Origin of the sequence: Ideonella sp. (genome assembly GCF_044358605.1) — a bacterium.
In the GTDB taxonomy this organism is placed as follows: Bacteria; Pseudomonadota; Gammaproteobacteria; order Burkholderiales; family Burkholderiaceae_C; genus Ideonella.
Genome location: NZ_JBIKNQ010000008.1, coordinates 1 through 56,570 on the forward strand (window position 1 = coordinate 1; position 56,570 = coordinate 56,570).

At 63.6% G+C, this 56,570-nt stretch carries 50 protein-coding genes and 1 pseudogene (1 of these 51 running past the window's edge); 19 read left to right on the top strand and 32 right to left on the bottom strand.

Annotated elements, in window-relative coordinates; all coding sequences use genetic code 11:
- Both ACIQ3Q_RS04420 and ACIQ3Q_RS04425 read left to right on the top strand, forming a co-directional pair.
- Positions 1-139 (top strand): annotated as a pseudogene (locus tag ACIQ3Q_RS04420) (IS5/IS1182 family transposase); the annotation flags it as partial.
- Between the two features lie 70 nt (positions 140-209).
- Positions 210-1,271, top strand: coding sequence for a hypothetical protein (locus tag ACIQ3Q_RS04425; RefSeq protein ID WP_396267776.1), 1,062 nt, complete (start codon positions 210-212; stop codon positions 1,269-1,271).
- 55 nt (positions 1,272-1,326) lie between these two features.
- Here the strand turns inward: ACIQ3Q_RS04425 and ACIQ3Q_RS04430 are convergent, their stop codons facing one another.
- On the bottom strand, positions 1,327-2,511 hold the full coding sequence (locus ACIQ3Q_RS04430; RefSeq protein WP_396267777.1) for a hypothetical protein: 1,185 nt from the start codon (positions 2,509-2,511) through the stop codon (positions 1,327-1,329).
- Between the two features lie 106 nt (positions 2,512-2,617).
- Positions 2,618-4,006: an undecaprenyl-phosphate glucose phosphotransferase gene (locus ACIQ3Q_RS04435; protein WP_396267778.1), complete on the bottom strand. Its 1,389-nt coding sequence runs from the start codon at positions 4,004-4,006 to the stop codon at positions 2,618-2,620.
- 281 nt (positions 4,007-4,287) lie between these two features.
- Here ACIQ3Q_RS04435 and ACIQ3Q_RS04440 point away from each other — a divergent pair, with 281 nt between their 5' ends.
- The 8 genes from ACIQ3Q_RS04440 to ACIQ3Q_RS04475 are packed head-to-tail and all read left to right on the top strand — an operon-like array spanning position 4,288 to position 12,274.
- Positions 4,288-5,235, top strand: a complete 948-nt coding sequence (locus ACIQ3Q_RS04440; protein ID WP_396267779.1) for an EpsD family peptidyl-prolyl cis-trans isomerase — start codon at positions 4,288-4,290, stop codon at positions 5,233-5,235.
- 20 nt (positions 5,236-5,255) lie between these two features.
- On the top strand, positions 5,256-6,083 hold the full coding sequence (epsE, locus tag ACIQ3Q_RS04445; protein WP_396267780.1) for a polysaccharide export protein EpsE: 828 nt from the start codon (positions 5,256-5,258) through the stop codon (positions 6,081-6,083).
- A 10-nt stretch (positions 6,084-6,093) separates the two neighbouring features.
- On the top strand, positions 6,094-7,518 hold the full coding sequence (epsF, locus tag ACIQ3Q_RS04450) for a chain length determinant protein EpsF (RefSeq protein ID WP_396267781.1): 1,425 nt from the start codon (positions 6,094-6,096) through the stop codon (positions 7,516-7,518).
- Between the two features lie 3 nt (positions 7,519-7,521).
- Entirely contained in the window at positions 7,522-8,430 is a 909-nt protein-coding gene (locus ACIQ3Q_RS04455; protein ID WP_396267782.1) for a polysaccharide biosynthesis tyrosine autokinase, read from the top strand.
- A 13-nt stretch (positions 8,431-8,443) separates the two neighbouring features.
- Positions 8,444-9,322, top strand: coding sequence for an exosortase B (gene xrtB / locus ACIQ3Q_RS04460; protein ID WP_396267783.1), 879 nt, complete (start codon positions 8,444-8,446; stop codon positions 9,320-9,322).
- Positions 9,319-10,029, top strand: a complete 711-nt coding sequence (gene epsI / locus ACIQ3Q_RS04465; protein ID WP_396267784.1) for an exosortase-associated protein EpsI, B-type — start codon at positions 9,319-9,321, stop codon at positions 10,027-10,029. The genes xrtB and epsI overlap by 4 nt, the downstream gene beginning before the upstream one ends.
- Entirely contained in the window at positions 10,026-10,799 is a 774-nt protein-coding gene (locus tag ACIQ3Q_RS04470; protein WP_396267785.1) for a WecB/TagA/CpsF family glycosyltransferase, read from the top strand. Before epsI ends, ACIQ3Q_RS04470 begins: the two co-directional genes overlap by 4 nt.
- Positions 10,796-12,274 (top strand): lipopolysaccharide biosynthesis protein, encoded by a 1,479-nt coding sequence (locus ACIQ3Q_RS04475; RefSeq protein WP_396267786.1) that lies wholly within the window; start codon positions 10,796-10,798, stop codon positions 12,272-12,274. Before ACIQ3Q_RS04470 ends, ACIQ3Q_RS04475 begins: the two co-directional genes overlap by 4 nt.
- Here ACIQ3Q_RS04475 and ACIQ3Q_RS04480 read toward each other — a convergent pair.
- The 12 genes from ACIQ3Q_RS04480 to ACIQ3Q_RS04535 are packed head-to-tail and all read right to left on the bottom strand — an operon-like array spanning position 12,255 to position 24,850.
- Positions 12,255-13,283 (bottom strand): acyltransferase family protein, encoded by a 1,029-nt coding sequence (locus tag ACIQ3Q_RS04480; protein ID WP_396267787.1) that lies wholly within the window; start codon positions 13,281-13,283, stop codon positions 12,255-12,257. The genes ACIQ3Q_RS04475 and ACIQ3Q_RS04480 overlap by 20 nt on opposite strands.
- Positions 13,280-14,251, bottom strand: a complete 972-nt coding sequence (locus ACIQ3Q_RS04485) for an NAD-dependent epimerase/dehydratase family protein (protein WP_396267788.1) — start codon at positions 14,249-14,251, stop codon at positions 13,280-13,282. The genes ACIQ3Q_RS04480 and ACIQ3Q_RS04485 overlap by 4 nt, the downstream gene beginning before the upstream one ends.
- Complete coding sequence (locus ACIQ3Q_RS04490; RefSeq protein ID WP_396267789.1) at positions 14,248-15,918, bottom strand: FAD-dependent oxidoreductase; 1,671 nt, start codon at positions 15,916-15,918, stop codon at positions 14,248-14,250. The genes ACIQ3Q_RS04485 and ACIQ3Q_RS04490 overlap by 4 nt, the downstream gene beginning before the upstream one ends.
- Positions 15,911-17,068 carry a glycosyltransferase family 4 protein gene (locus ACIQ3Q_RS04495; protein ID WP_396267790.1) on the bottom strand — a complete coding sequence of 386 codons (1,158 nt, stop codon included), beginning with the start codon at positions 17,066-17,068 and terminating at the stop codon, positions 15,911-15,913. The genes ACIQ3Q_RS04490 and ACIQ3Q_RS04495 overlap by 8 nt, the downstream gene beginning before the upstream one ends.
- Positions 17,061-18,092 (bottom strand): NAD-dependent epimerase, encoded by a 1,032-nt coding sequence (locus tag ACIQ3Q_RS04500; protein ID WP_396267791.1) that lies wholly within the window; start codon positions 18,090-18,092, stop codon positions 17,061-17,063. Before ACIQ3Q_RS04500 ends, ACIQ3Q_RS04495 begins: the two co-directional genes overlap by 8 nt.
- 7 nt (positions 18,093-18,099) lie before the next feature.
- Complete coding sequence (locus tag ACIQ3Q_RS04505; protein ID WP_396267792.1) at positions 18,100-19,275, bottom strand: glycosyltransferase family 4 protein; 1,176 nt, start codon at positions 19,273-19,275, stop codon at positions 18,100-18,102.
- Positions 19,272-19,793, bottom strand: a complete 522-nt coding sequence (locus ACIQ3Q_RS04510) for a serine O-acetyltransferase (protein ID WP_396267793.1) — start codon at positions 19,791-19,793, stop codon at positions 19,272-19,274. Before ACIQ3Q_RS04510 ends, ACIQ3Q_RS04505 begins: the two co-directional genes overlap by 4 nt.
- A complete protein-coding gene (locus ACIQ3Q_RS04515) occupies positions 19,790-20,821 on the bottom strand; it encodes a glycosyltransferase (RefSeq protein WP_396267794.1) in 1,032 nt (343 codons plus the stop codon). The genes ACIQ3Q_RS04510 and ACIQ3Q_RS04515 overlap by 4 nt, the downstream gene beginning before the upstream one ends.
- Positions 20,818-21,348, bottom strand: a complete 531-nt coding sequence (locus ACIQ3Q_RS04520) for a serine O-acetyltransferase (RefSeq protein WP_396267795.1) — start codon at positions 21,346-21,348, stop codon at positions 20,818-20,820. The genes ACIQ3Q_RS04515 and ACIQ3Q_RS04520 overlap by 4 nt, the downstream gene beginning before the upstream one ends.
- Positions 21,345-22,325, bottom strand: a complete 981-nt coding sequence (locus ACIQ3Q_RS04525; protein ID WP_396267796.1) for a glycosyltransferase family 2 protein — start codon at positions 22,323-22,325, stop codon at positions 21,345-21,347. The genes ACIQ3Q_RS04520 and ACIQ3Q_RS04525 overlap by 4 nt, the downstream gene beginning before the upstream one ends.
- A complete protein-coding gene (locus tag ACIQ3Q_RS04530; protein ID WP_396267798.1) occupies positions 22,315-23,727 on the bottom strand; it encodes an O-antigen ligase family protein in 1,413 nt (470 codons plus the stop codon). The genes ACIQ3Q_RS04525 and ACIQ3Q_RS04530 overlap by 11 nt, the downstream gene beginning before the upstream one ends.
- Complete coding sequence (locus ACIQ3Q_RS04535) at positions 23,720-24,850, bottom strand: hypothetical protein (protein ID WP_396267799.1); 1,131 nt, start codon at positions 24,848-24,850, stop codon at positions 23,720-23,722. The genes ACIQ3Q_RS04530 and ACIQ3Q_RS04535 overlap by 8 nt, the downstream gene beginning before the upstream one ends.
- A 139-nt stretch (positions 24,851-24,989) precedes the next feature.
- Between ACIQ3Q_RS04535 and ACIQ3Q_RS04540 the strand changes: the two genes are divergently transcribed.
- On the top strand, positions 24,990-26,063 hold the full coding sequence (locus ACIQ3Q_RS04540) for a glycoside hydrolase family 5 protein (protein WP_396267800.1): 1,074 nt from the start codon (positions 24,990-24,992) through the stop codon (positions 26,061-26,063).
- A gap of 3 nt (positions 26,064-26,066) precedes the next feature.
- Here ACIQ3Q_RS04540 and ACIQ3Q_RS04545 read toward each other — a convergent pair whose 3' ends face one another.
- Positions 26,067-27,236, bottom strand: coding sequence for a nucleotide sugar dehydrogenase (locus ACIQ3Q_RS04545; protein ID WP_396267801.1), 1,170 nt, complete (start codon positions 27,234-27,236; stop codon positions 26,067-26,069).
- A gap of 203 nt (positions 27,237-27,439) precedes the next feature.
- Here ACIQ3Q_RS04545 and ACIQ3Q_RS04550 point away from each other — a divergent pair, with 203 nt between their 5' ends.
- Positions 27,440-27,742: a PEP-CTERM sorting domain-containing protein gene (locus ACIQ3Q_RS04550; protein WP_396267802.1), complete on the top strand. Its 303-nt coding sequence runs from the start codon at positions 27,440-27,442 to the stop codon at positions 27,740-27,742.
- Between the two features lie 44 nt (positions 27,743-27,786).
- Here the strand turns inward: ACIQ3Q_RS04550 and ahpF are convergent, their stop codons facing one another.
- Both ahpF and ahpC read right to left on the bottom strand, forming a co-directional pair.
- Entirely contained in the window at positions 27,787-29,343 is a 1,557-nt protein-coding gene (gene ahpF, locus ACIQ3Q_RS04555) for an alkyl hydroperoxide reductase subunit F (RefSeq protein ID WP_396267803.1), read from the bottom strand.
- A gap of 168 nt (positions 29,344-29,511) precedes the next feature.
- Positions 29,512-30,075, bottom strand: a complete 564-nt coding sequence (gene ahpC / locus ACIQ3Q_RS04560; RefSeq protein ID WP_396267804.1) for an alkyl hydroperoxide reductase subunit C — start codon at positions 30,073-30,075, stop codon at positions 29,512-29,514.
- A gap of 382 nt (positions 30,076-30,457) precedes the next feature.
- Here ahpC and ACIQ3Q_RS04565 point away from each other — a divergent pair, with 382 nt between their 5' ends.
- A complete protein-coding gene (locus ACIQ3Q_RS04565; protein WP_396267805.1) occupies positions 30,458-31,135 on the top strand; it encodes a helix-turn-helix transcriptional regulator in 678 nt (225 codons plus the stop codon).
- Here the strand turns inward: ACIQ3Q_RS04565 and ACIQ3Q_RS04570 are convergent.
- The 8 genes from ACIQ3Q_RS04570 to ACIQ3Q_RS04605 form a co-directional block, all read right to left on the bottom strand.
- Positions 31,129-32,523: an undecaprenyl-phosphate glucose phosphotransferase gene (locus ACIQ3Q_RS04570; protein ID WP_396267806.1), complete on the bottom strand. Its 1,395-nt coding sequence runs from the start codon at positions 32,521-32,523 to the stop codon at positions 31,129-31,131. The two genes, ACIQ3Q_RS04565 and ACIQ3Q_RS04570, sit on opposite strands and share 7 nt — an antisense overlap.
- Before the next feature lie 205 nt (positions 32,524-32,728).
- The gene (locus ACIQ3Q_RS04575; protein WP_396267807.1) at positions 32,729-33,286 is read right to left on the bottom strand and encodes a PEP-CTERM sorting domain-containing protein; all 558 of its coding nucleotides are present in this window, start codon (positions 33,284-33,286) and stop codon (positions 32,729-32,731) included.
- A gap of 152 nt (positions 33,287-33,438) precedes the next feature.
- The gene (locus tag ACIQ3Q_RS04580; RefSeq protein WP_396267808.1) at positions 33,439-34,890 is read right to left on the bottom strand and encodes a mannose-1-phosphate guanylyltransferase/mannose-6-phosphate isomerase; all 1,452 of its coding nucleotides are present in this window, start codon (positions 34,888-34,890) and stop codon (positions 33,439-33,441) included.
- Positions 34,891-35,002: 112 nt separating this feature from the next.
- On the bottom strand, positions 35,003-35,698 hold the full coding sequence (locus tag ACIQ3Q_RS04585) for a sulfotransferase family 2 domain-containing protein (RefSeq protein ID WP_396267809.1): 696 nt from the start codon (positions 35,696-35,698) through the stop codon (positions 35,003-35,005).
- Positions 35,699-35,757: 59 nt separating this feature from the next.
- Positions 35,758-36,651 carry a hypothetical protein gene (locus tag ACIQ3Q_RS04590; protein ID WP_396267810.1) on the bottom strand — a complete coding sequence of 298 codons (894 nt, stop codon included), beginning with the start codon at positions 36,649-36,651 and terminating at the stop codon, positions 35,758-35,760.
- Complete coding sequence (locus ACIQ3Q_RS04595) at positions 36,641-37,450, bottom strand: hypothetical protein (RefSeq protein ID WP_396267811.1); 810 nt, start codon at positions 37,448-37,450, stop codon at positions 36,641-36,643. Before ACIQ3Q_RS04595 ends, ACIQ3Q_RS04590 begins: the two co-directional genes overlap by 11 nt.
- An 88-nt stretch (positions 37,451-37,538) precedes the next feature.
- The gene (locus ACIQ3Q_RS04600; RefSeq protein WP_396267812.1) at positions 37,539-39,737 is read right to left on the bottom strand and encodes a glycosyltransferase; all 2,199 of its coding nucleotides are present in this window, start codon (positions 39,735-39,737) and stop codon (positions 37,539-37,541) included.
- Between the two features lie 71 nt (positions 39,738-39,808).
- On the bottom strand, positions 39,809-40,543 hold the full coding sequence (locus tag ACIQ3Q_RS04605; RefSeq protein WP_396267813.1) for a hypothetical protein: 735 nt from the start codon (positions 40,541-40,543) through the stop codon (positions 39,809-39,811).
- 442 nt (positions 40,544-40,985) lie between these two features.
- On the opposite strand from ACIQ3Q_RS04605, the gene ACIQ3Q_RS04610 reads away from it, so the two are divergent.
- The 4 genes from ACIQ3Q_RS04610 to ACIQ3Q_RS04625 are packed head-to-tail and all read left to right on the top strand — an operon-like array spanning position 40,986 to position 48,321.
- A complete protein-coding gene (locus ACIQ3Q_RS04610; protein WP_396267814.1) occupies positions 40,986-43,721 on the top strand; it encodes a glycosyltransferase 61 family protein in 2,736 nt (911 codons plus the stop codon).
- Positions 43,722-43,727: 6 nt separating this feature from the next.
- Positions 43,728-46,436 (top strand): glycosyltransferase 61 family protein, encoded by a 2,709-nt coding sequence (locus tag ACIQ3Q_RS04615; RefSeq protein ID WP_396267815.1) that lies wholly within the window; start codon positions 43,728-43,730, stop codon positions 46,434-46,436.
- Positions 46,433-47,542, top strand: coding sequence for a DegT/DnrJ/EryC1/StrS family aminotransferase (locus ACIQ3Q_RS04620; protein WP_396267816.1), 1,110 nt, complete (start codon positions 46,433-46,435; stop codon positions 47,540-47,542). The genes ACIQ3Q_RS04615 and ACIQ3Q_RS04620 overlap by 4 nt, the downstream gene beginning before the upstream one ends.
- Positions 47,539-48,321 carry a methyltransferase domain-containing protein gene (locus tag ACIQ3Q_RS04625; protein WP_396267817.1) on the top strand — a complete coding sequence of 261 codons (783 nt, stop codon included), beginning with the start codon at positions 47,539-47,541 and terminating at the stop codon, positions 48,319-48,321. The genes ACIQ3Q_RS04620 and ACIQ3Q_RS04625 overlap by 4 nt, the downstream gene beginning before the upstream one ends.
- Here ACIQ3Q_RS04625 and ACIQ3Q_RS04630 read toward each other — a convergent pair whose 3' ends face one another.
- The 3 genes from ACIQ3Q_RS04630 to lpxA are packed head-to-tail and all read right to left on the bottom strand — an operon-like array spanning position 48,322 to position 50,505.
- Positions 48,322-48,744: a sugar 3,4-ketoisomerase gene (locus ACIQ3Q_RS04630; RefSeq protein ID WP_396267818.1), complete on the bottom strand. Its 423-nt coding sequence runs from the start codon at positions 48,742-48,744 to the stop codon at positions 48,322-48,324.
- Position 48,745: 1 nt separating this feature from the next.
- Positions 48,746-49,732 (bottom strand): GNAT family N-acetyltransferase, encoded by a 987-nt coding sequence (locus ACIQ3Q_RS04635; RefSeq protein WP_396267819.1) that lies wholly within the window; start codon positions 49,730-49,732, stop codon positions 48,746-48,748.
- Entirely contained in the window at positions 49,729-50,505 is a 777-nt protein-coding gene (gene lpxA, locus ACIQ3Q_RS04640; RefSeq protein WP_396267820.1) for an acyl-ACP--UDP-N-acetylglucosamine O-acyltransferase, read from the bottom strand. Before lpxA ends, ACIQ3Q_RS04635 begins: the two co-directional genes overlap by 4 nt.
- A 164-nt stretch (positions 50,506-50,669) precedes the next feature.
- Here lpxA and rfbA point away from each other — a divergent pair, with 164 nt between their 5' ends.
- Positions 50,670-51,560, top strand: coding sequence for a glucose-1-phosphate thymidylyltransferase RfbA (gene rfbA, locus ACIQ3Q_RS04645; protein ID WP_396267821.1), 891 nt, complete (start codon positions 50,670-50,672; stop codon positions 51,558-51,560).
- A gap of 7 nt (positions 51,561-51,567) precedes the next feature.
- Positions 51,568-52,530, top strand: coding sequence for a GDP-L-fucose synthase family protein (locus tag ACIQ3Q_RS04650; protein ID WP_396267822.1), 963 nt, complete (start codon positions 51,568-51,570; stop codon positions 52,528-52,530).
- Between the two features lie 67 nt (positions 52,531-52,597).
- Here the strand turns inward: ACIQ3Q_RS04650 and gmd are convergent, their stop codons facing one another.
- The 4 genes from gmd to ACIQ3Q_RS04670 all read right to left on the bottom strand — a co-directional run.
- Entirely contained in the window at positions 52,598-53,728 is a 1,131-nt protein-coding gene (gene gmd, locus ACIQ3Q_RS04655; RefSeq protein WP_396267823.1) for a GDP-mannose 4,6-dehydratase, read from the bottom strand.
- Positions 53,729-53,819: 91 nt separating this feature from the next.
- Positions 53,820-55,637: a cation acetate symporter gene (locus ACIQ3Q_RS04660; RefSeq protein ID WP_396267824.1), complete on the bottom strand. Its 1,818-nt coding sequence runs from the start codon at positions 55,635-55,637 to the stop codon at positions 53,820-53,822.
- Positions 55,634-55,942 (bottom strand): DUF485 domain-containing protein, encoded by a 309-nt coding sequence (locus tag ACIQ3Q_RS04665; protein WP_396267825.1) that lies wholly within the window; start codon positions 55,940-55,942, stop codon positions 55,634-55,636. Before ACIQ3Q_RS04665 ends, ACIQ3Q_RS04660 begins: the two co-directional genes overlap by 4 nt.
- Before the next feature lie 205 nt (positions 55,943-56,147).
- Positions 56,148-56,570, bottom strand: the 3' end of a protein-coding gene (locus ACIQ3Q_RS04670) for an AraC family transcriptional regulator (protein ID WP_396267826.1). 636 nt of this gene lie beyond the right edge of the window; only the last 423 of its 1,059 coding nucleotides appear in the window; the start codon falls outside the window, past its right edge; its stop codon occupies positions 56,148-56,150.

Here is a 56,570-nt window from a genome sequence, read left to right on the forward strand (position 1 = left end):
CAAGACAGTGGGCAGCATTCGCCAAGTGATGGTGCGCGGCCTCAAGCGAGTGGACCAGATGTTTGTGCTGACCATGGCGGCCTACAACCTGGTGCGCATCCGCAACTTGGGAGCAGTCCGTCTGCAGCCCGCGCAGTGACCAGAAATCAGCCTGAATACGCGCGAAAGCCGCACCAAACCAACGAAATTCAAGTCCCTCGTCCCACATCATGGAAAACCCAGCTCCCCGGCTTAGCGTCGAGGTGGAGACACTTCGGAGCAGGGGAGTTTTTCAGCAGCCTGCTAATGCCGAAAAATCTACTCCCAAGGACATTTGTACAGTCGCCATCAATGCAGCAATAGAAGCGCATAAGGCAAAGGAGTCGATCGGGCACGGCTTCAAGGCTATGCAGTATATAGCCAACGCTGGCGACTCCATGAAAGAGGCTATTGAAAAAGGCACCCTTTCTAAAGCTGGATATAATGAATTGACGACTAGAAATGCAGAATTTTTAGAGAAAAACAACAAGCGCGCCCAAACATCACGGCCAGAAGAATATTTCGCCGATATCAAAACCCCTTTCTATACCTCCCTGGCGAAGGGCTGGGACTTTATCGCTGAAAAATGCAACCATGTCAGCAATTACTCAACCACCATCGAACCCATCCTCACTCAACTGAAAAACACCACCAATATTACAAACATTCAATCAGACGACAACATCGAGAAAGTAGATTCTTTCTTTGAACAAACCCAAAGCGAAGCCGGCTTTTTAAACGATCACAACAATGGTCAAGAGACAAAAGCGGTTAAGGATAATTTCCTTGAAATATCGAACATTTCACAGGGGCTGCGGGCCTTGCTGAAGCCTAAAAGTATCCCATCCATTACGGAAGACCGCAACTCTGCGCCACCATCGCACCACACCCAAGGAACCCTTTCATTCCAACCATCAATATTTGCTCAATTCCCCCCCTCCAATCACCATTACTCAATCCATTTCAATCTCAAGGATTTCAGCCTTTCCAGCCTGCATTCTTTTATCCAATGCCATTTACAGGATTCTATCCGCCGACCCAGCTCCAGGAATCAACAGCTCAAGGTGAGATGTCAATGGAGCCCTCCCACCGTTTCCAGCACAATCCCAAACAAGAAACAGACGAACGAAAGAAATGAGAGTGGAAGCGACTCGGAAAGCGAAAGCTCACTGCCACCTCTTCACTCGGACTTCCTCCCGAACAAGCCTGGTCCCGATACTGCCGATGAAGGCGGCGGCGCCCCGCTAGCTTGAATCACGCTGGCTTTGTAGCGCCCGCACGCCGCCGAGGGCGATGCCCTTGATCCGCTCAGCGCAACCAGAACTGCCCGGCGCAGCCGTAGTCCGTGGCGGCAAACGGGTAGCTCAGGCCGGCAATGTCGCCGTCTACGGTGCGGCGGGTCCAGTTGGCTGAGCACGACAGCCCCACAGAGCGCAGGGGCTTGTAGCTGAGCGTCAGGCCCAGGCTGTCGGTGCTGTCGCGGCCTTGGCGGGTTTGTTGCACCAGGCCGCTGAAGGTGTTGTCCAGCGTGCGTTGGGCGCGCAGCGCTTGGGCGTCGAGCTGAACTTTGGGGCTGAGCCGCCAACTGGCACCTACGCTGGCGGTGGTGCGCAGCAGGGTATCGGCGCTGCTGAAGGTGGCTTCGGTGGCGCCTGCGTTGCTGTCGCGAGCCAAGCGGGTGTTCAACTGCAGCTTTGCCGTGGGCTGCCAGCGCCAAGCCAGAGAGCCCAGCCAGTTGGTGCTGTCGCGCACGGTGGCCAAGCTGTGGGTCTCGCGCGACAAGGCGACCGAGGCGGACACGTTGCTGGCACCGCTGATCTGCCAAAAGGCCACCCCCTGCAGTTCTTTGCGGCGGAAGTCGTCGTCGGCCAAACCCTCCCGGGTAAAGGAGCCGTCAATGCCGCGCACCACGCCGCGGAAGAACAGGTCGAGGCTGGGCTGGTAGCGCAAGCCCGCTTCGGCCGTGAGCCAGCGCTGGTCGCGCACGGACAGCGGCACGTTGGTGTAGCGGCTGTCTTGCAGGGTCAGCGTGCCTTCGGCCGTCCACTGGGTGACCACACCCACGCGGGCGGACACAAAGGCGCGGCTGTCGCGGCGCAAGCTGCGCTCGGTTTGCACCAAGCCGAGTTGGTCGTAGCGGTAGAGGCTTTGCTCGGTGGCCGCACCGACTTCGCCAAACACACGCTCGGCGGCCTCGAAGGCCAAGGTGGCGTCTAGCTTAAGGCTGGTGTGGTTGAACTGGCTGAGGTGGCGGTACTGCACCGCGTCGGCACTGGCGCTGGCTTTAAGGCTGCCCCGGCCCACAGGGGTATCCAGGCTCAAGCGCAGGCCCGACAGGGAAACCCAGGCTTCTTGTTCACTGCCGTCCGGTGCGCGCAGCACGTTGGAGTCGTGCAGCAGCTGCTGCGAGACCCCCACGCCAAGGCCCGTGTCTTGGCCCAGCGCAGGCAGCGCCATACCCAGCGCCAATGCCAGGGGCAACAGGCGTGGCACCAGCAGGGAGCGCGGCGCGCGTGTGGGGCAAGCGGCTTGAAGAGCGCGGGGGCAGCAGCGTGGCATGGCAAAAGGTGCGCAGGTGAAGGCGCAATGAGGCACGAGATCAGTAAGCGCCGCGATCAAAGATCATGAGCTTGACGGTGCGCACAATGATCAGGAGGTCGAGACCCAAAGACCAGTTGCGCAGGTACTCCAAGTCGAACTCTACGCGACGGGCCATTTTGTCGAGGGTGTCGGTCTCTCCACGCAGGCCATTGACCTGGGCCCAACCGGTGATGCCGGGCCGCACTTTGTGGCGAGCCATATAGGCTTTGACAACCTTGGCGTAGTGCTCGTTGTGGGCCACGGCATGGGGCCGGGGGCCGACGATGCTCATGCGGCCTTGCAGCACGTTGACGAACTGGGGCAATTCGTCCAGCGAGGTGCGGCGCAAGAAGGCCCCAAACTTGGTGACACGCGGGTCGCCCTTGGTGGCTTGTTTGACGACGGCGCCGTTGTCCATGGTGCGCATGGAGCGGAACTTGTAGACCTTGATGATCTCGCCGTCCAAACCGGTGCGGTGCTGCCGGAAGATGACCGGCCCCGGTGAGCTGAGCCGCACGCCGAGGGCAATAAGCAGCAGCAGCGGCGCAATCAAGACCAAGATGATGCTGGCCAAAACGATGTCGCTGAGGCGTTTGATCAGGCCATTGACCCCGGTAAAGGGTGTGACGGTCAGGCCCACCACCGGGATGCCACCAATGTCTTGCAAGCGGCCTTGGATGATGTTGACGCCAAACACATCGGGCACAAAGTGCAGCGAGGCCGTGGTGTTTTGCAACGAGGCCATCAGGTTCATGATGCGCGGCTGCGAGGTCAAGGGCAGGGCCACGAACACGTCTTTGACACCGTGCTTGTCGATGAAGTCGGGCATGGCTTCCAAGCGCCCTACGACATGGGCCTCTGGCGGCAAGCGGGCAGGCTCACGGTCATCAAAAAACCCTAGGCACTCGTGCGGCGGCACGGCGTGTTGAGTGAGCATCTCTGCCACCCGCAAACCCAGGTGGTTGGCGCCGGCAATCACGGCGCGGCGGCGCGCCTCGGGTTTGCTGGCCTGGTGCCTAAACCACAGCGTGCCAGCTTGGGTGCACAGCCACAGGCACACGGGCGTGGAGATCGCCCAGGCCAAGAGCATATTGGGGTTGAGTGCGTCAAGCTTGCCCACGGCAAAGCCCAACAGCCACAGCACAAAGAGCACGCCGTACCAGGAGATGAGGATGTCAATCGCAGTGGCCACCGGGTTGCGACCAAAGCGGTTGAGCCCCGGGAAGGTCAGCACCGCCACGATGGTGATCAGGCCCATGCTCAGGCCCTCAATGGGCTGATCCCAGAGGCGCAGGCAGACCAGCAGGCACAGCGCGGAGATCACCGGCTCCAGCACAGCGGCAATCACCGAAGGGATGGACGGGGGAGCGCTCAGAAACCGCTTTTTGGCACTGCGTTCTTCAAACATGGAGGGGGCGCGACAACATGCGACAAGTGTAAAGGGGGCCACTTTCTAGAAAACACCGGGCCACCTCAAGTTTTATCGCCCCGCACAGGGGGGCGGGTTGAATGGCACAAAACTGTCGCCTCTGTTCGGAGTTTGTCTACTTCGATGTGAAAAATTCCCCAATGCCTCCGGAAACAAAACTCCCGAAGGGGTCGCCGCTTAGAATGGCGTAACAGGTTGTACCAAATTCACGTGACCGGGCGCCCTGACCGCCCGTTTTTTGTTTCTCAAGGCTTTGTCCCATGCAATTGCTACGTCCTATCTTGGTGGCCACGGTCTTGTCCGCCTCACTGCTGGCGGCCTGCGGCGAAAGGGCCAAGGTGGCCACCCAGGCGGCAGCGCGGGTCAATGACGGCGAGATCACGGTCCACCAGATCAACCAAGCCCTGCAACAGCAGCGGGGCTTGAAGCAAGAGCAGCTCGACACGGTCAGCCGCCAAGTGCTGGAGCGTCTGATTGACCAGGAGTTGGCGGTCCAGAAGGCCGTCGAGCAAAAGCTGGACCGCGACCCCAAGGTGATGGCGGCCATTGAAGCCGCCAAGCGCGAGATCATTGCGCGAGCCTACGCTGAGCAGGTGGCCGAGGCCGTGACCAAGCCCACCGCCCAAGAGGTGCAAAAGTATTACGACGACAAGCCCGCCTTGTTTGCCAAGCGCCGGGCCTACACGCTGCAGGAGTTCAACCTGAAGGCCGGCAGCATTGACACGGCCGTGCTGGACGCCAAGATGACGCAGGCGCGCAGCGGCGCCGAGGTGGCTGCAGCCCTGACCGCCATGGGCCTGACCTTTGAGGTGGGCCAGAGCACGCAGGGGGCTGAGTCGCTGCCCATGTCGCTGGTGGACAAAATGGGCGCCATGACGGTGGGCCAGAGCTTGGTGATCTCGCAAAGCGGCAAGCCGGTGAAGGTGCTGCACATTGCCGCCGCCCAGCCCGGCCCGGTGAGCCTGGCCCAAGCCACCCCGGCCATCGAGCAGTTCATCTTGAATGAACGCAAGCGACAAGCCGTGGAGGCCGCCATCAAGGCGGCCCGCAGTGCCGCCAAGATCGAATACCAAGGCAAGTTTGCCGAGCCTGCCGCCAGCGCCGCCAGCGCTGCGGCGGCCGCGCCGCCCTCCGCACCTGCACCCACCCCCGCCGCCAGCCAAGGCCTGGACGACGCCACCTTGAAGAAGGGCATGGGCCTTAAGTGAGCGCCCGTGAGATGACGATCATGAACAAGTTTCTCCCCTCGCTGTTGTTAGGCCCGCTGCTGGTGTGTGCCACCCTGCCCCCAGCCCAGGCCATGACGCCCACCACCGAAGCGGCGCAGGCCGAATACCGCTTGGGCGGCGGGGATGTGATCCGCATCTCGGTCTACCAAAGCCAAGACCTGAGCTTGGAGACGCGGCTGTCTGAAACCGGCGTGATCTCCTTCCCGCTGGTGGGCGCGCTGATGCTGGGCGGCCGCACCGTCGGTGAGGCCGAGCAGGTGATTGCCGCCGCGCTGAAGAAGGGCGAGTTCGTGAAGAACCCGCAGGTCAATGTGGTGCTGATGCAAGCGCGCGGCAGCCAGGTCAGCGTGCTGGGCCAGGTGAACCGGCCCGGCCGCTTTGCGCTGGAGAACGGCGGCACCAAGCTCTCTGATGTATTGGCGCAGGCCGGTGGCGTGCTGCTGAACCAGGCCAGCGACGAGGTGGTGGTGGTGGGCACGCGCGAGGGCCAGGCCTTTCGCAAGGTGATCGACCTGCCCGAAGTGCTGGACGGCCGCCGCCGCTATGACGACATCGTGCTGCAAGGCGGCGATGTGGTTTATGTCGAGCGTGCGCCGGTGGTCTACATCTACGGCGAGGTTCAGCGCCCCGGCCAATTGCGGCTGGACCGTGGCATGACGCTGCTGCAAGGCTTGGCCGCAGGCGGTGGCTTGACGCAGCGCGGCACCGACCGCGGCATTCGCATTCACCGCCGCAATGAGGCGGGCCAGGTCGAGGAGATCCAGCCCAGCATGACAGAGCCTCTGCGCGCTGGCGATGTGATCTTTGTTCGAGAGAGTTTGTTCTAAGGCGGCCGGTATGAATTTTTCGCAATTTGTGGCCATTTTGCGGGCACGCTGGAAGCTCTCCGCCGCGCTGCTGGCCCTGGTGGTGCTGGCCACGGCGGCCTTCAGCCTCTTGAGCCCCAAGCGCTACACGGCCAGCGCCAGTGTGGTGGTGGACGTGAAGCCCGACCCGATCACCGGCATTGTGCTGGGGCAGATGCTGAACCCTTCGATCATGGCCACGCAGGTGGACATCATCCAGAGCAGCCGCGTGGCCACACGCGTGGCGCGCAACCTCAAGCTCAATGACAACCCCTTGGTGCGCGAGCAGTGGCAAGAAGCCACGGGCGGCGCGGGCGATATCAACGACTGGCTGGCGCGCAACTTTCTGACCCAGCTTGAAGTGCGCCCCTCGCGCGAGAGCAATGTGATCAGCATTGGCTTCCAGGCGCCCGACCCGGCTTTCGCGGCGGCGCTGGCAAATGCTTTTGTACAGGCCTATATCGACACGGCGGTGGAACTGCGCGTGGACCCCGCCAAGCAATACAGCGGCTTTTTTGACCAGCGCGCCAAAGACGCCCGCGACGCCCTGGAAGCAGCCTCTAGCCGCTTGAGCGCGTTTCAGCGCGACAACGGCATCGTGGGCTCAGACGAGCGCCTGGATGTAGAGACGGCTCGCCTGAATGATCTCTCCAGCCAACTGGTGATGATGCAGGCCATCTCCTCAGAGAGCCGCAGCCGCGAGGCCCAGGCGGCCGGAGGCAAGGGCGACCGCCTCAGTGAGGCCATGATGAACCCGGTGGTGACGAACCTGAAGTTCGAGCTGAACCGAGCCGAGGCCCAACTGCAAGAACTGAACACCCGCCTGGGTGACAAGCACCCGCAAGTGGAGCAAGCGCGGGCCAGTGTGGCCGAGATGCGCAGCCGCTTGAATACCGAGCTGCAACGCTCGACCAGCAGTGTGGGGGTGACGGCGTCCATCAACAGCTCGCGCGAAGCGCAAACGCGCAGCCAACTGGAGGCCCAGCGGGCCAAAGTGCTGAAACTCAAAGAGCAGCGCGACGCCATGGCGGTGTTGCAGCGCGATGTGGAGAACGCCCAGCGCAGCTATGACACCATCGTCGGCCGCTTGAACCAAACCCTGCTGGAAAGCCAAACCCAGCAGAGCAATATCAATGTGCTGAGCCCGGCCACGGTGCCGCTCAAGCCCTCGTCACCCAAGGTCTTGTTGAACATCGCGCTGGCGATGTTTGTGGGCACGCTGCTGGCGGTGGGCCTGGCGCTGGTGCGCGAGCTGCTGGACCGCCGCGTGCGCTCGACCACCGACCTGATCGACACCTTGGGTGTGCCGGTGCTGGGCGTGGTGCCCAAGCCCATCTTGGCGCGGGGCCGCCCCTCGCTGATGGCGCAGCGGGTGATCTCGGGCCGCCTGGCCTCTAACCGCTCGGCAAAGGCTTGAGTCATGACTGATCAAGACAAGGCCTCGGGCCAGACCCACTCCACCTTCGGCTCGCTGCCCAGCAGCGACGACATCCGCTCGATTGGCGACATCATTCGCGACACGCGGGCCCTGAGCGCGGCGCAGGTGGCCGAGATCCTGCAGCACCAGCGCCTGCATGGCCTGAAGTTTGGCGAGGCCGCCATCAAACTGGGCTATGCCTCGCCCGACGATGTGCTGCATGCCCTGGCCGAGCAGTTCAACTATGCGGTGGCCGATGGCGAGCAAACCGCCGCCCACCCGGAACTGGTGGTGCTGAACCAGCCCTTCAGCCAGCAAGCCGAGGCCTTCCGGGCCACGCGAGCGCAAATCTTGATGCGCACCCAGGGCGAAGAAGGCGCGCCCAAGGCCAAGCGGGCGCTGGCCATCCTGAGCCCCAACTCGGGCGACGGCAAAACCTTTTTCGCTGCCAATCTGGCGGTGGCCCTGGCCCAGTTGGGTGGCCGCACCCTGGTGGTGGATGCCGACCTGCGCGGGCCACGCCTGCACGAGGTTTTTGGCGTGGACAACAACTCCGGGCTTTCGGGCTTGTTATCGGGGCGTCGCGGCGACAGCGTGATCAAGTCGGTCAAGGGCATCAGCAATTTGTTTGTGCTGCCCGTGGGCATTCAGCCACCCAACCCGCTGGAACTGATTGAGGGCGCCGCCTTTGGTTTGCTGCTGCATGAGTTGCTGAACAAGTTTGACCATGTGGTGGTGGACACCCCAGCGGCCGAGTTTGGCGCCGACAGCCTGGTGGCCGCAGCCCGCTGTGGCGTGGCACTGATCGTGGCGCGCAAAAACTCAGTGCGGGTGGACGACCTCAAAGCCCTGGTTCAAGCCCTCAGCGCCAGCACCGCCAAGGTGGCGGGCGTGGTAATGAACGAGTATTGAACTCGCCCGCCCCGTGACCGCTCTGCCTACGCTGCGCTGGAAGGACCATGCCCCTTGGCTGGTCTTGCTGGCGGGGCTGTGCGCGCTGTATGTGCCCACGCTGGTGGGCTTGTTCAGCGGGGTCTGGGCCGATGACACTCAGGGCCATGGCCCCATCATTTTGGCGCTGGCTTGCTGGCTGATTTACAAGCGCTGGGATCAGGTAGACGCTGTGGGCGGTGCAGGCCCAAAGCCACTGCTGGCTTGGCCGCTGTTGGCGGCATCGGGGCTGCTGTATGCAGTGGGGCGCTCTCAAGGCATTTTGCTGTTTGAGGTGGGTTCCATGATCCCCATGCTGCTGGGCACGGTGCTGCTATTTCGCGGCACCCAGCAGGCACGGGCGATTTGGTTTCCACTGTTCTTCATGCTGTTCATGATCCCCCTGCCCGCTTTGCTGGTGGATGCGATGACTGCACCGATGAAGATGGCCGTGTCCTATGTGGCCGAGCACATTCTCTATGCCGTGGGTTACCCGATTGCGCGCACCGGGGTGATCTTGCAAGTCGGGCCTTATCAGATGCTGGTGGCCGACGCTTGCGCGGGCCTGCACACCTTGTTCACCTTGGAGGCCTTGGGCCTGTTCTATTTGAACTTGGTGCAGTCGGCCTCGCTGTTCCGCAACATGACCTTGGCCGTGCTGATCATTCCCATCAGCTTTTTGGCGAATGTGATCCGGGTGATGGTACTGGTGCTGATCACCTATCACTTTGGTGACGAAGCTGGGCAGGGCTTCTTGCATGACTTTGCAGGCTTGGTTTTGTTCTTGAGCGCACTGCTGTTGATCTTGACGGTGGACGGCGCTGTACATTGGGTGGACAAGCGTTTGAGCCGCCGCCGTGAGGCCCGCGCATGAAGACGCAGACCGACCGCTCTTTGCGCCAAGCCCTGCTGGCCGCGCTGCTGATGGTGCTGTGCGCCCTGCTGGCCTGGAGCCTGACGCCACGCCGCAAGCTGGTGGAGGTGCAGGGCCACATGCAGTTGGAGCAGATGATGCCCAGGGCCTTTGGCGACTGGACCGAGGTGGCCGTCAACCACACCACCGTGGTCAACCCGCAGCAGGCCGAGATGCTGAGCCGTATCTACAGCCAAACGCTGAGCCGGGTCTATGTGAACGGCCAAGGCCAGCGGGTGATGTTGTCGCTGGCCTATGGCGAAGACCAGCGCGATGGCATGCAATTGCATTACCCCGAGGTCTGTTACCCGGCCCAGGGCTTCAGGCTGCTGGCCCAAGAGAAAGGTACCCTGCAGCTGGGTACAGCGAGCTTGCCGATCAAGCGGCTCTCCACCCAATTGGGCACCAGCCGCCGCGAGTCAGTGACCTATTGGACACTGGTCGGCGACCAGCCGTTCAGGGGTGGCATTGCCAAGAAGCTGACCGAGATGCGTTACGGGCTGCGCGGCGTGATCCCCGATGGCTTGCTGTTCCGCGTCTCGTCCATTGAGCTGGACCCGGCCGAGGGTTATGCCGTTCACCAGCGATTCGCGGAGAGCCTGTTTGCGGCTTTGCCCGCCGCTGACCGCGCCCGCCTGATGGGACAGGCGACCACACCCCAGCCATGACCCCAGAAGAAAAGTTCACAGAGACTCCGACCACCAGTTCCTGGCAAGGCTGCTGGCAGCAATTGCTGGAAGCGCTGGTGGTGGTTCGCCAGCCCAGCGACATGGAGACCCAGCTATTTGAGCCCCTGCGCCACCTCACACGCCCCACCGTGATGGCGTTTGTGAATGCCCATGCCATGAACAGCGTGGTGGGGCATCAACGCTTTGGTGAGGCTTTGGCTGGTGCTGACCTGCTGCTGCGGGATGGCGCGGGCATGCGCCTGCTGCTGCTGATGCTGGGCCGCCACCCCGGCGTGAACCTCAACGGCACGGACCTGATCCCTAAGCTGCTAGAGCGCTATGAGGGCCGCCGGGTGGCTTTGTATGGCACCGTGGAGCCCTATCTCTCCAAAGCCGCGCGCTATGTGCAGCGCGACCTGGCGCATGGCGCGCAGATGTTCACCTGCCACGGCTTTGGCTCGGCCGCAGATTACGTGGGGCAGGCTCAGCGCGACCGGCCGGACATCATCGTGTTGGGCATGGGCATGCCCAAGCAAGAGACCATTGCGGCCGAGCTTCGCCGCCAATTGCAGTACCCGTGCCTGATCGTGTGCGGGGGCGCCATCATCGACTTCATGGGCGACCGCTTTGACCGCGCCCCGATGTGGATGCGGCGCTGTGGCTTGGAGTGGCTGTTCAGGCTGCAGCGCGAGCCCAAGCGCTTGTTCAAGCGCTATGTGATTGGCAATCCCGCCTTCTTGCTGCGCAGCTTGATGCTGATGGCCCGATGACGGGGCTGGCACGAACCGGCGCCAAGGCCGTGAAGTGGGGCACGCTGACCACCGTGGCTCGCTTTGGATTGCAGTTCCTGGCTCAGGTGATCCTGGCCCGCATGTTGGGGCCGGAGGTCTACGGCATTTTTGGCCTGGGCATGGTGGTGCTGACCTTGGCCACATTTGCGTCCAACTTGGGGCTGGGGGCCAGCCTGCTCTACCGCGACGGCATCACCGAGCTCGATATTCGCTTTGCCTTCACCTGGCAGATGTTGGCCGGCGGCACGGCCACGCTCGTGCTCTGGTGGGCAGCGCCGTGGATCGCCACCTTCTTCCATGAGCCCCGTGCGGTCGAGGTGGTGCGCTGGCTGGGCCTGACTTGCGTGCTGGCATCGGCCAGCGCGGTGGCCACCACGCTGGCGCAGCGCGCACTCAAGTTCCGGCAAGTGGGCCTGATCCAGGTGGGGAGTTATGCGCTGGGCTATTTGGGCGTGGGCGTGCCCATGGCCTGGATGGGCCACACCACCTCCGCACTGATTGCGGCCTGGCTGGTGCAAACCACCGTGACCACCGTGGCGATGCTGCGCCTGCAGCCGCACCCGTGGCGGCCGCTGCTGCGCTATGCCGGCCACCGGGCCTCAGCCACTGAGGGGCGCAATTTGGTGCTCACCAATATCGTGAACTGGATGTTGAGCAATGTAGACAAGGTGCTGATCGGGCGCCTGATGCCCGTGCACGCCGTGGGCCTCTACAACATGGCCGCCAATTTGGCGCTGATGCCCAGCACCATGCTGCTGGGCACGCTGCAACCCACGCTGACGGCGCTGTATGGACAGGCCAAGCATGCCCCTGAGCGGGTGCAGGCCGCGTATTTGCAGTCGCTGGCTTTGGTGGGGGTGTTTGTGCTGCCGGTGTGTCTGGTGTTGGCCTTCATGGCCGAGCCGCTCATGCTGGTGATCTACGGTGAGCGCTGGATTGGCGCGGGCGCGATTTTGGCGGTCTTGTTTTTGACCGTACCCGCCTACCTGGCCCAAGGCCTGGGCACGCCTTTGCTGTGGACACTGGGCCGCGGTTTGCAAGAGCCGCTGGCCCAACTGCCCGCCTTGGCCTTGGGCGCGGTGAGCATCTACTTGGCAGCGCCCTTGGGGGTCACTGCCATCGCCTGGGCTGCCCTGGGCATCATGGTGATGCGCATGCTGGGCATCACGGTGGCCACGCTGTCCGCCTTGAAGCTGCCTTTGAGCGCCGTGTTGCCCGTACTAGGCCGCAGCCTGGCCTTGTCAGCGCTGACGGTGTTGGTGGCCTATGGTGCTCAACGCTGGACACAGCAGTTGGGGGCAAATGTGTGGCAGCAGTTGCCGGTGCTGCTGGCCCTGCCGGCGGTGCTGTGGTGGACCTGCTGGTGCTGGTGGCCTCAATGTTTTGGCGACCAAGCCCGCGAAGGCTTGCGCCGCTTGCTGCGACGCCCGGCGGCTACGACAAGCGCGCCTTGAGGGCGCGGGTGCAGGGGCGCTCGACCCAGCGGTAGATGACATCGGCCACCACAGGCACGACCAGCAAAGACAGCAGCACTGCCAAGGCCGCCGAGGGCCAGCCTGCCCGCACCAGGGCCGCCACCAGCAGGGGCACCACAAAGGTGTGGCCGAGGTAGATGGCATAGGAGATATCGCCACCCCGGTTCAGCCATGCCGCGCCAGGCGCCCGCTGGAACCAAGGCTCCATGCCCATGGTGCCCGCCACGATGAGCGCCGCTGGCACACCTGACACCAGCACCCCGGGCCAGCCCGGCGTGGGCAGGCCCAGAGCCCAGATCGCCCAACCGAGCGCGGCCATGCCCAGCGACAGCAGCGGGCCCAGGCGCTCAATCGGTGCCCGCAGCGAGGCCAAGACCAGGCCCAAGGCAAACTCTAAGAAGATGGACTGGGCCCAAAAAGCCCAGGCGCTGTCTGGCCCGCCAAGTTGGGCCAGGCCCACCACGGCGGCATAGCACAGCAGGGTCCAGGGCAAGGCGGGCACGCGCCACAGCAGCGCAAGCGCATAGATCGCGTAGAACAGCATCTCGAAGTTCAGCGTCCAGCCCACTTGCAGCAGCGGAAAGAAGGCCCCCGCCGCGTCCCGGTGCGGCCAAAACGCAAAGGAGGCCAGCAGGTGAGAGGGCTCCAAGCTGTTGCGCAGGGCCAGGCCCGGCAGCAGCAGCAAGATCACCAGCTTGGCCAGCGTGTAGAGCCAATACATGGGCACGATGCGGATCAAGCGGCGCAGCAAAAAGGTCTTGGCCTCGGCAACGTTGAGCTGACCCCAAGGGCCGCTGACCGGGCTGGTGAGGCCCATCACAAAGCCGCTGATGACAAAGAAGATGTGCACCCCGAAGCCGCCGGCATGCCAGTAGTCGGTGGTGCTCACACCTTGGGTGCGCTGGGCCATATAGAGGCTGGCGTGCATGGCCACCACCAAACTGGCGGCCACAAAACGCAATCCTTGAAGACCGATGTAGTGCGTCATGGCGGCGGTAAAAAATCGTCCAGCATCTGGGCGTAAGGCGTCCACTCGAGCGACCCCCACGGCGGGCTGTGGCGCACATCAAGCCGGATCTGCTGGCCCCAAAGCGCGGCCACCGAAGGCGCCATGCCCGGCGGCAGGGCACGCCCGAAGAACCGCCCTTGAAGACCTAGGCGCTCGGCCACTTTGAGCGGCACGCCGATGAGGCGCGAGATGCACCACAGCTGCCGCGCACTCAGGCGCGGCAAGGGGGCAATGTTCAAGCGGCCGGCAGCGTCGGCGAAGTACTGATTCCAGCGTGGGGCATCCGGCGCAGCCAGGTTGCAGGCCACGCAGGTCGTGGGCTCGGCGGTCTGCAGCCAAGTGGCGGCCTGCACCACGGCCTGAGCGACATCGCGCACATGAACCAGGTTGGACCAGCCATCGCCTTGTGCGCCCAGGTCGCCTAGGTGCCCGGCCTGCAGCCAGCGCGCCACGCGGGTGGTCCACAGGGGGCTGCCCGGCCCCACCACACAACCCGGCCGCAGCAGCACAGCGCGCCCGCCCTGCTCGGCCCATTGGCGCACTGCGGCTTCGGCCTGGATCTTGGCCTGGCCGTACCAGCCCAAGCTGGCTTGCAGCGGCGTGTCTTCGGCCAGCCAGCCCTCTTGCGCGCCGTAGACGGCTTGCGAGCTGAGGTGTACCAGATGCCGCACCCCAGCATGCCGCATGGCGCGGGCCAAGGCTTGTGCGCCTTGGGTGATGACGGCCCCGCTGCCAGTGGTGGCATTGACCACCACGTCGATACCGGCCAGAGCTTGCAGCAGGCTGGGCTCATGCAGCACATCTAAGGCGCAGCTGCTGAGCTGGGCCTCGGGCGTGAGCTGTGGCTGACGCGAGGCCACCACCACGGCATGCCCTGCCGCGAGCAAGGCTTGGGTGATCTCGCGGCCCACAAAGCCGCTGCCGCCGAGCACCAAAAACGTCGTCATGCCCAGCCCTCCGTGCGGCCACGTTGGCCAATGTGCTGGGCCAAGCGCAGCGCCAAAGCCACGATCAACAAGGTCGGGTTGGCTTGGCTGCTGGACGGGAACACCGCACTGCTGGCAATGAAAAGGTTGTGCACACCGTGAACCTGAGTATCTGCGTTAACCACGCTCTGCTGCGGGTCTGCCCCCATGCAGGCCGTGCCGATGTGGTGGCCACCATAGGCGCCATAGCGCGTGAGGTCGCGCTCCAGGGTCTCTGGGTCAAAGTGGAAGGTGCCCACACCGCCTTGCAGCAGGGCCTGGCCCATCACGCCCAATGAGCGCGCCACGCCGTCGATATCCGCAGGGCTGTAGCGCCAGTCGATGTGGAGCTGACGCTGGCCCAGCGCATCGACACCCTCGCCCAGGCTGACGCGGCTGTCCAAGCGCGGGATCTGCTCGGCATGGACTTCCAGGCTGAAGCGGTTGCTGGTGTTGCGCAAGATAACAGAGGGGAACTTGCGCTCGGCCAAGGTGCGGTGGCGCAGCCAGTGGGCCAGGAAGGCGCTCGTATCCAGCGGGTCGGCCAGCACATTGCGCAGATGGCGCAGCAGATGCGTGGCGCCATGCGCCTCACCATCATTCAGGCGCTTGCCGTATTCATAGCTGATGAAGCGCCGCGCCAAGCACAGGCCCGAGAGCACGCCGCTGCGATGAGCCGGGTCGGTGATCTTGGGGAAGTGCAGGCGCGCCACCATGTTTGGCAAGCTCATCTCGCGCTGTACGCTAGGCCGTACTTGCAGGCGGCGGCGTGTGTAAGCACCCAGCGGCGAGCGGGCATAGCCGTGATGCACTTGCGCGCGCGGTAGCGTGACTTTCAGCTCACCCACATTGCCCGCGATGTGGCACATATAGCGGCGCCCCACCAGGTCGGCGTGGTTACCTATGCCTGCAGGCTGCACATCGTTGCTGGCCAGCAGCAAGCGCGGCACTTCCAGCCCGCCGGTGGCCAGCACCACCACACGCGCCCGGGCGATGGCGCGGCGACCTTTTAAAGACTGCACCGTCAAAGACTGAACTTCTTGGCTCGCGCGGTCCAACTGCAGATGCGTGACGTTGGCATGGGTCAGCACCCGCACCGTCGGCGCCAATGCCAAGCGGCGCGCATAGCGCTGGCCCATGTCGGTGGGGCAGGAGAAGCGCTCTAGGGTGTCGGTGCTGACCTGTGCCGATGCAAAGCCCGCAAACATCGGCGGCATGAAAGCATTGGCCGGGTGCGTGGCATCGTAGTGCGGCTCGCCGGCTTCCAGCAACTGCGTGGCTTCGGCATAGTGGGCGGCCAGCTCGGCATGCGGCAGCGGCCAGGCGGTGTGCGGCAGATAGGGCCGGGCTTCGAAGTCGATGTCATCAAAGGGCACGCAGCGGCCACCCCACAAGGTGGTGGAGCCGCCCCAGCGACGCTGGCGGTAGGTGTCGGCGGGGCTGTGCAAATCGGGGTTGGCCACGCTGCCTTGATACAAGGCTTGCGTGGCCGCCTCGGCCTGCAGGCCGCCCGACTCCAACAGCAAGACCTGCACGCCCTGCTCGCCCAGCGCCAGCGCCAAGCTGATGCCCGCCGCACCACCGCCCACGATGCAAACATCGGCCTCCAAGGCGTCGGCGCCACCAGCTTGGTCGAAGTCTTCAATCATGCGGCATGCCCTCCACCGGCCGGGCGGCATGGCCAAAGCAGCGCCAATGCACGGCAGCCACGGCGTCGGCGAAACGGCTCAGGGCGTAACGTTGTTCATAAAGGGCCAGGCCGCGCTGCTCTAGACGCTGGCGCAGGGCGTCGTCGCCCAGCACTGCATCAATGCCCACCGCGAGTGCGGCAATGTCGCCGGGCGGCACCAGCCAAGCGTCTTGGCCATGCTGCAAGGCCTGCGGGATCTCGCCCACCGGCGTGGCAATGACGGCTACGCCCTGGCCCAGCGCCTCCAGAATCACCAGGGGCAGGCCTTCGTCATAAGACGGCAGGGCCAGGGCATCAGCTTGGGCCAGGTGTTGGGCGGCCTGGGCTTGGTCGGCCCAGCCGACAAACTGCACCTGGGCTTGCAGGCCCAGGCTTTGTGCCAGGGCTTGGTAGTGGGCTACATCGCCGCCACCCACAAACACCGCGTCAAGCACGCCTTGCTGGGCCTGCCGGCTTTGGGCCAGGGCGCGCAGCAGGTCGCTCACGCCCTTGCGCTCGCTCAAGTTGCCCAAGAAGACTAGGCGCCGACGCGGACTGTGGCCTTGAGGCTCGGCGCGGCGCTGGGTGGGCTGGCGCGGCACGCCGTTGACCACAATCTCAACGCGCTCGGGCGGCACGGCCAGGGTCTGGGTGACGAAGCGGCGGCCCGCCTCACCCAAGACCACGCAGCGGGTAGCCAAGCCAAAAGTCCAGCGCACCGCAGCCTGAACGGGCCGGGGCAGTTGGGCATAGAAGTGGTGCAGTTGCGCAGCATGCAGGTGCAGCACCACAGGCACACCCAAGGCCCGGGCCCCCATCACCACCGCGCATTTTCGGAACAGGCTCAGGCGCTCGGCCATGTTGACATGCACACCCACCAAACGCCCTGCCCTGCGCTGCACAGCCATGCGCCACAGCGCCCCCAGCAACACCCCGGCCGAGGCCAAGGCGCTGCCGCCGCCTCGGGTGTCCAACGGCACCCAATGGGCGCGCGCCGCCGCAGGCACCCGAGCCGGAGTTTGGCTTTGGTTCAGGTAGTCAGCCACCTTGAACATGCCGCCGCCGATGGGGTGCCAGGGGCATGCGATGAAGATGATCTTGTCGGTGGCGGGCACGCGGGCTTCAGACATGGTGATAGCGGCGGTACCACTGCACAAAGGCTTGCAGGCCGGTAGCCAGCGGGGTTTCGGGCTGGAAGCCAACCCAGGCCTGGAGTTTGTCCGTCTGCGCGGCAGTGACCAAGACATCACCGGCTTGCATGGGCAGCATCACCATCTTGGGCTCACGGCCAATGGCCTCGGCCAAGGTGCTGATGAATTGCATCAAGGGCAAGGGCTGCTGGTTGCCGATGTTGAAGACGCGGTAGGGGGCGTTGCTCTCGGCGGCTGAAGGGGCATGCGGGTCATAGCCAGGCAGGGGCGTGGCGGGCTTGGCGGCCACGCGCAGCACGGATTCGACGATGTCGTCGATATAGGTGAAGTCACGCAGCATCTGGCCGTGGTTGAAGACCTTGATGTCGCGGCCCTCCAAGATCGCGCTGGTGAACAGCCAGGGCGCCATGTCGGGCCGACCCCATGGGCCATAGACGGTGAAGAAGCGCAAGCCGGTGGTGGGGATGTTGTAGAGGTGGCTGTAGGCATGCGCCATTAACTCATTGGACTTCTTGGTGGCGGCATACAGGCTCACCGGGTGATCCACCGCGTCGGTCTCGCAGAACGGGGTCTTCAGATTGCCACCATAGACGCTGGAAGAGCTGGCATAGACCAGGTGCTGAACCGGGTGACGGCGGCAGGCCTCCAGCACGCTCATAAAGCCTTGCAAGTTGGCACGCACATAGGCATGCGGGTTCTCTAGGCTGTAGCGCACACCCGGCTGGGCCGCCAGATGGATGACATGGGTGGGCTGAACCTCGGCCATCAAGGCCATCAAGGCATCGGCGTCGGCCACATCCAGCGGCACAAAGCGAAAGCCTGGCTGACCCTGCAGCGTGGCCAAGCGGTCTTGCTTCAGGGAGACGGCGTAGTAGTCGTTCAGGCTGTCCACCCCGATGACCGCATGGCCCTGGGCCAGCAGCGCCGCCGCCGTGTGCATGCCGATAAAGCCCGCCACACCGGTTACCAAGTAGCAGGAGGTCGAAGAAGTGACGGTCGTCATGGGGAAGTCAGGTCTCTTGAAACACGCGGCTCAGCGCCTTGAAGAAGGTGGTGTCGGGTTGCATCAAGGCGCGCCCCGAAGCGGCAGCACCGGCGCTGAGGCGCTGGCGGAGATCAGCGTCTGACAAGATGCGCTGCAACTGGTCAGCCAAGCTGCTGACATCGTCGGCCTTGTAGAGCAGGCCGTTGTGCTCGTGGGTCACCAAGTGAGGGAAGGGGCCGTAGTCAGGCACAACCACGGGCACGCCCACAAACAAGGCCTCCATGGCCGACTTGCAAAAGCCTTCGGGAAAGCTGGCGCGTGAGGGTGTGGCCACCACAGTGGCGGTGCGCAGGTGCTCGAACACAGCCTCAAAGGGCACAGCACCCAGCACGCGAACCCAGGCGTCAGCATCATGCCGCGAGACCTCCCGCTTCAGTGGCGCAAAGGCAGCACCGCCGCCGATAAAGCTGAGCTGCAGCGGGCAGCCCGCGCGACGCAAGCTCAGGCAGGCCTGCAGCAGATCAAACACGCCTTTCGCCGCTTCGAGTCGCCCGAGAAAGACAACTTGCAGTGCTTGAGGTGTGACGGATGAGCGTGCACTCAGGGCCGCCAAATGCGCCACTTGCGCGGCGTCGAGGGCGTTGTTGAATTCCAGCAGTTGCCGCTCATGCCCGCGCAACTGCAAGGCCTCTTGCCTGACGTAGGGGCCATGGGCGACCACCCAGTCGGCCCGCGGGCAGAGGAACGCGTTGGAGCGGCGATAGACCGCCGAGGTGCCTGGCAAGGTCATGGCGTTGTGACACAGCAGGACCAGGCTGGCCCCGCTGAGCCGAGCCACCACCCAGGCGGCCACCGCAAACAAGCCGCCTTCGCCACACAGCACATGGGTGGGGCGCAGACGCAGGCCACTGAGCACAAAGTGGCTCAGGTCCCGCGCAAAGCGCCAGGCCTTGACCCAGCGGTTGGCGGGCTCGGCGCGCGTGGCATAGGCATGGGCCTGCACAGCGCCCAGCTCGGTCGACTCCGCCATGCTGCCCACAGACACCACGCGCAGACGACCGGCGCGGCACAGCCACAGCACAGCCAGCAAGAATTTATCGGGCCCGCCATCGGGCAACTCACCCAAGCGCGGCAGGAGTTGCTGCGCCTCTTGAACGGCCTGCCCGCTCTTGAGATAAAGCACGCGGCGCGGCGTATTCATGAGGTGGCCTCTGGCTGCCACTGCGTAGACGCGCCTCTGACGACCGCCCCACTGGGCACATGGGCATGAACCACGGCCCCGGCGCCAATGACGGCAGCCTCGCCAATATGCACGCCACCGATGACCATGGCCTGGGGGTAGATCACCACGCCATCGCCGACAGTGGGATACGAACCATCACGAATGGAGCGGCCCAGCGTGACATGCTGATAGACCGTGACACCCCGGCCCAGACGCACGCCTTCGCCCATGACCACCCCCACGGCATGCGGCAAGACCAGGCCCGGGCCGGCCTCGGCTTTGGGGCTGAGGTGGCAGCTGGTGAGCGCCACATTCAAGCGCCACAACACCCGAGCCCACTTGTGCCGCTGACGCCCCTGGGCCTGGTGCGCACGTCGATAGAGATAGACCGCCAAAAAGCCGGGTTCCAGCAGCAATGCGCGGCACAACGCCCAGCGGCCGCTGCCCAGGCCAGCGGCGGCCAAGTCAGCGCGATGCAGGTCAGCCAAGGCCGTCAACGCGGCACCCCTGCGCGCTGCAGCACGCTGTTGGGGATGCGACTGCGCGGGTCCTTGCGGCCTTGCAGCAGGCCGCGCAGCAAGCCACCCACATGCAGCCAGAGCGACACGGTGGCGTAGTTGGCCTTGGCCCAATGGCGCTTGCGCCAGCACTGGGCCAGCCATGGTGCGGCGAGGGTCAGCGCCAGCACGCTCAGCGCGGCAATACCCTGCCGACTGAGGGCCAGGGCGCTCGCCGCGATCAGGCCGCACAGTGCCCAGGCCAAGCAGGCCGCATAAAGCTTGAGCTCGCGCAAGTCTTGCCGCAGTAAGGGCCAGTGCGGGCTGCGCCAGGCGGCCCGGGTGATCTCGCCAATGCCGTTGATATAGGCGCTGCGCCAGCGGCGGCGCAAGAGGGTGAAGGCGGGCAGGTCGTGGCCCCAATGCTCGATGGCAGGAATGTCCAAGCGCTGCAGGCGCCAGCCTTTGGCGCGCAGGCGCAGGGCCAAGTCTAGTTCTTCGTAGCTGTGCAGGTTGCGGTCGCTGAAGTAGCCGACTTGCTCGATGGCGTCGCGCCGATACAGGCCACCCATGTCCAACCTGTCGACCGGGCCGGGCTGCCAATGGCCGCCACCGCGCTCGATGCGAGCTTGGAACTCCAGGCTGGTTTGGTTGTGCTCAACGACCTGTCCGGCCACGCCCGCCACCTCGGGGTGGGCACGCAGATAGGCCAGGGCTTGGGGCAGGAAATCGGGATGCAGCTTCATGTCTGCATCGAGGATGTAGAGGAACTGACCCTGCGCCTGCTGATAGCCCAACTGCGGCCCGACACCGCAGGAGCGCTGGTCTGCATGGCTGAGTTGGGTGATGGTGATGGGGTAGGTGGCGGCGACTTGGACGGTGCGGTCGGTCGACAGCGAATCCGCCAGCACGACCTCGCCCCCCACGCGCGCCACTGCCGCCAGCGCGGACTCAATGGCGCGGGCAATGTGACGCTCTTCGTTCAGGGCCTTGATCAGCACTGACACCACACAGGGTTGCGGACTCATGGGCGGGGCGAACTCCGCTTGGGCCGCACGCGGGCGGGCACGCCCACGGCAACATGGCCGCTGGGCACATCACACAGCACCACGGCATTGGCGCCGATGTCCACGTCGTCGCCAATGATGACGCGGCCCAGGATCTTGGCGCCGGCGCCTACATTGACGCGATGGCCGAGTTGCGGCGCGGCCAGTGGGTCATCCAACGTGCGGTTGCCCAGGGTCACGCCTTGGCGAATGATGCAGTCGTCGCCCAGCGAGGCGAGGCCGTGGATGACGATGGCGCCCGAGTGCTCGATGACCAAGCGGCGCCCAATGCGGGCCTGCACGCCAATGGTGATGCCGCTGAGCATCTCGGCCAACTTGGCCAGCACGATGTGCAACACCGCCAGCGGCCAGCGGATCAAGCGGGTCTGGAAGCGGTAGCGCAAGTGCCCGAGGCGATAGACCTGCAGCGCCCAAAAACCGAGCGACAGCAAGCCCTCCTGCGCAACGCGGAGGTCTTCAAAAAATGCCCAAGCGGAGGGGCGACTCATGCGGGCACCTTTCCGTCAATACGCCAGCGATGCAGAGGATAGGCCAAGCGGCGCGGCAGCAAGGTGAGCAAGAGTGTCAGCAGCCAGCCAGGGGTGTAGCAGACGGTACGCACCCGCCACAGCAGTCCCAGCGCCAGGCGGCGATGGCCACACACCACGGCAGTACGGGCCAGGAAGAGCCGATAGTGAGTGATGTAACGTAAGCTTGAGCGGTGAAGCCGTTCGGGGCATTCGCCGTGGCGCACGCGCTGCACCATGCGCTCGGCAAAGGGCGGCTCGCTGCGTGCGGCGGTTTGGCTGGACAAGCCGCTCGGGTCCACCACCCGTCCGGCCAAGGGCAAGGGCGTGAAGGCGACCGCCGTGCGCTCAGCCAGGCGAAACCACATGTCCAGGTCTTCGCCATGCGACTCCCCCACGGCAAAGCCGGAGGGCATGCATTGAATCAGCTCGCGCTTGACGGCCAGCGAGCTGGTCAGAAAGCAAGGGCCGCGCATCCAGCGAGCGGGCAGGTCGTCGATGATCTCGGTCGTGTCGGGGTGAGGCTGTAGCTCGGCCGCTGCTTGTGCTTGCTGTAGCCAAGGCGTTTTGGCATGGGCCAAGACGTTCTCAGAACCCGTGGCCACCATGCCGCACTGGGGGTGGCGCACCGCCAAGTGGCGCAGTGCAGAAAGGAACTGCGGGTGCTGCAGGTCGTCTGCATCGAGAAACACACACCACTGCCCCCTGGCCGCCGCCACCGCCGTGTTGCGGGCACAGGAGACGCCACCGTTGGGCTGACTGATGAGATGGATACGGGGGTCGACCAGGGCCCGCACAAGGTCGGCACTGCCATCGGTGGAGCCATCGTCCACGACGATGATGTCGAAGTCGCTATCGCGCTGCGCCAGCACGCTGCGCAGCGTGGTCTCGATGTGTTCACGCTTGTTGTAGAGCGCGATGAGCACCGTGAAGAAGGGAGCCGTGGAATCACTGCGCACGCGGGCTCTCCTCGTCAGCACCACGCCCCGCCAGGGCCGAGCCCAGCACCACCAAGAGCACCATGTGATAGAAATTCGCTAGGCCAATGCCCGTCAGGGAAAGTGGGACTTCGGTGATGGCAAAGGCCAGCAAGATCACCAGCAAGCCCAGGCTCAAGCCCCGGCTCGGGGTGGCCACGCGCCAAGCTGCGGCCACCAAGACCAGGAGATAGGCCACGGCGCCGACCAAGCCCACCAGGCCTGCACGGGCCAGGCTGTCCACAAATTGGTTGTGGGCGTGCGTCGCCGCCCCCATGCGCACGGCTGCACGATGGGCTTCATCAAACAAGGGCATGCCGTAGCCAAACAGCGGGTCTTGGCGCCACTCTTCCAAGGCCACGGACCAGATGCGGTCTCGCCCCGTCAGGCTCATCAGCTGCGCTCCGTCGGAGGACGCCAAGAAGCTGTTGAGCTTGTGACCCACCTCACCCGACACCACCAAAGCCAAGCCTGAAAGCGAGCCCACCAAGACCAGCCCATAAGCCCCCACGAGCCACGTGCGCGGCGTTTGTTGCGAGAGGCTGCGCCAAGTGGGAAAACGCCCTTGGTAGGCCAAGACCATGGGCAGCGCCAGGGCCAAGATCAGCCACACAGTTTTGGATTGGGCCAACAACACGACCAGCACGCTGCTCAGCATCGCCAGGCGCTGCAACCAGGGGCGCGCATAAGGGAAGTAGAGCAAAACAACCAGGGTGGTAGCGGCCACACCGGCCAAAGAAATGGGATGTGGCGCCAAGCCCGCCAGCCGAGGCAGGCCGTCAATAAAGCCTTGTTCGTAGTCGCGCTGCAGGGCGAGGTCCGGCCACACCACGGCCAGCACCAAGCTCAAGAAACAGAACAACACTTGCGCGTCACGGAACCACAGCAAAGTCTGCCGAGCGGCTCGCGCATCTAGGCAGAGCAGGCCAACGCCCACGGGCAGTGCATACACCCAGTACGTTTGGAAGCTGGGATGACGCCCCCACCATGCAGGCGAGGCAACTTGCGTGACCCACAAGAAGCTGAAGGCAAGGATCAGCACAAGGCGCCATGAGAACACGCGCTCGGTGGACCGGAGCCAGCGGATGATGGCGTCCACCGCCCCCCAGAGGGCGACGATGGAGGCGATGCGGATGCTCCACTCGCCCGCCCACGAAGCGGTCACGGCGACCGAGGTAACCGTGCCTGAGGCATCAAAGCTTCTGCCTGTGGCCGCCATGGAGATGGCCGCTGCCGCCACCTGCGTCGGAAAGAACCAAGGCAAGAGGCCATGGGTGCTCAATCGGCCCGAAAGCCGCAAGGCCAACCAAATGCCCAGCACGGCCAGCAGCGCTGCGATACCCCCCAGCGTGCTCCCTACGGCCAAGGCCAAGAACTCATCCATGGGCGGCCTCTTTGCGCTTGGCGAGCGCGGCGTGGGCCAGCAGGTCATGGAGCGTGGCAGCCACTCGCTCCACCGCATGGGCCGCCACACTGCGTTGGCCGCCTTCGGCCAAGCGGGCGCGCTCGGACGCTTGGGCTCTGAGTTGCCGAACAGCCGCGACAAAAGCGGAGGCCGTGGGTGCGATCAGGCAGTTGTCGTCCGCACGCAGGTCGTAGTGCTCGCGCGCTGCGATCACCGGGGTGTCGGCCATCCAGGCATCGCCGATTTGGCCCCAGCCCATTGCATCCCCGGGGGAGAGGATGCAGAAGGCCCGGGCGATCAGGGTCTCTGCCTCGGTGCGCGGCAATGACTCTTGCCACTGTGCGCGGGCGCCCCCCGCCGCTGTGATGCGGCTCAAAGCCTCGCGCCCAGCGCTGTCCAGCACCGGCCCGATGATGCGCACCTGCAAGTCGGGGATCTCGGCCAAGGCCTGGGCGAAGTAGTCGCCCAAGCGCTCGGCACCTTTGGCACGGAACAGTGAGCCGATGTAGACCAAGGTAGAGAGATCGCGCTCACCTTGTGTCAAGCGCTGGGTGGCCGCTTGGCACAGATGCGGCCACGGCAGATAGGCCACCGCGTCGCCGCGCTGAAAAAGGGGCTGCTCTTGGGGGTCAGAGATACACACCGTATGGGCTTGGTCCAAGGTGTGTTGCCGGACGCGCTGCGCGACACGGGCTCGCAGCGCAGGCCAGCCCAGGTACTCTCGCCGACGCAGCCAGCGCTGGTCGGCATAAAAGTATTCGGTGTGCAGCAGCACGGGCGCCTGCACGCGGCGGCCTAAGGCCGCTGCCAGAGGCAGGTGGTCGCGGGGGCCGGCAAAGAGCACATCAGGTTGAAAGGCTTGGGCCAAGGCCAGGGCTTGCGCGCTCATGCGCAGCGGGAAGGCTTGCTCCAGCCAGGTGATATGCACGCCACCATGCTGTGCCTGAGCCTGCGGAGCGCGGCGGGCCTTGAGCTTGTCATGCCGTGGGGCAATGACCTCAACGGCCACGCCCTTGCTGTCTGACAGCGCTTGCCAGACATGCGACATTTCGTTGAGTTGGGCGTCATATCCTGCGGAGATGACCATTACCTTCAGTGCCATGGCTGCGGTTCAACTTCCAGCGCATGCGGGACCGCGCTATGGTGTTCTTGCTGACTGGGTCAGAATAGATCGTTAATGTGTAGCTAATTGTACGCAGGGGCGCTTGGCCATGGCCGTTTCAATCAGGGATCTCGCAGATATGACGCGTTGCCACACACGCTCAGCCCACAGTGCTGTCTGGAAGTTCACACTTGCGGCCCTCTTGGCCACCTCCGGTGCCGCATGGTCGGCGCCAGGGCCAGAGTGCGCCAATGTGTCGGCCCAGACCTGCGCTTTGGCGGCGCGCCTGGGACGCGGCGTGAATTTGGGGGACATCTATGACCCGCCGCAAGAAGGCGACTGGGGCCAAAAGATGCAGCCCGAGTTCATTGACTTGGCGACCAAGCACTTCAAGACCGTGCGGCTGCCGGTGCGCTGGAGCAACCATGCCTCGCTGGACGCAGCGGCCACGCTGGACGAAGGCTTTGCGCGCCGCGTAGACGCCAGCATTGACGCCCTGCTGGCCCGAGGGGTGGTGGTGATTGTGAATGTGCACCACTACAACCAGCTGCACGGCAGCGCTTTGCATCGCGGCGAACAAGAAGTGCCGCCCGAGGTGGTGGAGGCGCGCTTTCTCAGCATTTGGCGCCAGTTGGCGGAGCGCTACAAGCGCAAGCCAGACACGCTGATCTTTGAGCTCTTGAATGAGCCGCACGACAAGCTCGACGGCGAGCCTTGGAATGTGCTGCTGCGCAAGGCCTTGGCCGTGGTGCGCAGCAGCAACCCGAGCCGCACGGTGATGATTGGCCCAACGTCTTGGGGGCACCCCAAAGATTTGCCGCGGCTGAGGATGCCGGCCGACAGGCATGTGATCGTGGGCTTCCACACCTATGACCCCTTCCCCTTCACCCATCAAGGTGCGAGTTGGTTGCCGGCCAAGTTTCCGGCCGGACAGCCTTGCTGCGATGAGACCCAACGCGCTCAAGCCGTGGCGCCGATAGAGGCCGCCTACCAGTGGAGTGTGAAGATGGGCTACCCAGTGCACCTGGGGGAGTTCGGCACCTTGAACCGGGCGCCCATGGAGGCCCGTGCCGCCTGGGCCCGCATCATGCGCGATGCTGCCGAGCGGCGCGGCATTGGCTGGACCTACTGGGGCTTGGTGGGCGGCTTTGGCATGTGGGATGCCCCGCGCCGCCAATGGCATGAGCCGCTGCGTGCGGCGCTGCTGGATTGAGGGTCAATCTTCGCCGAACAGGTCGCGGGTGTAGACCTTGTCCGCCACATCGGCCAGCACGGCGGTGCGGCGGTTGGCCACGATGAGATCGGCCTGCTGTTTGAAGACGTCTAGGTCGCGCTCCACCCGAGAGCCAAAGAAGGTGTCGTCTCGCAAGCGGGGTTCAAAAACCACGACCTCGACGCCCTTGGCCTTGAGACGCTTCATCACGCCCTGCACGCTGCTGGCGCGAAAGTTGTCTGAGCCGGCCTTCATGATGAGTCGGTAGATCCCCACCACCTTGGGTTTGCGACGCAAGATGTCTTGCGCCACAAAGTCTTTGCGGGTGGTGTTGGCGGTGACGATGGCCTCGATCAGGTTCTGCGGCACAGCCGTGTAGTTGGCCAACAGTTGCTTGGTGTCCTTGGGCAGGCAATAGCCCCCGTAGCCGAAAGACGGGTTGTTGTAGTGATCGCCAATGCGCGGGTCCAGGCAGACCCCGTTGATGATTTGGCGGGTGTCCAAGCCATGGCTCAGGGCATAGGTGTCCAACTCATTGAAGTAGGCCACCCGCATGGCCAAGTAGGTGTTGGCGAAGAGTTTGATGGCTTCGGCCTCGGTGCTCTCAGTCAGCAGGATGGCTGCGTCGGGCTTGAGCGACCCGGCCCGCAGCAACTCAGCAAAGGCTTGGCCACGGGGGCTGCGCTCGCCCACCACGATGCGCGAGGGATAGAGGTTGTCGTGCAGGGCTCGGCCTTCACGCAAAAACTCGGGCGAGAAGATGATGTTGGCGCTGCCCGTCTCGCGGCGCAGGCGCTCGGTGTAGCCCACAGGCACGGTGGACTTGATGACCATCAAGGCCTGGGGGTTGATCGCCAACACGGCCTTGACCACGCTCTCCACACTGCGGGTATTGAAGGAGTGGGTGTCTGGATCGTAATCGGTGGGCGTGGCGATGATGACCACATCCGCCTGGGCGTAGGCCTCCTGCGGCTCCAGGGTGAAGCGCAGTTGAAGCCCCCCCTGGCGCAGGGCGTGTTCGATCTCGGGATCACTGACGGGGCTGAGGCCGCTCTTGAGCAAGGCCACCCGGTCAGCGTCGACGTCTAAGGCTGTGACGCACTGTCGCTGGGCCAGCAGCACGGCATTGGCGAGTCCCACATAGCCTGTGCCGACAACGGTGATGTTTTTCATGGGGAGCCACGTAAATCTGGGTCACAACAAGCTGCAAGCGTATGCCAAAGCGACCAGAGGCACGGAAGGATGCTCTCTGGCATGCGAGATGTTGAGCGCAAGCTTGGTCTTTCGCCACCGAATTTGTGACTAAAGTAACAAGACCCGCCGCAATGAGGCGGCAGAGGATTCAAGCCCAGAGGGTGGGGTTCTAAACTGCCCTCATGCGTACTTTGCTGACCACCACCGCCACCGCCGCCGTGTTGCTTGCCCTGACCGGCAACGGCTGGGCTGCACAGGCTCGCGCCGAGGTGGCGCCTGTGTCAGACGCTGCGTCGGCCCCACTGGTCACCAAGTCTGCGGACAGCTTTGCCTTGCTGAGTGCTCCAAGCGCCCAGCAAGAAGCCGCCAGCAGCGCTCGCCTTGCAGACCCGCCCCTGATCCCCACCCCTGAGCCCAAGACCTTGGCCATGATGTTGGCCGGTTTGGCCGCGTTGGGCTTGGCCGCAAGCCGCCGCAGAGGCTGACACGCCCGCCGCAGCGGCGGCCGATTGGCCGCGCCGCAAAGGGTTTAGCTGCGGATCAGGTGGTCAAAGGCGCTGAGTGCCGCCTTAGCCCCCTCGCCTGACGCAATGATGATCTGCTTGTAGGGCACGGTCGTCACATCGCCCGCCGCAAAAATGCCCGGCACATTGGTGTGGCACTTGGCGTCGATGACGATCTCGCCAAAGCGGGTCAGCTCCACCACACCCTTCAAGAATTCGGTGTTGGGCACGAGGCCGATCTGCACAAACACGCCAGCCAGCTCGAGGTGGTGCTCTTCTTGGGTGGCGCGGTCTTTGTAGCGCAGGCCGTTGACCTTTTGGCCGTCGCCGGTGATCTCGGTGGTTTGGGCGTTGGTGTGGATCTCCACATTGGGCAGGCTCTTGAGCTTGTTGACCAGCACGGCGTCGGCCTTGAGCTGCTCGGCAAACTCGATGACGGTGACGTGCTGCACCACGCCGGCCAGGTCAATCGCCGCCTCAATGCCCGAATTGCCGCCGCCGATGACGGCGACCTTCTTGCCCTTGAAGAGCGGGCCGTCGCAGTGCGGGCAGTAGGCCACGCCCTTGGTTTTGTACTGCTGCTCACCGGGCACATTGACATTGCGCCAGCGCGCGCCGGTGGTCAGGATGACCGTCTTGCTCTTCAGCTCAGCGCCATTGGCCAGCTTGAGGGTCGCCAGGCCGCCCGCTTCAGCGGCGGGCAGCAGGGCGTCGACCTTTTGGCCGCCCATCAGGTCCACGTCATACGCGCGCATGTGCGCTTCGAGTGCTGCGGCGAACTTGGGGCCTTCGGTCTCTTTGACGGAGATGAAGTTTTCGATGCCCAGGGTGTCCAGGGTCTGGCCACCAATGCGCTCGGCCACCACGCCGGTGCGGATGCCTTTGCGCGCGGCGTACACCGCAGCCGCGGCACCTGCGGGGCCACCGCCCACGATCAGCACGTCGTAGGGGGCTTTGTCGGCCAGGCGGGCGGCGTCGCGCGCGGCCGCACCGGTGTCCACCTTGGCCAGGATGTCGCTCAGCTCCATGCGGCCCGAGCCAAAGGTGGCGTCGTTCAAGAACACCGCCGGCACGGCCATGATCTGGCGCTCTTCGACCTCGGCTTGGAACAGGCCGCCGTCAATGGCCACATGGCTGATGCGCGGGTTGAGCACGGCCATCAGGTTCAGGGCCTGCACCACATCAGGGCAGTTGTGGCAGGTCAGGCTCATCCAGGTGGTGAAGTGCAGGTCGGCGTCCAGGGCCTTGATCTGCGCTATCACTTCGGGCTCGAACTTGGGCGGGTGGCCACCGGCCCACAGCAGCGCCAGCAGCAGCGAGGTGAACTCATGGCCCATGGGCAGGGCAGCAAAGTGCACGCCCATGTTGTGGCCCACGCGGGTGATCTGGAAGGAGGGCTTGCGGGCGAAGTTGCCGTCAAAGCGGGCGCTGATCTTGGCGGGTGCAATGGCGGCGATCTCGGTGATCAGCTCGCGGATGTCGGCGGCGCCTTGAGAATCGTCGAGGCTGGCAATCAGCTCAATGGGCTGGGTGATGCGCTCGAAGTAAGAGGCCAATTGGCCTTTGGTGTTGTCGTCCAGCATGGCGGTGTTCCTTTTGCGGTGTGTTCAGGCGAGGTGTGTCTGACCTCGTTGAAAACACCCCTGGAACAGGCCAGTGGCGCTTTCAACGAGGCCTGATCGGGTGATCGGGCCGGGGGAAAGAAGCGGCCTTGTGGGCCGCTTCTTGCTCTAACAACACAGATCGTGAAATTAGATTTTGCCGACCAGGTCGATCGAGGGCGCCAAGGTCTTGGCGCCTTCTTTCCACTTGGCGGGGCAAACTTGGCCGGGGTTGGCGGCGGTGTACTGAGCAGCCTTCAGCTTGCGCAGGGTTTCCGACACATCGCGGGCGATTTCGTTGGAGTGCACTTCCATGGTCTTGATCACGCCGTCGGGGTTGATCACAAAGGTGCCGCGCAGAGCCAGGCCTTCTTCAGGGATGTGCACGCCAAAAGCGTTGGTCAGGGCGTGGGTGGGGTCACCCACCAGCGGGAACTTAGCCTTGCCGACGGCCGGGCTGGTCTCGTGCCACACCTTGTGCGAGAAGTGGGTGTCGGTGGTGACGATGTAGACCTCTGCACCTGCGGCTTGGAAGGCAGCGTAGTTGTCAGCCGCGTCTTCGATCTCGGTGGGGCAGTTGAAGGTGAAAGCGGCGGGCATGAAGATCAGCACAGACCACTTGCCCTTGAGGCTGGCATCGCTGACTTCAATGAACTTGCCATTGTGAAAGGCTTGGGCCTTGAAGGGCTGGACTTGGGTGTTGATCAGAGACATGTGAATGCTTCCTAGGTTGAGGTCTGATGAATAAAGCGGAGGGCATGCATCCGTAGATGCAATGACCGCTATGTTAGTGGTCGGATGGCATATCAAGGATTGATTGATCGAATCGCACTTATTGGTTTTGTCTATCACCGCTCGTCGACAGGGTGCGGTGGCACGCGATGTCCCCGAGTCCCTCCTATCTCATGCTCAGGCAGCGTGGCCTCCTGCTTGCTCGCTGTGCTGCCACGCCGGCCGTGCCGATAAAGCAGGGAGATTGAGAATCTCTCCCTGCCCCTCGTTTCATTAAGATACATTTAGTCCTGCGAGGCGCGCCCGCCCACCCTAAGCCACTGCCAAGCCCATGAAATCAGGCCAGTCTCCAGATGGAATAGCGTTGTTTGAGTCAGCTGCTGAGGCCATCAGCTATGTCGGTCCAGAGCGCCGCACCCGTGGCAATGACCTCTGGCAGTTGCTGGCTGCGGTGCTGGACGAAGTGGACTATGGCTTGATGCTGGTGGCCGATGGTGGCCGGGTGATCCACGCTAATCACTTTGCACGCCAGATGTTGGAAGGCGGGGTTTGGCTGGAAATACGCGCCGGAAAGCTCAAGGCCCTGAACCCCAAGTACCAAGTGCAGTTATTGGATGCCATCGTGGCCGCCCAGCACAAAGACGCGCGCACCATGCTCAATATGGGCGTGGAGGGGGCTGCGGCGAGTGGCCTCAGTGTGGTGCCCCTCCCAATCGCCGTGGATAGCGACACCCATACGCAGCGCCCGGTTCTGATCACTTTGCAGCGATCGCAACTGGTCGAAGCTCTGTCTGTCGGGGCGTTTGCTCGGGCGCACAACCTATCGCGCCGCGAAGAAGAAGTGCTTGGATGCCTTTGCGCTGGCATGAAGCCTGCCGCGATTGCCCAGCAGTTGCGGATCAGCGAGGGCACCATTCGCACCCATGTGCACAACCTCAAGCTCAAGGCGCACTGCAGCAGCATGGTGGAGCTGGTCAAGCGCGTGGCGGTGTTACCGCCCATCATGACAGCCCTTAAGGCTGGGCCGTTGGTGTCTCAGTAAGCGCTGCGGTCGAAAAACATCAGTTTGGCGGTGCGGGCGATGATGAGCAGGTCAAGCCCCAGCGACCAATTGCGCAGGTATTCAAGGTCAAACTCGACCCGACGCGCCATTTTGTCGACCGTATCGGTCTCACCGCGCAGGCCGTTGACTTGCGCCCAGCCGGTGATGCCAGGCTTGACCTTGTGACGGGCCATGTAGGCGCGTACGATTTTGCGGTATTGCTCGTTGTGTGCCACGGCGTGAGGCCGCGGCCCCACGATGCTCATGCGCCCTTGCAGCACGTTGACGAACTGGGGCAGTTCATCGAGTGAGGTTTTGCGTATGAAGGCCCCAAACTTGGTGATGCGGGGGTCATCTCGGGTGGCCTGTTTGACCACCGCGCCGTTGTCCATGCTGAGCATGGAGCGGAATTTGTAGACCTCAATGATCTCGCCATCCAGGCCCGTGCGACGCTGCTTGAACAAGACAGGACCGGGAGAGCTGAGCTTCACGCCGATGGCCACGGCCAGCAAAACAGGCGAAATCAAAACCAGAATCAAGGCGGCCAAAACCAAGTCGCTGGCGCGCTTGAGCAAACCATTGATGCCACTGAAGGGCGTGAGGTGCAAGCCCACCACGGGTAGGCCGCCCATGTCCTCCAGCCGCCCTTGGATCACGGTTACACCGAAAACATCGGGCACGTAGTAGAGCGAAGCCGTGGTGTTCTGCAGCATCTGCATCAGGTTCAGGATGCGGGGCTGCGAGGTGAGAGGCAATGTCACAAACACGTCTTTGACGCCATGCTTGTCGATGAAGGCCGGCAGTTCACTTAAAGGGCCGCGCAAAGCAACATCATCCGGGAGACTCAAGCGGTCGGGGGTGCGGTCATCAAAGATGCACAGCAGGTCATAGCTTAGATCGGGCCGCCGCCGCATGGCCTGCACAAGGCGCAAGGCGATAGGCCCAGCCCCCACGATGACCACTGGCCTGCGCGCCTGTGGCGAGGCGCTGTGCCACACCACGATCTGATGCCCCACCCAGACGGCGGAGGCCTGCAAAATGGGAGTGGCCAACACCCAGTAGAGCAGCAAGCGTCGATCCATCATGTCGAGCCCGCCCGTCACATAGCCGACTACGCCCAAGATCACCACACAGCGGGCCCAGTTGAGCGAGATGTCGATGAGCACACCCACGCCTCGACGATTGAACCGATTCACCCCCGGGAACAGCAACACCAAGGTGAGCAGCATCATGGCCATGGCCACGCCGCTGACGGTCAGGCCGCAGACCCGGTGTAAAACAGCCAAGCAGAGCACGGCGATGAGCGGCTCCATTACCGCTGCGATGGCAGAGGCGATGGTGGGCGGCGCGCTCAGGAACTGCTTGCGTACGTCTCGGTCTTCAAACATGGGCCAGTTGCATCAACTGCGGTGCCACAGCAGGCCCGAGCGATGGATCAATCTTCGGCCATTTTCAGGGAAGGCCGAGGCACCCCGACCTGCTGCAGGTCTTTCGAGTGCAATGCAATACACATAGACGAAAAAAAACGACATCCCAGGGGATGTCGTTCTCATGCGGGCCTAGGCCGCCCCCAAAAAGGGGAGTAGGTCAGGCTCAGGCTTGACCTTCACCACGCTGGCGACGACGCGCCGCCAGCAAACCCAAACCTGCAAGCAACAAAGCTGCAGCAGCGGGTTCTGGAACAGCTGTCACCGAAACACCATCGAGTTGCAAGTTGCCCGTGGTGGCAGCAAAGGTCAGAAGGGTCGAGACGGCGGCTGCCGAAAAGGTTTGCGAGAAGCTACCTTGCGCATCGGTCAGGTTGAAGGTTTGACCGTTCACCGACACTTGGGCTGCAAAAGTGGGCTTCAAGAAATAGTTGAAGCTCAGGGTGTACTGTTGGCTCAGATCCAGCGTGAGCGACTGCGACAGGCTTGAGCCCTCCAACAGACGCAAATAATTTGCGCCATCGATGACCGCAGGTGCTGGCTGGGTCGAGCCGGCTACCGGATTGGTCAAGCGTGAATTGCCCGTCAGCGTCCAGCCTGTCACCACATCGAACAATGAAGTGCCGTCAGCCAAGGTTTGGTCTTCGAAGCTGCCGTTGTCGACCAGCTCAGTAGCGGCATAGGCCTGACCGAGGGAGGCGACGCCCAAAACTGCGGCGGCCATGAATGATTTAGCGGCGGTTTGCATGCGCAATGTTCCCAATGATGAAGGACGTCGAGGCCGACCCTGGAACTGCGGGTCGGTGTTTGAATTTGTTACTAAATTATGCAGAAAGGACCAGCGGTCAGTCTCATCAATTTGTTGAGTCTTGGACCTCAGGTGGCTGTACGCCCGTAAGTGTCTTCAAAGCGCACGATGTCGTCCTCACCCAGGTAACTACCAGACTGGACCTCGATGATCTCTAGATCCACTCTGCCGGGGTTGGCTAAGCGGTGTACCTCACCCAGAGGGATATAGGTGCTTTGATTCTCAGTGAGTAGGATTTTTTTCTCACCACAGGTGACTTCTGCTGTGCCCGTCACCACAATCCAGTGCTCGGCGCGGTGGTGATGCATTTGCAAGCTCAGTGATGCGCCAGGACGCACCATGATGCGCTTGACTTGGAAGCGCGGGCCCATGTCTATGCTGTCGTACCAGCCCCAAGGGCGGTGAACCTTGCGGTGCAGCGCGTGTTCAATGCGACCACGCTCGCCCAACTTGGCGACGATCTTCTTGACATCTTGGCTGCGGCTGCGGTCGGTCACCAGCACGGCATCTGGCGTTTCGACCACGATCACATCTTTGAGGCCCACGGCGCCCACCAAGCGGCTGGTGGCGTGGATCAAGGTGTTGTCAGAGTCCACGATCATCACATCGCCTTGCGATGCATTGCCTCGGGCGTCGCGGGCAGCCGCCATCCAGACGGCGTCCCAAGCCCCCAGGTCGTTCCAAGCTGCGTTCAGTGGCACCATGCGAATGTCAAAGGCACTGCCCGGGCAGCGCTCCAACACGGCATAGTCCACCGATTCAGACGGCACATGCTCAAACTCGGCGCGCGACGGGCGGATGAAACGCTCGTTTTCTTTGCGCGCATCCCAAGAGGCCTGGGTGGCCTTCAGGATGTCCGGGCGGAAGGCTTCGAGGGCCGCCAGCCACACCGAAGCCTTGACGACGAACATGCCGCTATTCCAGGTGTAGTGCCCCTCGGCCAAGTACCGCGCAGCCGTGGCGGCATCGGGCTTCTCGACGAACTCAGCCACGCTGGCCACGCCCCCGGCAGCGGCATTGGAGCGGATATAACCGTAGCCCGTCTCTGGCCGATCTGGGGTGACGCCCAAAATCACAAAGGCCCCGGTTGCAGCGGTACGCACGGCCAACTGCAGGGCCTGCGTGAAGGCCTCGTCATTGCCAATGGTTTGATCCGAGGGCGACACCACCAGCACCGGATCCTCATGACCCACTGAGGCCTGAAGCGCTGCCAACGTCATGGCGGGGGCTGTGTTGCGCGCCGAGGGCTCCAGCATGATCAAGGGATCTACATCGATCTCCAGCAATTGCTCGCGCACCATGAAGCGGTGCTCGGCATTGCCAACGATCACCGGCTGCGAGACGGCAATGTCATCGGCTTCCAGCGCCATCAAGCGCTCGACAGCCTGCTGGAACAGCGTGGTCTCGCCCGACAAAGCCAAGAACTGCTTGGGAAAGCCTGCTCGCGACAGGGGCCACAAACGGGTACCGCTGCCGCCCGCCATCACGACGGGGCAAATGGAGATGAGTGACTTGGACATGGCGTGACAAAAATAGGTGATGCCACGGCATTGTGGCAAGAATCAATCCCGAGCGCCCCCTCACACTTAGGGCTGCCCGACAAGACCGGGTTCTGCTGCAACTCTGGGCGGCTCAGCCAAAGCTGTAGCCAAAACGCTCCAGCAAAGGCGCATAGACCTTGTCGATCAGTTGTCGGCTGCTGGCATCGTAATACTCGGTGAAATGCTTCTTGCCACCTTCAGCAACGCGCTCGCCCGTGACGTTGCGCGGTGCCACTTCGATAGGCTCGGATACGCCAAGTCGCTTGAGCACCTCGTCAAAGCCCTCTTGCAAGGACTCAAACCGCATCACGTAGTCGGCATGATCCAAGTACTTGAAGGGGGCCTTGACGGTGCGACCACGCTCCGCGATGTTCCCAAGCTCAGCCTGCAGCCACTCTCCAAAAGGCAAGTCACGCGCCTTTTCCATGCTGGTCAGCACCGTCTTGCGCTCCCGTGCCCAGGCCATACCGGTGTCCTTGTTATCGTCAACGATGGTGCGTTGCCGTTTCAGATAGCGGCTGACCATCAAGTCAAAAGGATTTCGAACGGCGCAAAACTTGAACAGCTTTTCCAACTCCTCGACGGACATCAACCCCGCCTCAACGATGTCATCGTAAGTGCCGTGGTAATTGCGCTCCAGCACCTTGCCCTCCGCTACCGCCTTACGCGTCTTGCGAGGAAAAGGAGCACCATCCAAATGAGCGATCAAGGCCTGAGACACCGCCTTGCTGGCCGTCTGAGGGTTGGCAAAGAACATGTACTGGCGAGACGCGGAGTAAACAGGCATAGCAATACTTCAAGGCAAGGTAATGGGCCATGGCATGGGCGCCGCAGCGCCCGATCCCATCAGGCCAACAAGAAAGACTCGATCTCGGCAGCGGCGATGCTTTGCTCACCCGCCTCATTGAGCAAAGAGTGCTCGGCCACATCATCATGGGCAAAGAGCTCCACCTGTGGCAGGCCTTGCAGGTTTTCTCCCCACATGCGGTCCCAATAGAGTCCAGTGGGGTAATGCACCCGAATGCGGCTCTTGGTGCCAGAGGCCTGGATGACTTCGCGGCAATCGAATTGATCTGCCGGTTTCATCAGACGTTCTAGGCGGCGCCAGCGCTTGACCACTCGTTCGCTGTCAGGTGCTTTCAGATCCCGTGACTCGTAAAAAGAGGCTTTGACAGCGGTCACCGGCGAGAACGCCAAGATCTTGTCTGCTCCGAGCTTGACCCCGTAAGAGAGGGCCCCAGAGCCCCCCGCCGAAGAGCCTAGGGTGAGTAGCTTGGTGCACCCCAAGGCCTGTTGAAGCTTGCGGATGAATTCGAGGGTCGGATCCACGCCCGTGCCAAACAACTCGACCCCTCTGCCATAGAAGCACCGCGAGTTGTCGTTCAGCACCAGCACGTTAACGCCGGACTGGAACAAATTGCCCCAACGACGTTTGGGCAATCCGGCCCCCTTGCGGCCAATGCCCCGGAACAAGACCACCAAGGTGTCAGAGGCCTTGGGCCACACATACAGCACGGCCTGCGCCAATTCATCGTCGGCCATCATCTCCCGGTTGAGCGCTTCTTTGCGTTCCAGATCGAAGGCCATCGCGCGCTCACTGCGGAACTCAGGGAACTCTGGAATCAAGGCCTTCAGGGGCCCAAGATCAAAGCTCTGCACGCGCTCGGTTTTCGGCGCCTTGACGGCGTCAGACTTAGGCTTCTTGTCCTTAGACTTGCCTAAAGGGGTATCAGTTGTCATTTTTTTCCAGCTCCGCTATGTCTTGGTAATTGGTAATCAAAGACGACAGAGGCTCGTCGATGACCTTCTTGAGCTCCGGCTCGCGATCAAATGATGGCTCTAGACCCAAAAAACCGGCCACAGCATCACAAACTTCCGCCCGGAAATGTCCTGCTTCGTCAAACACAGATTCGTAGTCGATGGACAGGCGCTGCTGGTCATCCAGACCTGAGTCAATGAGGTCGGTAGCACGACGGCGCTTTTTCATGGCGCTGAGCAATTGCGCCTTGTCGATAGTGACTTGCCGCTTATCGGGCAGGGCCTTGTCATGCCCGACGCGGTGGTGGTAGCGCCCGGTGCTGACGGCCACCAAATTCGACACCACAGAGAAAAAGTGCTGGCGCCGCAGATGCAACACTTTCACCTTGCTGCGCTTGATGGTGCGCAGCAGCGGTGGATTAGTGAACGGCATCTGCCAGGCTTCTGGCAACAGCGTGAGATGCTCATACTTGATGTCAAGCAGGGCAATGGCATTAGGCTCCTTGGGCAACAAAGACACCAAATAGGCTTGAAAGACTTCTGGGCTGCGCTCAGGAAAGATCAGATCGGGATTCAGCGCCACTTGCTCGCGCAAGAACTTGAAGTAGCCCAGCGGATTGTTGGAGTTGAAGATCTCGCCTCGGTCTCGGATCAAGGCATGCGATGCCATCATGCGACGGAACACCGTGGTGCCCGAACGCACGCCCCCCATGAAGAAAACAATGCGCGAGAGTTGTTCTTCTGTCAGGCGAGCCAAACCACTACTGCTCTTCTCGGTCATGTTCAATACGTCTCCAAATCACGTTGCGGGCGGCAGCGCCCGAGAGCGGCAGGCCGCACTTCAATAAAGGGCACAGGTAAGTGCATGATCAACCCAATGCCTTGCGCACCGACACCGCCCGCCAGACATTGGCCCAGCCGGCATCATTGCCATAACGAATCGACAACTCGTCGTTCACTGCCAACTTGATGGAAGCAAGCTTCTCGGGCAAGTCCACCAGCAGCTCGACCAGCCCCATCAGCGACAAAGGCTCGCCACTTTCACCGGCACGATGCGTGTCTATCACCGGAATCTGGCAGCGCATATAGCTCTCACGCAGGGTTTCGAACTCGTAGGCGTTACCCGACAAATCGATCACACAGGCAGGCATCGGCCGGAAGCTGCTGAGCCGCCCCAGCAGGGAGCCTACGCTGAAATGCTTGGCCTCTCCAACACGGCCTGTTGCCTGCGGTTTAGATGTGATCACCGCCCCGGGCAGCAAAGCCTGCTGCAGCATCGGCAAACGGCTCAGCAACTCTTGAGCCAGCACGTACTGATCGTCGCGGGCCAAGATATGCACCAGCGGCGCCTCAGTGCCCAAATGCAGTCGATTAGGCTTCCAGCGCCATGAGGGCACCAACATATGCCGCACATGAGGACCAAAGGTGCCCGGCAAAGGGGCTTCGGCATGCGCCTCAATCCAGGTCGTCTCCAAACACTTATCGGTGAGGGCCTTGATGGCCTGCGCCGAAGGCGGAGACCCCAGTTGCCGCAGGACATCCATGCGCAGGAACAGAGGCGTGCGCAGGGCTTCAGCATCGAGATTGGCCAATTCGGGGCAAAAGCGCATGACCCACAAGATGGGGCGAGCGCTACGAGCCAAGAGATCTGGCAGTGACACCACCATGTGGTTCAGCCCCAATGAGCGACCCACAGGCGGGCTGACATGCGGCGCCACCGCCAGCTTGCAATCCACCGCCAAGCCGTTGAAGGCCTCAAACAGCGTGGCTTGGTGAGGGGGCAAGAGCTGATCGACATACAGCACCACCTGGGCCTGCTGCATCAGCAGGTTGATGGTTTGATAGATCTGCTCACGGTAGGCCGACTCGGGCTCAAAAAAAGCATGATCCATCGTCACCACCACCGTGGGGCGACGATGAATACGCCCAATGGTGGCATCTAAAGCCGCTTGCACCTGATGCTGGATACGAGCATGGGTGGCGTGCGTCGCTTGTGTCAAAGCGCCCAGAAGGTTGGGCTGCTCTGCGATCTCGCAGCACACCTGCGCCACTTCTTCCATGGTCTGACACTGGTGCCAAGCATGCTCGATGGGAATCCCCTCGAGGGCATGACCCATGGCGACAATGGGAACCCCAGCCGCAAAAGCCTCCACCGCCTTGATCTTCAACCCCGTACTGAAGGCCAAAGGAATGACGACCACATCGACGTCGCGATAGAAGGCATCGACGGTGGCCACCGGGCCGGCCAAATCAACCCCGTCAATGTCTGCCAGATCGCCCAAGCGGGAACACATAGACCCCACATAGCGGATCTGGACTTTGGCGCCCCGGGCCTCAAAAATGGGTCGAGCCGCCTCGACAAAGGCGCGCGCATTCTGGACATTGATGACATTGCCGGACCCCAACATCCCGATGACGAGCACGCCTTCGTCGTCGAAGCGACGGATGCGCGCCACGTGCGCTGTGGGCTCAGCGTGGGGCATGGTGATGCAGGGCACATTGGCCATGCTGCGGTAGATGACGGCCTCTTCATCCTTGATGGCCCAAACCAATTGGGCCCGCTGAACAGCAATGCTTTCTTGCTCTTGCGTGGTGTAGAAAAACTCGGGCTTCAGGCCGTGTTGCTCCAGCAACTGGCGCCGCCCGGTGAACAGGTCGTGTGTGTCCAGGATGCGAAGCACATTGGGTGGCGCCAACTCCAACGCCTTGCTCATGAAGGCGTAGTTGACGATGAAGGCATCAAAGTGCTGGCGCTTAAAGAGCCACTTCAGCGTGGTGGCAATGCTCTCGTCCCACCACTCGTCAATGGTGTAGTCCTGCCCGGCTGGTGGGTTGTAGGTGTGGCGTGAGGTGGGCACCACGTGGAAGCTGTCCCAGGCCGCCGTCATTTCCCGCACCAAGTCGTGGGGCAAAAACTCGAACCACCACTCTTGCGGGTAATACACAAAGTGAACCCGCGCGCCGCGCGCCTGCAACTCTTTGCAGACAGCATAGATGCGCTTGCGGTTACCTTGGTCTGGCGGATGGGTAGGCGTGGGCGATAGCACCAGAATGTCGGCACCATCCATGCGCGCAGCGCCTACGTCTGGCGATAGGCTTACAAGCTCGCCAAGGGGCAATTCGCGGTGCATGCCTTCGCTCACTGGCCGACGACAGCACTCGGTGCCGCCAGCGCAGCGCTAGGCGCCGGCGCCTGCGCCAAAGCCTTGAGCCGCTGCAACTCTGCAGGCGTGGCCGCCTGAGCGGATAGGCGCAATACCGGCACACCCAGTTGGCGCAAGGCCTTGCCTTCTGGCACGGGTGGGGTGTGCAAGGCCGCCACGGTAAAGCGCAGGCTGGTCAGGCCCACCGTCTCTCGGGCAAGCAACACCCCCGAGAGCAATAGCACGCGCTGTCCGACCTCTGTGATCAGCGCAATATCTTGGTCGTCACTGGTGCAACGCAGCTGGGCTGCGCGCTCTCGACCCCATAAAGGGATGTGAAGCGTGAAGACCGTCTCATGGCTGCGGTCCAAGTGCAGCTCGAACTGAAATGTAGGCGCGGGGCCGCTCCAACGGAAGGCCGTCCCCTTGCCGTCCTTTTCCACCACGTGCAGACCGGCACTCGGCGGCAAGGGCGCTGTGGCATCGATGGTGACGCTTTGCCGCAGTTGGTAGTCAGCCTTGGCCGCAGGCAGCAAGATGTCTCGGGCCCGCTGAACGGTGCGAATGACTTCGAGTTCGCGGGTCAGTTGCGCCAAACGCTCGCGCAACTCGTCTGCGTCGACACGTTGAGTGGCCAATTCGGTGGCCAGCGCATCCAACACGTTCTGATCACCAAGTTGCTCACGAATCTCACGGGTCAGTGACTGAATTCGTTGTGCTTTGCTGTCCATGTGGCAAGGTCCGAGGCTCAAACTACGGATCCAACCCGGGTAAGGGCTGGCAAGGAAGGGAAAGAAGCAGGGAATACTCCCAGCAAAGCCGCCACATTTTGGTGCGGCGTGAAACATGACACATCATGGTTTAATTTTTTGTAAATGGTAACAAGGAAGCAGGCTACTCCGCAGCCCCTAGTGCGAAGTCAAACGCAAGACACTATAGGGTCCATCCACCCACCAAGATGGTGGCAGACTCCGCCCGGCCCACTCTCCTCCACCTGTTTAGTTCTCTTTGATGCCTCCCCCCCCTTCTGGCCGGGCTGACACTCTGCCTCTGATTGAACGCCTTGAGGCGCTGCTCGCAGCGTCTCCATCCAGTTCGCCCGCCTTGGCTAAGGCTCGAGCTCTGCTTAGCAAGCTTCGGGCCAATGACTGCACGGATGAGCACTGGCTGGTGATGGCGCAATCGCTACACAGTGGCTTGATCAAAAGCCCCTCCACGCCCTCTGCCTTGGCAGTGCAGTGCTTCTTGGATGTCTTGGCGATGGGTTGGCGCCAAACCCCCTGGAGCGAACGCCTGGACAGCTCTTTGCTCTCCCACGCCTTGCAGGCTGAAGGCGTCGTCGGGCAAGCCAGCCTGCTGACCAGCGTGCTGACGGATCACCCCACCGAACTGAGGTCTCAGGAGAGAGAAACCCTGCTGCGCGTCTGCCTGCGCTGCATTCGGCGGGGCCAGCACTGGCATTTGGCACCGGACCTGCTCAATACCCTGGAGGACGTGTGGGCGCCAGGCAAGGCCTGGACCGGCGAGTTGGCCGGTGCCCTGGCCACCTTGGCCCAACACAGCCCGCACCTGAATGAGCTGGGCTTGACGGCACGCTGGCTGCAACGCCTCTTGCCCCTGGCCGTGCGCAGCGCCCATGACCCCGACCGGGTGGTGCTGCACAGCGCCGTCCTGACCCTGGCCGTGCGCACGGTCGATCTGCCTGCCCTGCGCCGCCTGCTGGAAGCGATGTCCGCCCACCAGCCTGCACCCGTCTTGGAGCCGGCCTTGACCTCGGCCCTGAGTTGCCTAGCCCAGTTTGAGCCCGACCCGCAGGTGGCGGGCTGGCTGGCCCAGGCGAGCGCCTGGTTTGAAGGCTCGGCCCCGGTGCTGCTGGAGCGCGCCCGCTGGGCCCAACGCCAAGGCGAAGCGCCGCAGGTGGCCATGAGTTTGGTCGACGCCATCTCGCCCAGCCACCAGGGCTATCGCCGCGCCATGCTGTGGATGGCGGACGCGCTGTTTTTTGCGGGCCATGCGCCAGACGCGGAGCAGTTTTACCAGCGCGCCGGCGTGGTGCGGCCTTTGAGCGGCGCCGAGCAAGCCCGGATGGCGCACCTGCAAATGCGCCAAAGCTCGTCCGTCCAAGAGGCGCTGGAGACGCCGGTGGACCAAGCCGATAGCGATGCCGGCTGGCAGGGCGTGGACACCGGTGTGCTGGCCGATGCTCTGTCCTTGGTGGGCAGTTGGCTGGGCGCAGAGCCCGTGCGCAACAGCGGCGCCCGGGTGGCGCTGGAAGGCCTGGCCGAGCGCTCCTTGGCGCATTGCCGCACCCAATGGCCGCAGCAAGACACCGTGCCCGTGGACATGGTTTTGCAACTGGCCCGCACGCTGCAGCAGATCAGCGAGCAGCGCTACGGCCATTTGTCCGAGATTGAAGCCGCCTACCCTCACCACCGTGGCCCGGCCTATGGTGAGCTGGACCCGGCCCTCGGCGCGAGCTTGCGCCGCGCGGCCCTGCGCCATGTCGCCTTGATGGCGCAACTGGCCACCCAAACCGAGCGCGGCTTGACCCGCCAAGCGGGCATGCGGGTGTGGCTGGAGCTGCTGCGCTGGGGCGTGCAAGCCTTGCTGACCCTAGAGCACCATGATGAGGCGCTGGCCTGGGTGCGGGCCGCGCAATACAGCGTGGGCCCCACCATGGGCCACAGCGTGCTGACGGCCCTGGAGGAGCGCTGCCTCTTGGCCCAAGGCTTGGTGGTCGAAGCCCAGGCCGTGCGCCTGGCCATGCCCCATGAAGCCAACGCAGACGTGATGCCGCTGCGAGAGTGGCCCGAGTGGGTCAGCGCCGCTTTAGGGGAAGCGCCGGGCCAAGCGCACAGCAGCGAATCGGCCTGGCAAGACCAAACCGTCAGCGGTCGCTTTGAGACGGTGTCGCCCGATGGTCTGCTGACGGAACACGCCCACACCACCGCCCCGGTGAGCCTGGAAGCGGCGCGCCTGCCCGGCCTGCAGGTTCGGCTGTCCTACGGCCTGATCCACCCCCAAGCCGGTTTGCTGCGACCGCATGCTTGGCACCGCACCATGGGCGAGTTCCCCTACACCCACCCCGACGTGCTGAGCAGCAGCGCGCGCGGCACCAGCCTGCGCCGCCCTGCGGCCACGCGCACCGTGGACTTCCCTGTGGTGGTGCTGGCCAATATGGACGCGCTGGAGCACCGCAACTACTACCACTGGATGATGCTGATCCTGCCGCGCATCTTGGTGGCGCAAGACGCCGGCTGGCTGCAAGGACGGCAATTGCTGCTGCCCGCCGAGCTATCGAGTTGGATGCTCAGCAGCCTCACCGACCTGGGCTTCACCCCTGCACAGTGGACCACCTACAGCCGAGATGAGACCCTGAACCTCAGCGATGCGCTGGTCATCTCTCCGCTGGAGTTCACCAGCCCCACGCTGCTGGAGTTGCTGCGCAAGCGCTTGTGGCAAGCCGCGGGGCTGGACGCCACCCGCCCGCCTTACCCAGACAAGCGCATTTTTGTGTCGCGGCGCAGCGAGAACCGCCGCCCGCTGATGAACGAGCCGGCCGTGGTGGCGCATGCCGAGTCTTTGGGCTTTGAGGTGGTGGCGCCCGAGACCCTACCGCTGCTGGACCAAGTTCGCCTCTTTGCCAGTGCCAGCGCGGTGGCAGGCCCGCCGGGTGCGGCCTTTACCAACCTGGCGTGGGCGCAGGCCGGCACCAAGGTGGTCGCGCTCTACAAGCCCGATGTCCACCTGCCCACCTTTGTGGACATTTCGGTCATCCGGGGGCAGCGGCACCGCTGGCTCCTGGGCAAGCCCCTGCCGGGCTTTGAGCGCGCCAGCTTGGTCAACACGCCCTATGCCGTCCACATTGCCCAAGCCCATGACGCCTTGCGTTGGGCCTGTGGCCGCTGAGCCGCCATGCCTGACACCCTGGACCTGCCAGCCCGTGTGGCCGCTTTGGCGGCACACACCGGCCGCCCCTTTCCCGGTGTCGATGAGCTGCGCGCCAAGCTCCAGAACACCCCCGCCTTGCCCACACCACGGCGGCGCCTCGCCAAAGGCTTGGTGGCCTGGTGGCGTGAGAGCGAAAGCCCCCCGCCCGAACTGACCCTCTTGGTGGCCGAGGCCATTGCCTGGGCTTGGCAAGACCAGACGGATGCCGAGTGCCTGGACAGCGGCCTGTTGCCGGTCTACCTGCGCGTGCTGCGTCAGAGCCAGCAGCACACACTCCTGTTGAGCACCTTGGAGCGTTGGCCTCGCCGCCCCGAGCCCGAAGACGCCTGGCTGCCCGCCGCCGTGGCCGGCCTAGCCCACTGCGCGCGTGCCAGCACCGATCTGGGCAGCTTGCGCCGCGTGGGTCGCTTGCTTGCGGCGTGGATGAGCACCTCAGACACCACCAACTGGCTGCCACGCTGGCCTGCGGCCAGCCAGCAGGCACTGGCATCCGCCTTGTTGAGCACTGGGTTGCTCAGTGGCATGGCGCTGTTCTTCAGCGCCGAGCCTGCGCCCGAGATTGACGCCGATCTCACCGCCCGCCTGCTGCAGACCCTGGCGCAGCACCTGGGTGGTGCCACCGTGCGGCCCTGGGCCCAACGCGCCGTGGACCTGCACCCCACCCATCCCAGCGTGCGAATGGCGCTGCTGCAGGCCTGGGCCCATTGCGGTGCCAGCCTGACAGAAATGGCCCCACTGGCACAAGGCGTGGACATGAGCCACCCCAGCGCCGCAACGTTCTTGAGCGGCATGGCCACCTGGGCCTTTGAGTCCGGCCAAGCGGCTGTGGCGCGGGACACCTTGCAAGCCCTGGAACGCCTAGGGCCTCTGCCACCCGCCAACGCGAACCAGTGGCAGCACCTCAGCGTGAAGCAAGCGGCGCCAACGCCGACGGTCGATCCGCCGGACTTGAGCGCCCTGGCGCCCCTCGCTGCGGCCCTGGCTCCGCTGGGCGACTTGCTCAAGACGGCGCCCCTGCATGGCAGCGCCTGCAGCGCAACAGACCTGCGCTTGCAAGGGCTGGCTGCGCTGGCGCATTTTGAGCGCCACGCCCCCACACGGCCTGCGCTGAGTGCGGCCCAAGTGGTGGGTGCGGCCAGCACCTTATGGACCGTGGCCAATGCCGGCGCCTTAGAGCTGCATCATTGGCAAGGCGTGTTCCCCTTTGACTTTGGGCCTGACATGGGGTGCATCGACCCAGTACGCGCCAGTGAGCAATGCCAAGCCGTGCTGGCTCACTTGCTGAGCCTGTGCCGACAGGCCTTGCAAGGGCTGGAGCAAGGCGACGGCGCGCAAGTCCAGGAGATCCTGCGCTTGGCCCGCTGGCAGTGCGAAGCCCAATGGGCCCTGGGCCAAGCCCGCCAAGCGCTGCAAGACATCACGCAACTCCAAGCGCAGCTCGCCCCGCTGGGCGACTGGGGGTTTGGGGCGCTGCGCGAGCGCTGCGCCCTGGAAGCCGGCGACACCCTCGCTGCACAGGACGCACGCCAACACTTGCCCCTGGCAGTGCAAAGCCGCGCCTTGCCCGCCCGCGAATGGGCCGATTGGCTGGCCGCGCAAGGGGCGCGTGAGCAACGCTTGTGCGCCGACCCGGCGCTGCCTAGCAGCTGGAGCATTGCCAGCCCAGACGGTAGAGTGCGAGCCGCACACTTCGCCACCTTGCCCGCGCAGCTCAGCAGCGTCCAGCTTCAAGGTTTGCAGGTGCGACATGGCCACCTGCTGCTGACGGCGGATGGCGGCCTGCTGCTGCCCCATGCCTGGCACCGCCAGATGGGCGCGTTTCCCTTCCCACACCCCGACTTGCTCAGCCGAGGCCTGGGCGCCGCCACGCTGCGCGAGCCCCCCAGCATGCAGCGCGTGAGTGAGCCACTCTTGGTGCTGGCCAATCTGGACGCCACCTTCCACCGCAACTACTACCACTGGATGGTGCTGACGCTGGCACGCTTGCACTGGGCTGCCTCGCAAGGCCTGCTGCACGGCCGCCGCGTGCTGCTGCCTGCCGAGCTGTCCGGCTGGATGGTCCAAAGCCTGAAAGACGCGGGCACCCCGCCGGAGGCGATGCGCCTCTACCGACAAGATGAGGCCCTGGTTTTGGATGATGCGCTGGTGCTCTCGCCGCAAGAGTGGGCCAGCGCCACCCAGATCGACGCCCTGCGCCACACCCTGTGGCGCGCCGCCGGGCTGAACCCGGCCGATCCGCCCCCACCGCAGCGCCTGCTCTACCTGACTCGGCGCGGCGAGCTGCGCCGGCCCTTTGCCCAAGAGCAGGCAGTGGCCGACATCGCCGCCAGCCTCGGCTTTGAATGCGTAGCGCCGGAGACCCTGAGCTTGTTAGAGCAGGTGCGGCTGTTCGCCCAAGCCCGCGGCATCGCGGGCCCTCCAGGTGCTGCTTTCACCAACCTGATGTGGGCACAGGCCGGCACCAAGGTGCTGACGCTGTTCAAGGAGGAGATCAACGGCCCGACCTTTCTGGACCTGTCCTTCATCCGCAGCCAGCAGCACCGTTGGCTGCAAGGCCGCAGCCGGCCGGGCTTTGAGCACACCTCGGTGGTGACCTCGCCCTATGACATTGACCTGGGGCTGGCCGAGCGCGAACTGCGCTGGGTGGCCGCAGCAGGAGACCCCGCCCCATGAAGGTGCCATTTCTGGACTTGCAAGCCCTCTACCTCGAGGACGCCGCCGCGTACGACGCGGCCTATCACCGCGTGATGGACAGCGGGCGCTGGATCTTGGGGCCGGAGGTGAGCCGATTTGAAGCCGCCTTCGCGAGCTACTGCGGCAGGCGCCATGCGATAGGCGTGGGCAACGGCCTGGAGGCCCTGCGTTTGGCCCTGGTGGTAGCAGGCATTGGCCCCGGCGATGAGGTGATCGTGCCGGCCCACACCTTCATTGCCACCTGGCTGGCGGTGCAGCAGTGTGGCGCAACACCCGTGCCCGTGGAGCCCGAGGACGGCCGCTTCAACATCGGGCCAGCAGGCGTGCGGGCCGCCTTGAGCGCACGCACGCGCGCGGTCATCCCGGTGCATCTGTATGGCCATGCCGCCGACGGACCCGCCTTGGAAGCGCTGTGCGCCGAGCATGGGCTGGTGCTGATCGAAGACGCCGCGCAAGCCCAGGGTGCGCGCTGGGGCGAGCGGCGTGTGGGCACCTTTGGCCAGCTCAGCGCCTTCAGCTTCTACCCTGGCAAAAACCTGGGCGCCTTTGGCGACGCGGGGGCCGTACTGACCGATGACGACGGCCTAGCCCATGCCCTGCGCCAACAGCGCAATTACGGCAGCACCCAGCGCTATGCCCACGAGAGCCTGGGCACCAACAGCCGGCTTGATGAGCTGCAAGCCGCCTGGCTGCAGGTGCGCCTCGCCAAGCTGGACGCGCACAACGCGCGGCGCTCTGAAGTGGCCGCGCTGTATGCAAGGCATCTGGCCGACCTGCCGGGCTTGCGCCTGCCCGCTACCGCGCCAGGCAGCCAGCCGGTGTGGCATGTGTATGCGGTGCAGACCGCAGCCCGCGAGGCCTTACAGCACAGCTTGAGTGAGCAAGGCGTGGAAACCCTGGTGCACTACCCTCGGCCCGTCTACGGCTTTGCGCCCTTTGCCGCCCACCGGCCGGCGGCCCACACCCACAGCGACGAGATTTGCGCGCAAGTGCTGAGCCTGCCCATGGGCCCGCACCTCAGCGATGCACAGGTGATGCAGGTCTGTGCCGCGGTGCGCAACTTCTTTGAAGCCCATCCCGCATGAGCAGCCCACCCCAAGGCAAGGCCTTGAGCGCCAACGACTATGCCGCGCGCCACGATGCCGAACTGGACTTTGAGTCGGTCTGCCTGCAAGCGCGGCAAGAGCACAACCTGCGCTGGCTGCTGCAGCACCGCCCAGCGCGGGTCTTGGAGGTGGGCTGCGGCCCGGTCTTGCTCAGCACGGCGGCCCGCGCTGCGGGCTGCGACTTCACCCAATGGGTGACGGTGGAGCCGGCCACGGCCTGGGCCGCGCTGGCCGCCACAGCCGCCCATGAGTGGCCGGCGTTGGCGGTGGTGAATGACTACATCGAGCAAGCCGGTGCCGCGCTGGAGCGCCTGTGCGGTGCGGCCCCATGGGCAGACATGGTGGTCATCTCCGGCGTGATCCACGAAACCGCCGCCCCCGAGGCCTTGCTGCAAGCCGCTCTAGCTCCCCTCAAGCCGGGCGGCTTGGCCCTGATCAGCGTGCCCAATGCCCATTCCTTTCACCGCCTGCTGGCGGTGGAGATGGGCTTGGCCGAGGCGCCAGAGGCCTTGTCCGAGCGCAACCGACAGCTGGGCCAACCCCGGGTCTTTCGCCCGCAAGACCTCCGCGAGATGACCGAGGCTCAGGGCTTGATTGAAGTGGCCCTGGAGGGCTACTTGTTCAAGCCCTTCACCCACCCGCAAATGACCGCCGTAACTGGCGGCTGGAGCGCGCGCCAGATCCAAGGCTTGATCGAGATGGGGCGGCGCTTTCCTGAGCAAGCGGCAGAGATCGCGCTCTTGGCGCGCAAGGGTTGATCAGGCTGGGCGCCCGGCCCGCACCCAGGCCATGAAGTCCGCATGCTCGCGGATGTAGTCCGACTCCTCAAACAGCTCAGAGGCCAACACCAGCAAGCAGGCATTCGACGAAAAGCCATGCAGCTCGCGCCAAACCCCCGGCACCATCAGCAGGCCTTCATTAGGGTGGCGCAAGGAGACGATGCGCTGCTGCTCGCCATCATCAAGGTGCACATCGAAAGAGCCTGAGATGGCCACATACAACTGGCGCAACTGGCGATGCGAGTGGCCGGCCCGGCTGGCCCGCGAGGGCACGTCGTAGGTCCAGTAAGCACGCTTGACCGGAAACTCGAAATCCACGCCAGACTCGACAAAAGAGATGGAGCCGCGATGGTCGTAAATGGTCCGCAACTCGACACTCTTGCAATCATTCACATGGGCCATGTCAGACGCCTCCTTCACAGGGCAACAGGTAGTGGTCGTGGACCACGGTACTGGCGCCGAAACTTTCTTTGTAAAAACACAGGCCCTCATTGAGCACCTGTCCAGCGGCCTCGTTGGAGTGACCGAAGTCAAACCAGCGGCCTGCGGACTGGGCCTGCTCAATGGCCTGCTCGATCAATTGGTCCAGCGCCGCACAGCGCCGCGCTGCCGGACTAGCGGCCATGTACTGCACATGTGAGACGGTGGCGGTGTCGAACAGCACCATGCCGGCAATCACGGCGTCACCCTGCCAGGCCAGGCGCAGCTGGATGTGGCCTGCAAAGCGCTGGGCCAGCATCAGCATTTCCTCTAGGCTGTGCACGGGCGCACTGTGGTGGCGAGCACTCAGCTCCACTGTCAACAGCGCCCAGAAGGCCGCCCAGGCAGCGGGCTCGGCCGCGCCTTGCACCCGGGCCAGGGTGAGCCCGCCTCGGCGCCGCAAGGCCCCAGACAAGGGTTTGCGCCGCCCCTTGGGCCAATGCGCCGAGCTGGGGCCAACCACGCTCAACACCTCACGCCGCACCAACTGGGCCTGGCAGCGAAACAGGGCGTAGCGGTCGTCCTCGCAGGGCAGTTGGTGATAGATGGCCGGCACAGTCTTGTAGAGCAGGCTGCGCAGCCCTTGGGCCGCCAAATGGCGCTGCAAAGCCTGCATCAGTGCCAACAGCGCGGCAGCGCCCACAGGCTCAGCCAGCACCAGGCCGCCATAGCTGAGCCCGCCATGACTGAGGCACTGGTCGCCCTCGGCATGCGCCGGCAGCAGCGCCAGCAGATGATCACCGCGCCACACCAGCAGGGAAGCGTCGTCAAAGCGATGCGCGTGGTAATCCATGAAGCCACGATCGAACAAGAACGTCCCGTTGACGCTGCGGGCGACAAAGGCATTCCAGCGCTCCAACTGAGCGGGCGCATAGGCTTCAAAACGAAAGTCGTCCGCCCTGCCCGTCAACGCAGCACACCTCGTGTCGTGCCCTCGGCAAAGGCAATGATCTCGCGCACTTGGGGCTGGTCGCCCCATTGCTGCTTGAGTTGTTCGAGCACCGACTGCGCGGTACGGGTGTGGTCCCGCCAGAGTTGCATCACCTGCCGCAGGCGCTGTAGATCGGCCTTAACCAAGCCGTGGCGCTCCAGGCCAATCAGGTTGACACCATGCAGATAAGCCGGGCACGCTGTGCCAAAGGCCACCGAGTAGGGCAAGACATCTTGGGTGATGGCAGCATGGCCGGAGACAAAAGCATAGGCACCCACCCTCACAAACTGCTGCATGCCCACCATGCCGGAGATCACCGCATGATCACCGATCTGGCAGTGGCCCGAGATGCCGCAATAGGCGGTGATGCGGCTGCCGGTGCCCACGTGCACATCGTGCGCCAAGTGGCTGTAGGCCATCACCATATTGTCATTACCCAGGCGGGTACAGCCATCGCCCCGCACCGTGCCGCGATGGATGGAGACGTACTCGAAGATTTGATTGCGGTGGCCGATCTCCACCCGCGTGGGCTCGTTTTGGTAGCTGGGGTCTTGTGGCCGGCCGCCGATGGCCGTATGCGCGCCAATGTGGTTGTCAGCCCCGATGCGGACATCACCATAGACCGCCACGCCGTTCATCAGCACGGTGCGTGGGCCGATGTGAACCGGGCCGTCGATGACGCACCAAGGGCCGATCTCGGCCGTGGGGTCGATGTGGGCGTAGGCGGAGATGACAGCGGTGGGATGGATCATGAGGACATCAGCAAAGGTTGGCGAATGATGCCCTGAGCCGCAAAGATTAGGCAATTGGCACATGCGCGCTGACGGCGAACTGACGGGGGATTGACATTTGTGCCTTGGGATGGAGGCGCCACTCGGGCCACAATCCGAGCAAGACCATTCACGCAGAGGATTTCATGAGCACAGCAACACGCAAGGGCATCATCTTGGCGGGCGGCAGCGGCACACGACTGCACCCGGCCACCTTGGCCATCAGCAAGCAGTTGATCCCGGTGTATGACAAGCCCATGATCTACTACCCACTGGCCGCGCTGCTGCTGGCGGGTGTGCGTGAGATTTTGGTCATCAGCACCCCGCAAGACACGCCGCGCTTCGAGCAACTGCTGGGCGACGGCTCTCGCTGGGGTGTTCAGTTGAGCTACGCCGTACAGCCCAGCCCTGATGGCCTGGCCCAGGCCTTTTTGATCGGCGAGCGCTTTTTGAATGGCGCGCCCAGCGCTCTGGTCTTGGGTGACAACATCTTCTACGGCCACGATCTGGGCCGCCGCCTGGAGGCCGCTGCAGCGCGCACCCATGGCGCCACCGTGTTTGCCTATCCGGTGACCGACCCAGAACGCTACGGTGTGGTGGAGTTCAACGCCCAAGGCCAGGCCGTGAGCCTGGAGGAAAAGCCCATCGCGCCCAAGAGCCGCTATGCCGTGACCGGCCTGTACTTCTATGACGAGCAGGTGGTGGACCATGCCAAGGCCTTGAAGCCCAGCCCCCGTGGCGAGCTGGAGATCACCGACTTGAACCGTCGCTACCTGGAGGCCCAGCAGTTGGATGTGCAGATTTTTGGCCGTGGCGATGCTTGGCTGGACACCGGCACCCACGACAGCCTGCTCGAAGCCAGCGCCTTTGTGCAGACCTTGGAGAAGCGCCAAGGCCTGAAGGTCTGCTGCCCCGAGGAGATCTGCTGGCGCAAAGGCTGGATCAATGACGCACAGCTTGAAGCCTTGGCCACCCCGCTGGCCAAGAGCGGCTACGGGCAGTACCTGCTGAAGATCCTGAAAGAACAGGTGTTCTGAGGCGACCATGAGCACACCTCTGACTCGCGTGTTTGTGGCCGGTCATCGCGGCATGGTGGGCTCGGCCGTGGTGCGCGCCTTGCAGGGTCGGGCTGTATTCGTGTTGCGCGGTCGCGAAGAGCTCGACCTGAGGCGCCAAGATCAGGTGGCCGCCTTCTTCCAAGCCGAGCGGCCCGAGCAAGTGGTGCTGGCCGCCGCCAAGGTGGGCGGCATTCATGCCAACCACACATACCCGGCGGATTTCATTCACGACAACCTGGTGATCGCCAGCACCGTGATCCACGAAGCCTGGCGCGCCGGTGTCAGCCGCTTGGTGTTTCTCGGCTCCAGCTGCATCTACCCCAAACTGGCGGAGCAGCCGTTGAGCGAAGAGGCCCTGCTGACGGGCCTGCTGGAGCCCACCAACGAGCCCTATGCGATTGCCAAGATTGCGGGCATTAAGCTGTGCGAGAGCTATCGGCGCCAGCATGGCGCCGATTTCCGCAGCCTGATGCCCACCAATTTGTACGGCCCCGGGGACAACTACCACCCGCAACACAGCCATGTCATCCCGGGCCTGCTGCGGCGCTTCCACGAGGCCAAGCTGACGGGGGCGGCTGAAGTCGTCGTCTGGGGCTCGGGCCGCCCGCTGCGGGAGTTCTTGCATGTGGACGACTTGGCCCAGGCTTGCTTGGCCGCCTTGGACAATCCACGCGCCACTTGGGAGGCCCAGGCGCCCGCGACACGCTCGCACCTGAATGTGGGCAGCGGCGAGGAACTCAGCATCGCCGACCTGGCCGCACTGGTGGCCCACACGGTGGGCTATAACGGCCGCCTGCGCTTTGACGCGCAACAACCCGACGGCACACCGCGCAAGCTGTTAGATAGCAGCCGCCTTCGCGCACTGGGTTGGGCACCCAGGGTGCGATTAGCGCAAGGCTTAGCCGCCGCCTACCAAGACTTTTTGCAGGGCGAGGCCCGGTCGGTGTAGCGCTCACGGCCCTCGCCTGATCTGCGCCACAACCCCGCACAGCTTGGTCAGCGCTGGTGCGTAAGGTCTATTCGAAGCGCCGGTTCACCGTAAAGCCGGCGTCGCGCACCACCTGCTCGCGGCGCGCCTGTGCCAAGTCATGCGTCACCATCTCGGTCACCAAGGCCTCAAAGCTGACGGAAGGCGCCCACCCCAACTCGGCGCGGGCACGGCTGGCGTCGCCCAGTAAAGTGTCCACCTCGGCGGGCCGCCAGTAGCGCGGGTCTATGCGCAGCAGCACCTGGCCCACCGCGGCCGACAAACCCAACTCATCAGCGCGTGGCGTGCGTGCGGCGACCAGCCCCACTTCGTCAGGGCCGTGGCCTGAGAAGCTCAGCACCAAACCCAGCTCAGCGGCGGCCTGCTGCACAAACTCGCGCACGCTGTGCTGCTGTCCGGTGGCGATGACATAGTCGCGTGGCTGGTCTTGCTGCAGCATCAGCCACTGGGCGGCCACGTAGTCGCGGGCATGGCCCCAATCGCGGCGGGCGTCGAGATTGCCCAGGTACAGGCACTCTTGCAGCCCCAAGGCCACGCGCGCCAAGCCCCGGGTGACTTTGCGGGTGACAAAGGTCTCGCCGCGTTGCGGGCTCTCGTGGTTGAACAAGATGCCGCTGACAGCAAACAGCCCCCAAGCTTCTCGGTAGTTGACGGTGATCCAGTGGGCATAGAGCTTGGCCACACCATAAGGGCTGCGCGGGTGAAACGGCGTCTGCTCGGTTTGCGGCGTCTGCTGCACCAGGCCAAACATCTCGGAAGAGCTGGCCTGATAGAAACGGGTCTTGGCCTGCAAGCCGCAAGAACGGATGGCCTCCAGCAAGCGCAGCGTGCCCAGGGCATCGACATTGGCGGTGTACTCGGGGGCTTCAAAACTCACCGCCACATGGCTTTGCGCACCGAGGTTGTAGACCTCATCGGGCTGCACCTCGGCCAGGATGCGCGTCAGGTTGGCCGCATCGGTCAAGTCGCCGTAATGCAAGATCAGGCGCCGCCCGTCCACCTGCGGGTCTTGGTAGAGGTGGTCGATGCGGTCGGTGTTGAACAGGCTGCTGCGGCGCTTGATGCCGTGGACGATGTAGCCTTTGGAGAGCAATAGCTCAGCCAAATAAGCCCCATCTTGACCTGTGATGCCGGTGATCAGCGCTGTTTTGGTGCTCATGAATGGAAAACTCGCACGGACCGTGAAGTGCGTGCGAGTGTAAGGGGGCGGGACGGGCTCTGCCCGTCCCTTGAGGCGCTGACAGCGTCGATCAGTGACCGCTGGCGCCCGATGCACCCAGGCCGGTTTCAGAGCGCACTTGCTGCGCTTCGAAGTCAGCACGCTCCTTGGCGGCTTGCGGGCTCTTGTCCAAGATCGAGAACAGCCAGATGCCGACAAAGGCGATGGTCATGGAGAACAGCGCAGGCGAGGTGTAGGGGAACCAAGCCGAGCCCTTGGGGTTGCCCAGCGTGGCTTCCCACACCGAGGGCGACACCACCGTCAAGGCCACCGAGGAGAACAGGCCCAAGAAGCCACCGATCACCGCACCCTTGGTGGTGCAATCCTTCCACAGCACGCTCATGAAGAGCACCGGGAAGTTGGCCGAGGCTGCAATGGCGAAGGCCAGCGACACCATGAAGGCGATGTTCTGCTTCTCAAAGACAATGCCCAGGGTCACCGCCAGCACGCCGAGCGCCAAGGTGGTGATGCGCGAGACACGCAACTCCGCCGCACTGTCAGCCTTGCCGCCCTTGAACACCGTGGCGTACAGGTCGTGAGACACGGCAGAGGCACCCGACAGGGTCAAGCCAGCCACCACCGCGAGGATGGTCGCGAAGGCCACCGCCGAGATGAAGCCGTAGAACACGTCGCCGCCCACCGCCTTGGCCACCAACACCGCCGCCATATTGGCCGTGCCTGCGCCGCCCTTGATCACGCCCTTGGCGGTATCGGCGAACTCAGGGTTGGTCAACACCAGGGTGATGGCACCGAAGCCGATGATGAAGATCAGCACATAGAAGTAGCCAATCCAGGTCGTGGCCCAGAACACTGACTTGCGGGCTTCCTTGGCATCAGGCACCGTGAAGAAGCGCATCAGGATGTGGGGCAGACCGGCCGTACCGAACATCAAAGCCATGCCGAAGCTGATGGCCGAGATCGGGTCCTTGATGAAGCCACCAGGGCCCATCAGCGCCAGCCCCACCGTTTCAGGGTTGATCGCCACGGCCTTGGCCATGGCGGCAGACGCTGCAGCCGCCGCTTCAGGCGTGGCTGCAACTGCTGCGGAAGCCGCCGCCGCGGCAATCGCCGCCTCCTTGCCGGTGGCTGCAATCGCGGCCTTGACGGCCACGCCCTTGGCGAACAGCGCTTCCGGCGAGAAGCCGAACTGCGCCATCACCATGAAAGCCATGAAGGTCACACCGCACAAGAGCAGCACGGCCTTGATGATCTGCACCCAGGTGGTAGCGGTCATGCCACCGAAGAGCACGTAGACCATCATCAGCGCGCCGACGATGACCACGGCCATCCAGTATTCCAAGCCGAACAAGAGCTTGATCAACTGACCAGCACCGACCATTTGAGCGATCAGGTAGAAGGCCACCACGACCAGCGTGCCCGAGGCCGCAAACGCGCGGATCGGGGTTTGCTTAAAGCGATAACCGGCCACGTCGGCAAAGGTGAACTTGCCGAGATTGCGCAGGCGCTCCGCCATCAAGAAGGTGATGACAGGCCAGCCCACCAAAAAGCCGATGGAGTAGATCAGGCCGTCGTAACCCGAGGCCATCACCGCAGCGGAGATGCCGAGGAAGGACGCCGCCGACATGTAGTCACCCGCAATGGCCAAGCCATTTTGGAAGCCCGTGATACCGCCGCCGCCGGTGTAGAAATCAGCCGCAGAGCGTGTCTTGGAGGCTGCCCATTTGGTGATCCAGAGCGTGCCGGCCACAAAGGCACCGAACATGCCAATCGCTGTCCAGTTGGTGGCTTGCTTGGCCGCTTGTCCCACATCGGCGCCAGCCGCGTAGGCACCAGCGGTCAAGCCCGCCAAGCCAACGACGGCCAACAACGTTTTAAGAAGTTGACTCATTTGGTGGCGTCCTCAAGAATCTCTTTAGTCAGCTTGTCGTATTCACCGTTGGCACGGCGCACATAGATGCCCGTGATCACGATGGTGAAGACAATCACGCCCATGCCGAGCGGCACGCCGATGGTGGTGACACCGACGCCCAGAGGCTGCGCCAGGAATTCTTTGTTGAAGGCGATGAGCGCGATGTAGCCGTAATAAACGACCATCATCAGCGCGGCCAGCCACCACCCAAACGCACTGCGCTTGGACTTCAGCAACTGGTACTTGGGATTGGCGCGGATGCGCGCCACCACGGGATCAGTCATGAGTCTCTCTCCATGTCAAAGATCAGCGGTCGCTGAATGTCCAGCGACCATGCACACCCGAAAGAGGTGTGGACCTTGAAGGAAAGTGTCGGAGCTGCGACTGACCTGCGCCTGACCAGTCATGCTGCATTGCAGCAGTATTTTCACCTAGGAAATAAAGTAAATTTAATGCAGTGCACCATGAAACTGACACCACACTGTCAAGTTAGTTCTTGCGCGCTCGGGTGTCCGTTGGTCGCTCACCATAACGCTGTAAATAAGCACTACTGAACTTGCTGGCGTTCTGAAACCCCCAGCACAGCGCAATGTCACGTACCAGCAGCTGTGGCTTGCTCTTGATGTCCTCTCGCGCCCGCTCCAAGCGGATGTCACGCAGGGCCGCGTAGGGGGTTTGCCCCAGCGCTGCGCTGAATTGGCGCGTCAAGGTACTGACGCTGAGATGTGCTGCCTCGGCGATATCTGCCAGTCCGATGGGTGCATCCGCATGGGCATGCATATAGTCCAAAGCCCGCCGTATCGCGGGGACCATTGCGGAAGCTGCACGCGGTGGGCGCCCTCCCAGCCGGGCGTGCTCAGTGAGCAAGGTCAAACCGATCATGTCGGCCCAGCGGCGAAACATCATGGCCGC

Coding starts and splice junctions, on each gene's coding strand:
- ACIQ3Q_RS04515 (WP_396267794.1), bottom strand. CDS start 20,821: ATGAGTCCGCAACCCTGTGTGGTGTCAGTGCTGATCAAGGCCCTGAAC.
- ACIQ3Q_RS04475 (WP_396267786.1), top strand. CDS start 10,796: ATGACGGGGCTGGCACGAACCGGCGCCAAGGCCGTGAAGTGGGGCACG.
- ACIQ3Q_RS04615 (WP_396267815.1), top strand. CDS start 43,728: ATGCCTGACACCCTGGACCTGCCAGCCCGTGTGGCCGCTTTGGCGGCA.
- ACIQ3Q_RS04485 (WP_396267788.1), bottom strand. CDS start 14,251: ATGACGACGTTTTTGGTGCTCGGCGGCAGCGGCTTTGTGGGCCGCGAG.
- ACIQ3Q_RS04545 (WP_396267801.1), bottom strand. CDS start 27,236: ATGAAAAACATCACCGTTGTCGGCACAGGCTATGTGGGACTCGCCAAT.
- ACIQ3Q_RS04625 (WP_396267817.1), top strand. CDS start 47,539: ATGAGCAGCCCACCCCAAGGCAAGGCCTTGAGCGCCAACGACTATGCC.
- ahpC (WP_396267804.1), bottom strand. CDS start 30,075: ATGTCTCTGATCAACACCCAAGTCCAGCCCTTCAAGGCCCAAGCCTTT.
- ACIQ3Q_RS04585 (WP_396267809.1), bottom strand. CDS start 35,698: ATGCCTGTTTACTCCGCGTCTCGCCAGTACATGTTCTTTGCCAACCCT.
- ACIQ3Q_RS04490 (WP_396267789.1), bottom strand. CDS start 15,918: ATGATTGAAGACTTCGACCAAGCTGGTGGCGCCGACGCCTTGGAGGCC.
- ACIQ3Q_RS04600 (WP_396267812.1), bottom strand. CDS start 39,737: ATGGATGGTGCCGACATTCTGGTGCTATCGCCCACGCCTACCCATCCG.
- ACIQ3Q_RS04480 (WP_396267787.1), bottom strand. CDS start 13,283: ATGACGCACTACATCGGTCTTCAAGGATTGCGTTTTGTGGCCGCCAGT.
- ACIQ3Q_RS04660 (WP_396267824.1), bottom strand. CDS start 55,637: ATGAGTCAACTTCTTAAAACGTTGTTGGCCGTCGTTGGCTTGGCGGGC.
- ACIQ3Q_RS04455 (WP_396267782.1), top strand. CDS start 7,522: ATGACTGATCAAGACAAGGCCTCGGGCCAGACCCACTCCACCTTCGGC.
- ACIQ3Q_RS04605 (WP_396267813.1), bottom strand. CDS start 40,543: ATGGACAGCAAAGCACAACGAATTCAGTCACTGACCCGTGAGATTCGT.
- ACIQ3Q_RS04505 (WP_396267792.1), bottom strand. CDS start 19,275: ATGAATACGCCGCGCCGCGTGCTTTATCTCAAGAGCGGGCAGGCCGTT.
- ACIQ3Q_RS04550 (WP_396267802.1), top strand. CDS start 27,440: ATGCGTACTTTGCTGACCACCACCGCCACCGCCGCCGTGTTGCTTGCC.
- ACIQ3Q_RS04575 (WP_396267807.1), bottom strand. CDS start 33,286: ATGGCCGCCGCAGTTTTGGGCGTCGCCTCCCTCGGTCAGGCCTATGCC.
- epsE (WP_396267780.1), top strand. CDS start 5,256: ATGAACAAGTTTCTCCCCTCGCTGTTGTTAGGCCCGCTGCTGGTGTGT.
- ACIQ3Q_RS04495 (WP_396267790.1), bottom strand. CDS start 17,068: ATGTCTGAAGCCCGCGTGCCCGCCACCGACAAGATCATCTTCATCGCA.
- lpxA (WP_396267820.1), bottom strand. CDS start 50,505: ATGATCCATCCCACCGCTGTCATCTCCGCCTACGCCCACATCGACCCC.
- ACIQ3Q_RS04570 (WP_396267806.1), bottom strand. CDS start 32,523: ATGTTTGAAGACCGAGACGTACGCAAGCAGTTCCTGAGCGCGCCGCCC.
- ACIQ3Q_RS04665 (WP_396267825.1), bottom strand. CDS start 55,942: ATGACTGATCCCGTGGTGGCGCGCATCCGCGCCAATCCCAAGTACCAG.
- ACIQ3Q_RS04425 (WP_396267776.1), top strand. CDS start 210: ATGGAAAACCCAGCTCCCCGGCTTAGCGTCGAGGTGGAGACACTTCGG.
- ACIQ3Q_RS04590 (WP_396267810.1), bottom strand. CDS start 36,651: ATGACAACTGATACCCCTTTAGGCAAGTCTAAGGACAAGAAGCCTAAG.
- ACIQ3Q_RS04520 (WP_396267795.1), bottom strand. CDS start 21,348: ATGAGTCGCCCCTCCGCTTGGGCATTTTTTGAAGACCTCCGCGTTGCG.
- ACIQ3Q_RS04620 (WP_396267816.1), top strand. CDS start 46,433: ATGAAGGTGCCATTTCTGGACTTGCAAGCCCTCTACCTCGAGGACGCC.
- ACIQ3Q_RS04650 (WP_396267822.1), top strand. CDS start 51,568: ATGAGCACACCTCTGACTCGCGTGTTTGTGGCCGGTCATCGCGGCATG.
- epsI (WP_396267784.1), top strand. CDS start 9,319: ATGAAGACGCAGACCGACCGCTCTTTGCGCCAAGCCCTGCTGGCCGCG.
- ACIQ3Q_RS04500 (WP_396267791.1), bottom strand. CDS start 18,092: ATGACGACCGTCACTTCTTCGACCTCCTGCTACTTGGTAACCGGTGTG.
- ACIQ3Q_RS04580 (WP_396267808.1), bottom strand. CDS start 34,890: ATGTCCAAGTCACTCATCTCCATTTGCCCCGTCGTGATGGCGGGCGGC.
- ahpF (WP_396267803.1), bottom strand. CDS start 29,343: ATGCTGGACGACAACACCAAAGGCCAATTGGCCTCTTACTTCGAGCGC.
- gmd (WP_396267823.1), bottom strand. CDS start 53,728: ATGAGCACCAAAACAGCGCTGATCACCGGCATCACAGGTCAAGATGGG.
- ACIQ3Q_RS04535 (WP_396267799.1), bottom strand. CDS start 24,850: ATGGCACTGAAGGTAATGGTCATCTCCGCAGGATATGACGCCCAACTC.
- ACIQ3Q_RS04530 (WP_396267798.1), bottom strand. CDS start 23,727: ATGGATGAGTTCTTGGCCTTGGCCGTAGGGAGCACGCTGGGGGGTATC.
- ACIQ3Q_RS04470 (WP_396267785.1), top strand. CDS start 10,026: ATGACCCCAGAAGAAAAGTTCACAGAGACTCCGACCACCAGTTCCTGG.
- ACIQ3Q_RS04630 (WP_396267818.1), bottom strand. CDS start 48,744: ATGGCCCATGTGAATGATTGCAAGAGTGTCGAGTTGCGGACCATTTAC.
- ACIQ3Q_RS04540 (WP_396267800.1), top strand. CDS start 24,990: ATGACGCGTTGCCACACACGCTCAGCCCACAGTGCTGTCTGGAAGTTC.
- epsF (WP_396267781.1), top strand. CDS start 6,094: ATGAATTTTTCGCAATTTGTGGCCATTTTGCGGGCACGCTGGAAGCTC.
- ACIQ3Q_RS04595 (WP_396267811.1), bottom strand. CDS start 37,450: ATGACCGAGAAGAGCAGTAGTGGTTTGGCTCGCCTGACAGAAGAACAA.
- ACIQ3Q_RS04440 (WP_396267779.1), top strand. CDS start 4,288: ATGCAATTGCTACGTCCTATCTTGGTGGCCACGGTCTTGTCCGCCTCA.
- ACIQ3Q_RS04435 (WP_396267778.1), bottom strand. CDS start 4,006: ATGTTTGAAGAACGCAGTGCCAAAAAGCGGTTTCTGAGCGCTCCCCCG.
- ACIQ3Q_RS04610 (WP_396267814.1), top strand. CDS start 40,986: ATGGCGCAATCGCTACACAGTGGCTTGATCAAAAGCCCCTCCACGCCC.
- rfbA (WP_396267821.1), top strand. CDS start 50,670: ATGAGCACAGCAACACGCAAGGGCATCATCTTGGCGGGCGGCAGCGGC.